At 50.1% G+C, this 57671-nt stretch carries 50 protein-coding genes and 1 rRNA gene (1 of these 51 running past the window's edge); 22 read left to right on the top strand and 29 right to left on the bottom strand.

Translation table 11 applies throughout. From position 1 onward, the window contains the following. A protein-coding gene (locus tag LG198_RS00275; protein WP_230341180.1) for a hypothetical protein crosses the window boundary here: on the bottom strand, positions 1-524 show its 5' portion. Its footprint begins 421 nt before the window's first position; only the first 524 of its 945 coding nucleotides appear in the window; it begins with the start codon at positions 522-524; its stop codon lies off the left edge, out of view. Positions 525-596: 72 nt separating this feature from the next. Between LG198_RS00275 and LG198_RS00270 the strand changes: the two genes are divergently transcribed. From LG198_RS00270 to LG198_RS00250, 5 genes are all read left to right on the top strand, one after another. After that, positions 597-1049, top strand: a complete 453-nt coding sequence (locus tag LG198_RS00270; RefSeq protein WP_230341179.1) for a SixA phosphatase family protein — start codon at positions 597-599, stop codon at positions 1047-1049. Positions 1050-1092: 43 nt separating this feature from the next. Further along, a complete protein-coding gene (locus LG198_RS00265) occupies positions 1093-1740 on the top strand; it encodes a ParA family protein (RefSeq protein WP_230341178.1) in 648 nt (215 codons plus the stop codon). Between the two features lie 16 nt (positions 1741-1756). After that, on the top strand, positions 1757-3241 hold the full coding sequence (locus LG198_RS00260; protein WP_230341177.1) for a CYTH and CHAD domain-containing protein: 1485 nt from the start codon (positions 1757-1759) through the stop codon (positions 3239-3241). Positions 3242-3312: 71 nt separating this feature from the next. Further along, positions 3313-3681, top strand: coding sequence for a DUF6394 family protein (locus LG198_RS00255; protein WP_230341176.1), 369 nt, complete (start codon positions 3313-3315; stop codon positions 3679-3681). Positions 3682-4004: 323 nt separating this feature from the next. After that, positions 4005-5696, top strand: a complete 1692-nt coding sequence (locus LG198_RS00250; RefSeq protein ID WP_230342027.1) for a potassium channel family protein — start codon at positions 4005-4007, stop codon at positions 5694-5696. A 22-nt stretch (positions 5697-5718) separates the two neighbouring features. Here LG198_RS00250 and arfB read toward each other — a convergent pair whose 3' ends face one another. Both arfB and LG198_RS00240 read right to left on the bottom strand, forming a co-directional pair. Next, a complete protein-coding gene (arfB, locus tag LG198_RS00245) occupies positions 5719-6135 on the bottom strand; it encodes an alternative ribosome rescue aminoacyl-tRNA hydrolase ArfB (RefSeq protein WP_230341175.1) in 417 nt (138 codons plus the stop codon). Beyond that, positions 6113-7603: a M17 family metallopeptidase gene (locus LG198_RS00240; protein ID WP_230341174.1), complete on the bottom strand. Its 1491-nt coding sequence runs from the start codon at positions 7601-7603 to the stop codon at positions 6113-6115. Before LG198_RS00240 ends, arfB begins: the two co-directional genes overlap by 23 nt. 197 nt (positions 7604-7800) lie before the next feature. Between LG198_RS00240 and aceE the strand changes: the two genes are divergently transcribed. From aceE to LG198_RS00210, 6 genes are all read left to right on the top strand, one after another. Next, complete coding sequence (gene aceE / locus LG198_RS00235) at positions 7801-10455, top strand: pyruvate dehydrogenase (acetyl-transferring), homodimeric type (RefSeq protein ID WP_230341173.1); 2655 nt, start codon at positions 7801-7803, stop codon at positions 10453-10455. Positions 10456-10551: 96 nt separating this feature from the next. Beyond that, a complete protein-coding gene (gene aceF / locus LG198_RS00230; RefSeq protein ID WP_230341172.1) occupies positions 10552-11892 on the top strand; it encodes a dihydrolipoyllysine-residue acetyltransferase in 1341 nt (446 codons plus the stop codon). 16 nt (positions 11893-11908) lie between these two features. Continuing rightward, a complete protein-coding gene (lpdA, locus tag LG198_RS00225; protein WP_230341171.1) occupies positions 11909-13684 on the top strand; it encodes a dihydrolipoyl dehydrogenase in 1776 nt (591 codons plus the stop codon). Positions 13685-13908: 224 nt separating this feature from the next. Next, positions 13909-14565, top strand: a complete 657-nt coding sequence (locus LG198_RS00220; protein ID WP_230341170.1) for a cytochrome b/b6 domain-containing protein — start codon at positions 13909-13911, stop codon at positions 14563-14565. A 32-nt stretch (positions 14566-14597) separates the two neighbouring features. Next, positions 14598-15749, top strand: coding sequence for a DUF6607 family protein (locus LG198_RS00215; RefSeq protein ID WP_230341169.1), 1152 nt, complete (start codon positions 14598-14600; stop codon positions 15747-15749). A 219-nt stretch (positions 15750-15968) separates the two neighbouring features. Then, positions 15969-16439, top strand: coding sequence for a cupin domain-containing protein (locus LG198_RS00210; RefSeq protein WP_230341168.1), 471 nt, complete (start codon positions 15969-15971; stop codon positions 16437-16439). A gap of 183 nt (positions 16440-16622) precedes the next feature. On the opposite strand, the gene LG198_RS00205 is transcribed toward LG198_RS00210, so the two are convergent. From LG198_RS00205 to LG198_RS00155, 11 genes are all read right to left on the bottom strand, one after another. Continuing rightward, positions 16623-18035 (bottom strand): arylsulfotransferase family protein, encoded by a 1413-nt coding sequence (locus tag LG198_RS00205; RefSeq protein ID WP_230341167.1) that lies wholly within the window; start codon positions 18033-18035, stop codon positions 16623-16625. A 173-nt stretch (positions 18036-18208) separates the two neighbouring features. Further along, on the bottom strand, positions 18209-19069 hold the full coding sequence (gene ccmI, locus LG198_RS00200; RefSeq protein ID WP_230341166.1) for a c-type cytochrome biogenesis protein CcmI: 861 nt from the start codon (positions 19067-19069) through the stop codon (positions 18209-18211). Position 19070: 1 nt separating this feature from the next. Continuing rightward, positions 19071-19529: a cytochrome c-type biogenesis protein gene (locus LG198_RS00195; protein ID WP_328484872.1), complete on the bottom strand. Its 459-nt coding sequence runs from the start codon at positions 19527-19529 to the stop codon at positions 19071-19073. Beyond that, on the bottom strand, positions 19526-20062 hold the full coding sequence (locus LG198_RS00190) for a DsbE family thiol:disulfide interchange protein (RefSeq protein ID WP_230341165.1): 537 nt from the start codon (positions 20060-20062) through the stop codon (positions 19526-19528). The genes LG198_RS00195 and LG198_RS00190 overlap by 4 nt, the downstream gene beginning before the upstream one ends. Beyond that, on the bottom strand, positions 20059-22020 hold the full coding sequence (locus tag LG198_RS00185; protein ID WP_230341164.1) for a heme lyase CcmF/NrfE family subunit: 1962 nt from the start codon (positions 22018-22020) through the stop codon (positions 20059-20061). The genes LG198_RS00190 and LG198_RS00185 overlap by 4 nt, the downstream gene beginning before the upstream one ends. After that, positions 22017-22481, bottom strand: coding sequence for a cytochrome c maturation protein CcmE (ccmE, locus tag LG198_RS00180; protein ID WP_230341163.1), 465 nt, complete (start codon positions 22479-22481; stop codon positions 22017-22019). The genes LG198_RS00185 and ccmE overlap by 4 nt, the downstream gene beginning before the upstream one ends. A gap of 3 nt (positions 22482-22484) precedes the next feature. Beyond that, positions 22485-22670 (bottom strand): heme exporter protein CcmD, encoded by a 186-nt coding sequence (gene ccmD, locus LG198_RS00175; protein WP_230341162.1) that lies wholly within the window; start codon positions 22668-22670, stop codon positions 22485-22487. Next, complete coding sequence (gene ccmC, locus LG198_RS00170) at positions 22670-23413, bottom strand: heme ABC transporter permease CcmC (protein ID WP_230341161.1); 744 nt, start codon at positions 23411-23413, stop codon at positions 22670-22672. Before ccmC ends, ccmD begins: the two co-directional genes overlap by 1 nt. 6 nt (positions 23414-23419) lie before the next feature. Further along, entirely contained in the window at positions 23420-24088 is a 669-nt protein-coding gene (gene ccmB, locus LG198_RS00165) for a heme exporter protein CcmB (protein WP_230341160.1), read from the bottom strand. Continuing rightward, positions 24088-24708: a cytochrome c biogenesis heme-transporting ATPase CcmA gene (ccmA, locus tag LG198_RS00160; RefSeq protein WP_268866751.1), complete on the bottom strand. Its 621-nt coding sequence runs from the start codon at positions 24706-24708 to the stop codon at positions 24088-24090. The genes ccmB and ccmA overlap by 1 nt, the downstream gene beginning before the upstream one ends. A gap of 102 nt (positions 24709-24810) precedes the next feature. Continuing rightward, positions 24811-25272: a c-type cytochrome gene (locus tag LG198_RS00155; protein WP_230341158.1), complete on the bottom strand. Its 462-nt coding sequence runs from the start codon at positions 25270-25272 to the stop codon at positions 24811-24813. A gap of 600 nt (positions 25273-25872) precedes the next feature. Between LG198_RS00155 and LG198_RS00150 the strand changes: the two genes are divergently transcribed. The 3 genes from LG198_RS00150 (at position 25873) to LG198_RS00140 (ending at position 32454) form a co-directional block, all read left to right on the top strand. After that, positions 25873-28728, top strand: coding sequence for a TonB-dependent receptor (locus tag LG198_RS00150; RefSeq protein WP_230341157.1), 2856 nt, complete (start codon positions 25873-25875; stop codon positions 28726-28728). A 302-nt stretch (positions 28729-29030) separates the two neighbouring features. Continuing rightward, complete coding sequence (locus LG198_RS00145; protein WP_230341156.1) at positions 29031-31994, top strand: TonB-dependent receptor; 2964 nt, start codon at positions 29031-29033, stop codon at positions 31992-31994. 76 nt (positions 31995-32070) lie between these two features. After that, the gene (locus tag LG198_RS00140; protein WP_230341155.1) at positions 32071-32454 is read left to right on the top strand and encodes a hypothetical protein; all 384 of its coding nucleotides are present in this window, start codon (positions 32071-32073) and stop codon (positions 32452-32454) included. Positions 32455-32539: 85 nt separating this feature from the next. Here the strand turns inward: LG198_RS00140 and LG198_RS00135 are convergent, their stop codons facing one another. After that, positions 32540-34030 carry an MBL fold metallo-hydrolase gene (locus LG198_RS00135; protein WP_230341154.1) on the bottom strand — a complete coding sequence of 497 codons (1491 nt, stop codon included), beginning with the start codon at positions 34028-34030 and terminating at the stop codon, positions 32540-32542. A gap of 431 nt (positions 34031-34461) precedes the next feature. Here LG198_RS00135 and LG198_RS00130 point away from each other — a divergent pair, with 431 nt between their 5' ends. Then, a complete protein-coding gene (locus LG198_RS00130; protein WP_230341153.1) occupies positions 34462-35187 on the top strand; it encodes a 2OG-Fe(II) oxygenase in 726 nt (241 codons plus the stop codon). A 147-nt stretch (positions 35188-35334) separates the two neighbouring features. On the opposite strand, the gene LG198_RS00125 is transcribed toward LG198_RS00130, so the two are convergent. From LG198_RS00125 to LG198_RS00095, 7 genes are all read right to left on the bottom strand, one after another. After that, positions 35335-35829: a c-type cytochrome gene (locus LG198_RS00125; protein ID WP_230341152.1), complete on the bottom strand. Its 495-nt coding sequence runs from the start codon at positions 35827-35829 to the stop codon at positions 35335-35337. A gap of 52 nt (positions 35830-35881) precedes the next feature. Next, on the bottom strand, positions 35882-36874 hold the full coding sequence (locus tag LG198_RS00120; RefSeq protein WP_230341151.1) for an SMP-30/gluconolactonase/LRE family protein: 993 nt from the start codon (positions 36872-36874) through the stop codon (positions 35882-35884). 68 nt (positions 36875-36942) lie between these two features. Beyond that, positions 36943-37596 carry a c-type cytochrome gene (locus LG198_RS00115; protein WP_230341150.1) on the bottom strand — a complete coding sequence of 218 codons (654 nt, stop codon included), beginning with the start codon at positions 37594-37596 and terminating at the stop codon, positions 36943-36945. A gap of 28 nt (positions 37597-37624) precedes the next feature. Further along, the gene (locus LG198_RS00110) at positions 37625-38227 is read right to left on the bottom strand and encodes a peroxiredoxin (protein WP_230341149.1); all 603 of its coding nucleotides are present in this window, start codon (positions 38225-38227) and stop codon (positions 37625-37627) included. Between the two features lie 25 nt (positions 38228-38252). Beyond that, on the bottom strand, positions 38253-38636 hold the full coding sequence (locus tag LG198_RS00105; protein WP_230341148.1) for a hypothetical protein: 384 nt from the start codon (positions 38634-38636) through the stop codon (positions 38253-38255). Positions 38637-38772: 136 nt separating this feature from the next. Next, positions 38773-40218: a DUF1501 domain-containing protein gene (locus tag LG198_RS00100; protein WP_230341147.1), complete on the bottom strand. Its 1446-nt coding sequence runs from the start codon at positions 40216-40218 to the stop codon at positions 38773-38775. A 58-nt stretch (positions 40219-40276) separates the two neighbouring features. Next, on the bottom strand, positions 40277-42598 hold the full coding sequence (locus LG198_RS00095; protein ID WP_230341146.1) for a DUF1549 and DUF1553 domain-containing protein: 2322 nt from the start codon (positions 42596-42598) through the stop codon (positions 40277-40279). Between the two features lie 480 nt (positions 42599-43078). On the opposite strand from LG198_RS00095, the gene LG198_RS00090 reads away from it, so the two are divergent. Genes LG198_RS00090 through LG198_RS00080 form a run of 3 tightly spaced genes read left to right on the top strand, consistent with a single transcriptional unit; the run spans position 43079 to position 48950 of the window. Beyond that, positions 43079-46258, top strand: coding sequence for an efflux RND transporter permease subunit (locus tag LG198_RS00090; RefSeq protein WP_230341145.1), 3180 nt, complete (start codon positions 43079-43081; stop codon positions 46256-46258). Beyond that, complete coding sequence (locus LG198_RS00085; protein ID WP_230341144.1) at positions 46255-47517, top strand: efflux RND transporter periplasmic adaptor subunit; 1263 nt, start codon at positions 46255-46257, stop codon at positions 47515-47517. The genes LG198_RS00090 and LG198_RS00085 overlap by 4 nt, the downstream gene beginning before the upstream one ends. Beyond that, the gene (locus LG198_RS00080) at positions 47514-48950 is read left to right on the top strand and encodes an efflux transporter outer membrane subunit (RefSeq protein ID WP_230341143.1); all 1437 of its coding nucleotides are present in this window, start codon (positions 47514-47516) and stop codon (positions 48948-48950) included. Before LG198_RS00085 ends, LG198_RS00080 begins: the two co-directional genes overlap by 4 nt. Before the next feature lie 16 nt (positions 48951-48966). Here the strand turns inward: LG198_RS00080 and LG198_RS00075 are convergent, their stop codons facing one another. From LG198_RS00075 to LG198_RS00060, 4 genes are read right to left on the bottom strand one after another with little or no spacing between them, the layout of a single operon-like run. After that, positions 48967-49398 carry a hypothetical protein gene (locus LG198_RS00075; protein ID WP_230341142.1) on the bottom strand — a complete coding sequence of 144 codons (432 nt, stop codon included), beginning with the start codon at positions 49396-49398 and terminating at the stop codon, positions 48967-48969. Positions 49399-49406: 8 nt separating this feature from the next. Beyond that, a complete protein-coding gene (locus tag LG198_RS00070) occupies positions 49407-50066 on the bottom strand; it encodes an SPOR domain-containing protein (protein ID WP_230341141.1) in 660 nt (219 codons plus the stop codon). Then, positions 50063-50815 carry a type III pantothenate kinase gene (locus LG198_RS00065; RefSeq protein ID WP_230341140.1) on the bottom strand — a complete coding sequence of 251 codons (753 nt, stop codon included), beginning with the start codon at positions 50813-50815 and terminating at the stop codon, positions 50063-50065. Before LG198_RS00065 ends, LG198_RS00070 begins: the two co-directional genes overlap by 4 nt. Continuing rightward, on the bottom strand, positions 50812-51792 hold the full coding sequence (locus LG198_RS00060) for a biotin--[acetyl-CoA-carboxylase] ligase (protein ID WP_230341139.1): 981 nt from the start codon (positions 51790-51792) through the stop codon (positions 50812-50814). The genes LG198_RS00065 and LG198_RS00060 overlap by 4 nt, the downstream gene beginning before the upstream one ends. Before the next feature lie 119 nt (positions 51793-51911). On the opposite strand from LG198_RS00060, the gene LG198_RS00055 reads away from it, so the two are divergent. Both LG198_RS00055 and LG198_RS00050 read left to right on the top strand, forming a co-directional pair. Then, entirely contained in the window at positions 51912-53675 is a 1764-nt protein-coding gene (locus tag LG198_RS00055) for a glutamine--tRNA ligase/YqeY domain fusion protein (protein WP_230341138.1), read from the top strand. Between the two features lie 18 nt (positions 53676-53693). Continuing rightward, positions 53694-54281 carry a flavin reductase family protein gene (locus tag LG198_RS00050; protein WP_230341137.1) on the top strand — a complete coding sequence of 196 codons (588 nt, stop codon included), beginning with the start codon at positions 53694-53696 and terminating at the stop codon, positions 54279-54281. Between the two features lie 13 nt (positions 54282-54294). On the opposite strand, the gene LG198_RS00045 is transcribed toward LG198_RS00050, so the two are convergent. Then, positions 54295-54624 (bottom strand): hypothetical protein, encoded by a 330-nt coding sequence (locus LG198_RS00045; RefSeq protein WP_230341136.1) that lies wholly within the window; start codon positions 54622-54624, stop codon positions 54295-54297. A gap of 318 nt (positions 54625-54942) precedes the next feature. On the opposite strand from LG198_RS00045, the gene corA reads away from it, so the two are divergent. Continuing rightward, positions 54943-56013 carry a magnesium/cobalt transporter CorA gene (corA, locus tag LG198_RS00040; RefSeq protein ID WP_230341135.1) on the top strand — a complete coding sequence of 357 codons (1071 nt, stop codon included), beginning with the start codon at positions 54943-54945 and terminating at the stop codon, positions 56011-56013. Here the strand turns inward: corA and msrA are convergent, their stop codons facing one another. Next, positions 56014-56568: a peptide-methionine (S)-S-oxide reductase MsrA gene (msrA, locus tag LG198_RS00035; protein WP_230341134.1), complete on the bottom strand. Its 555-nt coding sequence runs from the start codon at positions 56566-56568 to the stop codon at positions 56014-56016. A 128-nt stretch (positions 56569-56696) separates the two neighbouring features. Here msrA and LG198_RS00030 point away from each other — a divergent pair, with 128 nt between their 5' ends. Then, positions 56697-57464 carry a ParA family protein gene (locus LG198_RS00030; RefSeq protein ID WP_230341133.1) on the top strand — a complete coding sequence of 256 codons (768 nt, stop codon included), beginning with the start codon at positions 56697-56699 and terminating at the stop codon, positions 57462-57464. Between the two features lie 95 nt (positions 57465-57559). Here LG198_RS00030 and rrf read toward each other — a convergent pair. Beyond that, positions 57560-57671 (bottom strand): 5S ribosomal RNA (rrf, locus tag LG198_RS00025); the annotation flags it as partial.

Below are 57671 nucleotides of genomic sequence, written 5' to 3'. Positions count from 1 at the left end.
ATCTGCATTTCATTGAGCAATTGTCGCCAGCGTTGCGCATCACGTCCTTGCGGCAGCCAGGGCGTGATTTCCCGGCCCGAGGCTGTCCCCAGCGACGTTGTCACGAGCTCTGGCGTAGCCTCCAGGCGCAGGTACCAATGCCCCTGAATGCCCGGTAGAAACACCAGCCCCTCCCCGGAAAAATGCCGGTTCAGACTCTCGCGCAATGCCTCATCTTCAGCACTTGTCAACGGCAAGGGTGCCGGCTGGTTAAGCAGAAAGGAATCCCGCTGCAGAAACAGATTCACCGGGCTGGCCAGCAGCCAATAGGCATCATCAACCGGCATGCCCTGCCCTAGGCGCGCCAATGCGGCCAAGGGCCAGTCTTGCTGCCTGGCGATTCCAAACCCGCGACACAGGCTAGCTTCCCACTCATCCTCAAGCCATTGCACACGGCCACGCGCCAACAGGCGCAACAATGCATCATCGGTAGCGATGGCATCGAGGCTTTCAGGGATGCCGGAAAGATAGATTTGCAATTTCACACAGATGTCACTTTGTCATGAAGCACGTTGAGCGCTAAGATAGAAGGACACTCTCAGCTTAGCAACAAGGTTATGGATATTATTTTATGGCGTCACGCTGAAGCCGAGGAAGGCTCGCCAGATCTTGCACGCAGGCTTACCGCCAGAGGCGAACAGCAGGCAGAAAAAATGGCCGCCTGGCTCAAACAGCACATGCCTGCCAATACCCGCATTCTTGCCAGCCCGGCCCAACGCACACAACAAACCGCAAGTGCCCTTGGACTGGAGTTTACCACTTTGGACGAACTAGCTCCGGGCTCATCGCCTCAAGCCTTGCTTGAGGTAGCGGGCTGGCCACTCGGCAAGGACAGTGTGCTCATCATCGGCCACCAGCCAACCCTGGGCATGGCCGCGGCATATGCCATGACGCGGCGCATGCAATACTGGAGCGTGAAAAAAGGCGCAATCTGGTGGATTGCCAACCGCCGCCGCGGCGAGGAAGAGCAAACCTTGCTGCGTGCCATGCTGACGCCAGAACTACTTTAACAAGTTCTGGAATGATCAGAAAAAATAATCTTCAGGAGAAAACTTGAGCACTATTCTGATTGCCAATCCCAAGGGAGGAAGCGGAAAAACCACCTTGGCAACCAATCTTGCCGGCTACTTTGCCAGCCGGGGACGGCATGTGGTGCTCTCCGATATGGACAGGCAACGCTCTGCCTTGCAATGGCTGGAACGCCGCCCCTACAAGCTACCATTGATCCATGGGCAGGATGGGCGCGGCCATTATGCCAACAGCCTGAGCGCAGACTGGACCATTATCGATTCCCCTGCAGGATTGCGCGGAGAAAAGCTCAGCCAGGCAGTCAAGGACGCCGATTTTGTCATCGTCCCCATGCAGCCATCTGCTTTTGATATAGGTGCTACACGTGATTTCCTGCAAATACTGCAGGAAGAAAAATCCATCCGCAAAGGACGAACATTTGTCTCCATGATCGGCATGCGGGTGGACAACCGCACGCGCGCCGCCCAGACGTTGCAGGAATTTCTGGCTGCTTCCGACTTTCCTTCTGTAGGCAATCTGCGTAATGCCCAGGTGTATGCATTGGCAGCAGAGCAAGGGGCGAGCCTGTTTGACATTCGCCCATCGCAAGTCAGCCGTGACTTGCAGCAATGGGCGCCCTTGCTGCACTGGCTGGTCAACGCCAAGAAACAACAAGCCGTCAAAGGCAAATAATTACCAAGGAGGGAATATGCCGAACGAGATCGAGCTCAAATTGCGCATCGCCAAAGCGGATATTCCCCGCCTGCGGCGCCATGCGTCCATCCGCAAACATATTGCGGAAAAAGCCATCACAAGGCGCCTGGTCAGCACCTATTACGACACAGATGACTTGCAGCTATTCGACCAGCGCGTCAGTCTGCGTGTACGCCGCATGTCGGGCGGCTGGTTCCAGGCAGTCAAGGCAGCAGGCCATTCTCTGGCAGGGTTGCATCAGCGCCTGGAATGGGAAGACATTATCTCCAGGGGAGAACCCGATTACACCAAGATCACCGACCCCAGCCTGATCCCGATTTTTGACCAGCCGGCCTTGCGCCAGGCGCTCAGGCCAATCTTCACCACCGACATGCGCCGCACCGAGTGGCAGTTGAACTATCACGGCAGCCATATCGAACTGTCACTGGATGACGGCCTGCTTATCGTCGGCGACAAGCAGCAACCCTTGATCGAGATTGAGCTGGAACTCAAGCAGGGCAATATTGCCCATCTGTTTGCCCTGGCGCTGGAATTGCAGGCAGACATTCCGCTCAGCATAGAAAATGTCAGCAAGGCCCAGCGCGGCTATGCCTATTATCGCGACTTTACGCAAGCAGCCTCCAAGGCAAAGCCTGCAGGCCTGACATCTGCAGACAGCCCCAGCGAAGCATTTGAGAAGATAGGCTGGGAATGCCTGCGTCATCTGCAAAGCAACCAGGCCATTGCCATACAGGCTGACGACACAGAGGGCGTGCACCAGATGCGCATCGCATTGCGCCGCCTGAAAGCCGCCCTGAAAACCTTCGCGATTCAGGATGATGCCATCAAGGAAGAACTCAGCTGGCTCAGTGACCTGCTGTCCAAGCCGCGCGACCTGGATGTGCTGCTATATGAAACGCTACCCAGCCTCAAGCTGCCTGCGGATCAAATCGGGCAAGCACAATCCCATGTCGAGCGCGCAAAGAAACGCGCCTACAGCAAGCTGCGCAATGGATTGAAACAGGCACGATACCAGCGCTTGCTACTCACACTGGGACACCTTTTTGCAAGCGGCCTGCAAGACAATGGCAGCACACTGCAAAAAATCACGGACAAGCAACTGCGACGCACACACAGCAAACTGCTGAAACGCGGAAAACGATTGACCAAATTACCCGCTGAAAAACGGCACCAGGTACGCATCCAAGCACGCCGCCTGCGCTACACACTGGAATTCTTAAGCCCGGTTTACCCTGGCAAAAAAACAGCAACGCAGGCGGAAAAACTGCTCTCCGCCTTGCGTGATGCGCAAACCAGGCTGGGCAGCCTCAATGACATTGCCGTGACCAGCCGCACGTTGGCGCAAATGAGCAAACGCACCCCCGGCTTGCAACCTGCCTGGCTGGCCTGGCAGCAAGCGGCGGCCAAGCTTGAAAAACGCCAACGCGCTGCATTGCCCGCATCATGGAAGATACTGCTGCAAGCGAAAACCTTCTGGTAAGCGTGCCATGAACGGCAAAATCCACTAAACTCGCCACAACTCTCTCAACCTGCACACGCATAGGGATCAAAATGAATCTGGAAAAAGTCATTTTCGGCTTCTTCATCGTATTGGCGATGACCCTCAATTTCGGCTTTTTCATCGGCGGCACCGGCAACCCGATTGAGCACCACATCTATGAGCTTTATGCTGCCATCGTGGTCAACCTGATCGCCACAGTGCTCAAGTTTGGCGACCGCTCGCAAATCGGTGCAATCCATCTGTCCACCAGCCTGGTCGCGGATTTGCAGTTGATTGCCGCCGCCATCGTCTGGGTGGTAGCCAATGCCGACGAATCCGGCACCGCGGCACGTGTCGTCTCATTGAGCGGGGGCGCCCTGCTTGCCAATATCACCTCGGTCATCCTGCTGCTGGCAGAAACCATTACGCTGCGCCGATAAATTCCAAGAGCCTGTTGATGATTATTTCATGGGGTACGCATGGCTTTAAAACGCGTCCGGTCAAGGCGCAGTCCGCAGGTAATGCTCATTGCCTTGCCAAGGGCTGCAACGCGGAGCGGGCGCGTTTTGGAGCCATGCCCTTCGGGTTATCCCAGCAACGCAGCCGCTGCGTCGTTGCAAATCCTCGCCGGGCAATAAGCCCGTCTGCGGTTTGCGCCTTGCATCACCTACGTTGCCGGGACAACGTACCCCATGAAATAATCATCAACAGGCTCTAAGCGGAAGCGCTTGTGAATAATATCTTCTTCCTGATCCTGCGGCGCATGCGCGCGCCGCTGATCACGGTGATCGTCACCTACACCATCGCCATTGTCGGCCTGACATTGATGCCGGGGATGGATGACCATGGCAACCCATGGCACATGAGCCTCTTCGAGGCATTTTATGTGATCAGCTACACTGCCACCACCATCGGTTTTGGCGAAGTACCTTTCCCTTACAGTGACACCCAGCGGCTGTGGATGACCTTCTCGATCTACTTCACCGTCATTCCCTGGTTTTATGCCATTGGTAAGATCATTTCGCTCTTCCAGGACCCTGCCCTGAAGCAGGCACTGACTACCAGCAGCTTCGGCCGGGCTGTGGAAAATCTGCATGAACCATTCTTTATCGTTTCAGGCTATGGTGAAACCGGCAGCCTGCTGGTCAAGGCGCTGGACCACAAGGGCATACGCGTTGTTGTCACCGAAAGGGACCAGGACCGGGTCAATGACCTGGAACTTGAAGACTATCAGTTCGATATTCCCGTGCTCTGCTCCGATGCCAAAATGCCGGACACGCTGCTGCGCGCCGGCGTACGCCACCCCATGTGCAAGGGCATTGCCGCGCTTACCGATAACGACCATGTCAACCTCGCGATTGCCGTTGCCGCGAAACTGCTCAATCCCAAGCTTACCGTACTGGCGCGGGCAGAAGACGACGAAGTCGCTGCCAACATGGCCTCTTTCGGCACAGACCATATCCTGAATCCCTACACCCTGTTCGGCGACCAGTTGGGCATGGAAGTGCATGCGATCGGCACTTATCTGCTGCACCGCTGGCTGACTGGCGTTCCCGGTGAATCGCTGACCTTGCCCAAGGTGCCGCCGATAGGCAAATGGATCGTCTGCGGCTATGGCCGTTTCGGCAAGGCAGTGGTCGAGAATCTGGAACGCGAGCAAATCACCACTGTCGTGATAGAGGCCGACCCGGAACTGACGCATTGCAAACAATGCGTTGTCGGCAACGGCACCGAGGCAGGCACGCTCACAGAAGCAGGCATAGAAGGCGCGGTCGGCATTGTGGCGGGCACCAACAACGATATCAACAACCTGTCCATCGTGATGACGGCGCAGAAGATGAATCCCGACCTGTTCGTCGTGGTACGCAAGAACCGCCGGTTCAACGAGCCGTTGTTCGAGCATTTCAATGCCGATATTTCCATGGACCCGAGCGCCATCATCGCCCATGAATGCCTGGCACGTATGATCACTCCCATGATGACGCATTTCCTGCAATTGGTACGCACACAGGACAACACCTGGGCCAACCAGTTGATCAGCCAGCTGGTGGAAGTGGTTGGCGAGAATGTACCGGAAGCCTGGGGCGTCACCATCGATGCCGACCATAGCCCCGCCGTTGCCAACCTGATTGCCTGGGGCCTGCCCGTCACGCTGGACTCCCTCATGCGCGACCCGGGGAACCGCACAGAGCGGCTGGCACTGGTGCCGCTGATGCTGATCCGTAGCGGAAAATATGAACTACTGCCGGAACCGCACCTGCCATTGCAGGTAGGCGACCGCTTGCTGTTCTGCGGCACGCCCAATGCCAAATCTGCCCAGCCGATTACCCAGAGCAACCACAAGATACTAACCTGGATCATCAATGGCCGCGAAATCGCCGATGGCTGGCTATGGCGCTGGATGTCACGCAAAATCACCCGTTTACGCAAGTTGCATAAACAGACAAAACACTAACTTCAACAGACCCTAACTCGCGCTAATCATCTATCCCGCGGCGCAATGCCTTGCGTTCGGCAAGACGCCGCTTTCCTTCCAGGCGGCGCAATTGTGCGCCCCTGGTCGGCCTGGTGGGCACACGCGGCTTGGGTGGCCTGGCGACACGGTTCACCAAGTCATGCAACCGTGCCAATGCATCAGCACGATTCAACTCCTGGCTGCGGTGCAGTTGCGCCTTGATGATAATAACGCCATCACGCGTGATGCGATGGTCGGAAAGGCGCAATAGCTTGTCCTTCACGGCATCAGGCAATGACGAGGCCTTGACATCAAAACGCAGGTGGATCGCGCTGGAAACCTTGTTGACATTCTGCCCACCAGCCCCTTGCGCACGCACCGCTGTGATCTCGACCTCATCCAGATGGATTGAAATATCAGGCGTGTGATTCATTACCATGACGCTGCGCCAAAATCATTAGGGCCTGCCTGAGCAATTCAAGCCCAAAACTCACGCCAAAACCATTCACATCACCGGCGACCGCACCCAGCCCGCCTTTGCGATTGTAAGAAGAAAGGTCAACATGCACCCACGGCGTCTCATGCTCGACAAACCGGGATAAAAAGCGTGCAGCAAGGATATGGTCGGCACCGCCTTCCAACGTGCATTGTTTGATGTCGGCAATATCGCTCTCAAGGTCTTCTTCGTAATCCTCGTCAAAAGGCAGCACGCAAACACGCTCGCCAACGGTACTGCCGACCTTGACTGCGGCCTGCAGCCAGCGCTCGTTCTTGCCGATGATGCCGCTGTAACGGTCGCCTAGTGCCGTATGCATACTGCCAGTCAGGGTGGCAAAATCAAGGATAAATTCCGGCTTCGCACGTGAAGCCAATGTGAGCGTATCTGCCAGCACCATGCGCCCTTCAGCGTCGGTGTGCACGATTTCTATCGTCGTGCCATTCAGCGCCGTCACCACATCGCTCTGCTTGTAGGCATGCGGGCCAATATGATTTTGTGCAATCGCCAGCCAGCAATCAATCTTGACCGGCAACCCGGACTGGCTCGCAGCCAGCAATATGCCAAGTGCAACCGCAGAACCATTCATATCCTCATGCATGCCGCTCATATAGCGCGCGGGCTTGAGGTTATGGCCGCCGGTATCAAAGCAGATGCCCTTGCCCACCAAGGCCACATGCTGTTTTGCACCTTTGGGGGCATAGGTAAGATGCACAATTGCCGCATCTTGCGGATCAGACCCCTGTGCTACCGCGACAAACGCGCCGGCCCCCAACTTGCGCAGTTTTTTGATATCAAACTCCTCATGCTTCCAGCCTTGCTGCTTGGCCAGTGCGGCAATTTGCTCGCGATACCGGCCTGGCGTCAGTTCATTCGGCGGTGTCAACGTGAGACTACGGGTCAATTGACTACCTAATACCAGTGCATTAATGTCGGCATAGCCCTCAGCAGATTTCCAGCCATGGATGGAAATAGTCCTGAGCGGGAGGTCTTTTTGCTTGGATTTGCGCGTTGGCACGGGCACGGCATTCACGCTCAGTACATAGAATGCCTCGCGTGCCGCCTGGCTTCGCAACGCATTGTCACCCAACACTACCACGATCACGGTTTGCGGCTGGTCGTCCAGCAGCACCTTGCTGGCCTTGCGTAGCAGGGTGTGGCGCTGGAAGGTATTCTGCTTGCCGTCCAGTACCAGCCAGCTCGCGACACCGCCATTGGGCAGGTCTGCAGATAAGGGAGTTTTCGCCAGATCTGTATATTTGCTGCGTGCGCGCCGCAACCTCGCTTCAAGCACAGAAACCAAAGGCAGGGCAGCAGGTTTGTTTTTGGGCAGAACAAACAGTATATGGCTAGCCGTTGCCAGGGATTTTTCATCTGCCAGGGCGGCAGATTGCTTGAGTTGCACGGTCATAAGATTCCTCTTGTTTTTAGCGGGTTAGCCCCTTGGTTTCATGCGCTGGCGGAAGCGGCAAAACTTGACCTGATCAGTCAAAAAAGCCAATATAGCGACTTCAAAACGGCCTCAAGCCATAACGACATTTCAAGCTTGATGCTGCATCAGGCTGATTATACCCAAGCGAATCATAAAAGTTTCCCGGAGAATCCTACATGGCATTGACCCCCGATATTGACCCTCAAGAAACCCAGGAATGGCTTGAAGCCATCTCATCGGTACTTGAGAACGAGGGAACCGAGCGCGCGCACTTCCTGCTGGAAACGCTGATCGACAAGGCTCGCCGCTCAGGTGCATATTTACCGTACAACGCAACCACGGCTTACGTAAACACCATTCCCGCGCACCTGCAGCCCAAGCATCCTGGCGACACTGCCATGGAACGCAAGATCCGCGCCCTGATCCGCTGGAACGCGATCATGACCGTGTTGCGCGCCAACGAGAAATCCCCCGGCGTCGGCGGCCATATCGCCAGCTTCCAGTCAGCCGCAACCCTGTATGACACCGGCTTCAACCACTTTTTCCGTGCCGCCAATGAAAACTTCGGCGGTGACCTGATTTACTTCCAGGGCCATTCCTCACCAGGCGTCTATGCGCGCGCCTTCCTTGAAGGCAGGTTGACCGAGGAGCAAATGTCCAATTTCCGTATTGAAACGGAAGGCAATGGACTTTCCTCTTACCCGCATCCTTGGCTGATGCCTGACTTCTGGCAGTTCCCCACCGTCTCCATGGGGCTTGGCCCATTGCAGGGCATTTACCAGGCTCGTTTCCTCAAGTATCTGCATGACCGTGGCATTGCCGACACCTCAGACCGCAAGGTCTGGGTTTTCTGTGGCGACGGCGAAATGGATGAGCCTGAGTCACTGGGCGCCATCTCACTGGCCGCCCGTGAAAAGCTGGACAACCTGATTTTTGTCATCAACTGTAACCTGCAGCGCCTGGATGGCCCGGTACGCGGCAACGGCAAGGTGATCCAGGAATTCGAGGCCGCATTCCGTGGCTCCGGCTGGAACGTGCTGAAAGTATTGTGGGGCTCCTACTGGGACCCATTGCTGGCGATGGACAAGGACGGCTTGCTCAAAAAACGCATGGAAGAATGCGTGGACGGCGAATACCAGAACTTCAAGGCCAAGGGCGGCGCCTATACGCGCGAGCACTTCTTCGGCAAATATCCTGAACTGAAGGAAATGGTCGCAGCGATGTCCGATGAAGACATCTGGCGCCTGAACCGTGGCGGCCACGACCCGCACAAGGTTTATGCGGCCTATCACTCCGCGGTTAACCATAAGGGCCAGCCTACCGTGATCCTGGCCAAGACCGTCAAGGGTTATGGCATGGGCCAGGAAGGCGAAGGCCAGAACACCACCCACCAGCAAAAGAGCATGGGCGTGGAAACGCTGAAGGCCTTCCGTACCCGTTTTGACCTGCCGCTGACTGATGAACAGGTGGAAAACCTCTCGTTCTACCGTCCGGCAGATGACAGCCCGGAAATGCAGTACCTGAAATCCCGCCGTGAAGCGATGGGTGGCTTTGTGCCATCCCGCCGCCGCAAGGGCAATGAGCTGACCGTGCCGGAACTTTCGGCTTTCGAGAATATGCTGGGCGCCACCGGTGAGCGTGAAATCTCCACCACCATGGCCTTCGTGCGTATCCTCTCCACCCTGCTGCGCGACAAGCAGATCGGCAAGTACGTAGTACCTATCGTCCCGGACGAGGCCAGAACTTTCGGCATGGAAGGCATGTTCCGCCAACTCGGCATCTACTCTTCCGTCGGCCAGCTCTATGAGCCGCAGGATGCCGACCAGGTAATGTTCTACAAGGAATCCAAGGACGGCCAGATCCTGGAGGAAGGCATTAACGAGGCAGGCTCGTTCTCGTCATGGATTGCCGCTGCCACCTCCTACAGCGTGAGCGGGGTGCAGATGATCCCGTTCTATATCTTCTACTCCATGTTCGGCTTCCAGCGTATCGGCGACCTGGCCTGGGCAGCGGGCGATTCACGCGCACGCGGCTTCCTGCTTGGTGCTACCGCTGGCCGCACTACACTGAACGGTGAAGGCTTGCAGCACGAAGACGGCCACAGCCACCTGATGTCGGCTACCATCCCCAACTGCATTTCCTATGATCCAACCTTTGCCTACGAGCTGGCTGTGATCATCCAGGAAGGGCTGCGCCGCATGGTGCAAAACCAGGAAGATGTGTACTACTACATCACCCTGATGAACGAAAACTACACCCACCTCGCACTGCCTAAGGGCGCCGAGGAAGGCATACTCAAGGGTCTCTACCAATTCAGCCAATCCAAGGCCAAGGGCGCCAAGGTGCAACTCCTGGGCAGTGGCGTGATCCTGCGCGAAGTGATTGCGGCAGGCGAGCTGCTGGAAAAAGACTGGGGCGTTGCTGCCGACATCTGGAGCGTGACCAGCTTTACCGAGCTGCGCCGCGAAGGCCTGGACGTTGAGCGCTGGAACCTGCTCAACCCGGAAAAGGCACAGAAGGAAAGCTATGTCGCCAAGAGCCTGAAAAAGACCGAAGGTCCTGTGATCGCGTCTACCGACTATATGAAATCCTTTGCCGACCAGATCCGCAGCTTTATTCCACAGCGTTATGTCACCCTGGGCACGGATGGTTATGGCCGTTCCGACTCGCGCGAGGCCCTGCGCAGCTTCTTTGAAGTTGACCGCTACCACGTGGTAGTCGCGGCGCTGAAAGCATTAGCCGACGAAGGCAAACTGCCAGCAGCCAAGGCCGCTGAAGCTATCAAGAAATATAAACTCAACGCGAACAAGCCCAACCCGACTACGGTTTAACTTGATGCATTAAGCACATGCACAACAACCCCGCTGCAAGGCATGAGGCGGTTGTGCATGATGATCTTGAAAAGATGAATTTTAAGGAACACAAGCATGGCAATTAAAGAGGTACTCGTTCCCGACATCGGTAATTTTGACAGCGTTGATGTCATCGAAGTCCTGGTCAAGGCCGGCGACACTATCGCCAAGGATGACTCCCTGATCACCCTGGAATCCGACAAGGCGTCCATGGATATCCCTGCGCCTTTCGCCGGGACAGTCAAGGAAGTCAAGATCAAGGTCGGCGACAAGGCGGCCCAAGGTGGACTGATCCTGCTTCTGGATGCGGAAGAAGGCAGCAGTGCTGCTACTGCGCAACCAGCAGCTGAAGAAAAACCTGCGCCAGCCCCAGTGGCACAAGCAGCGCCTGCAGCCGCCGTGCCTGAGCCCACTCGTCCGGCACCGGAACCACCGCAAACCATACAACCGCAAGCTACCCCCAACCCGATTGCCGCCCATGTAGAAACGGCCCCGGGCAAGCAGGCACACGCCAGCCCGTCGGTCCGAAAATTTGCGCGGGAACTAGGCGTGAACCTCTCGCTGGTCAGCGCCAGCGGCCCGAAGAACCGCATCCTGCAAAGCGACGTACAGGCATTCGTCAAGGGTGAACTGAACAAGCCACGCGGCGGCGGTGTAGCCTCCGCTGGCGGCATTGCCGTGATACAGGCGCCGGTGATCGACTTCAGCCAGTTTGGCGGCACCGAGACCAAGCCGCTTTCCCGCATCAAGAAACTGTCCGGCGCCAACCTGCACCGCAACTGGGTGACTGCCCCGCACGTTACCCAGTTTGACGAGGCAGACATTACCGACCTCGAGGACTTCCGCAAGTCCATGCAGGCCGATGCCGAAAAACGCGGCGTCAAGCTGACCATGCTCGCCTTCCTGATCAAGGCCTCGGTCAATGCCTTGCGCACCTATCCGAATTTCAATGCTTCACTGTCACCGGATGGCGAAAACCTGATTCTCAAGCAATACTTCAACGTCGGCTTTGCCTGCGACACGCCGGATGGCCTGGTTGTGCCGGTCATCCGCGACGTCAACCGCAAGGACGTATTGGAAATCGCCGCAGAACTGGGCGAGCTCTCGGCAAAGGCACGTGAACGCAAGCTCAAGGTCGAAGAAATGCAGGGCGGCTGCTTCACCATCTCCAGCCTGGGCGGCATAGGCGGCACCGCATTCACGCCCATCATCAACTGCCCGGAAGTCGCCATCCTCGGCGTTTCCCGCTCCAGCATACAGCCGGTGTTCAACAGCAAGATCAAGGAATTCGAGCCGCGCTTGATCCTGCCGCTTTCCCTGTCTTACGACCACCGCGTCATCGACGGTGCTGACGGCGCACGCTTTACCAGCCACCTGCGCATGATGCTGTCTGACGTACGCCGTTTGTTGCTGTAAGAGTTGAGGGATAGAAATGAGCAAAATTACTGAAGTACTAGTGCCCGATATCGGCAATTTCGATAGCGTCGACGTCATCGAAGTGCTGGTCAAGGCTGGCGACACCATTGCCAAGGAAGACTCACTGATCACCCTGGAGTCCGACAAGGCGTCTATGGACATCCCTTCCTCTCACGCGGGCGTGGTGAAAGAAGTCAAGGTCAAAGTGGGCGACAAAGTTGCCAAGGGCGCACTGATCCTGCTGCTGGAAGAAGCCGCAGACGAAACTGCTGACCCTGCATCTGCAGCCCAGTCACAACCACAAGCAAGTCCTGCCGAAACAGCACCTGCTGCAGTTGCACCGACGCCTGCCCCAGCAACAGCTATAGGCGATGCTGACATCAACACCGAAGTCGTCGTGCTGGGCTCCGGCCCCGGCGGCTATACAGCCGCCTTTCGTGCCGCAGACCTCGGCAAGCAAGTGGTGCTGATCGAGCGCTATTCCACGCTGGGCGGCGTCTGCCTCAACGTAGGCTGCATCCCGTCCAAAGCCTTGCTGCATACCGCCAAGGTGATTACCGAGGCCGAGGAAACCAGCCATCACGGCGTCAGCTTCGGCAAACCCAAGATCAACCTGGATGAACTACGCGACTGGAAAGCCAACGACGTGGTCAACAAACTGACCGGCGGACTGGCTCAAATGGCCAAGCAGCGCGGCGTGACCGTGGTGCAGGGCGTAGGCAAGTTCACCAGCCCCAACCAGATTGACGTCACGGCCGCGGACGGCAAGGTCACCACTGTCGGCTTCCAGAACGCGATCATCGCGGCTGGCTCGCAAGCCACCAAGTTCCCCGGCGCGCCTGAAGACGAACGCATCATGGACTCCACCGGCGCTCTGGCGCTGGCTGACGTTCCCAAGCGCCTGCTCGTCATCGGCGGCGGCATCATCGGCCTGGAAATGGGTACCGTGTATGAAGCATTAGGCAGCAAGGTCAGCGTGGTCGAGTTCATGGACGGACTCATCCCGGGTGCCGACCGCGACCTGATCCGCCCTTTGCACAAACGCATGGAAAAGCGCTTCGAGAGCATCATGCTATCCACCAAGGTTGCTAAAATTGAAGCTAAGAAAGACGGCATCCATGTCAGCTTTGAAGGTGAAAACGCACCCAAGGACACCCAAGTCTATGATCGTGTGCTGGTCTCCATCGGCCGCCGCCCGAATGGCAAGAACATAGGCGCTGAAAACGCAGGCGTTGCCGTGGATGATCGCGGCTTTATCGCTGTGGACAAGCAGATGCGCACCAACGTGCCGCATATCTTCGCTATCGGCGATATCGTCGGCCAGCCTATGCTGGCGCACAAGGCCACGCATGAAGCCAAGGTAGCAGCCGAAGTCATTGCCGGGCACAAGGTTGAGTTCCAGGCATTGGCGATTCCGTCCGTAGCCTATACCGATCCTGAAGTGGCTTGGGCAGGTGTCACGGAAACGGAAGCTAAGGCCCAAGGCCTCAACATCGAGAAAGCCTCCTTCCCGTGGGCTGCCAGCGGACGCGCACTTTCCATCGCCCGCTCCGAAGGCAGTACCAAACTGATTTTCGACAAGGAAACCCATCGCGTCATTGGAGCCGGTATTGTCGGCACCAATGCAGGTGAGTTGTTGGCAGAGGCAGTATTGGCGATCGAAATGGGCGCTGATGCGCATGACCTGGGCCTTACCATCCATGCCCACCCGACTCTGTCCGAAACCATCTGCTTCGCAGCAGAACTCAAGGAAGGCACGATCACAGATATGCTGCCGCCGAAGAAGCGCTAACTTCTAAATCAAAATCCCGCTTATGCGGGATTTTTTTGCCTTTTACCTTTGCCAGAATGCACAAAAATCAACATTCTATTGTTGAATTACAAGCAGAACCCCTATCTCCAATCCTCACTTCTTTAATTAACCCATTGTATTCAATACAAGTGGCATAGGTACACTATTTGCATTTGTTTTTCTAATTTTGCCATCGCTTAATAGATGGATAAGTAGGAGTACATATGAAATCTATCAGTACCTGGGACATCCCTTTACGCGTCTTTCATTGGTCGCTTGTTACCCTTTTTGTGATCGCTATTGTGACAGTCAAAGTAGGAGGCAATGCCCTCGAATGGCATGTCTGGTCCGGGCTCGCCCTCCTGGCATTGCTCATCTTCCGGATCTTATGGGGATTTGCCGGGGGAACCTATGCCAGATTCAGCAATTTCGTCCGGGGACCAAGGGCAATACTGGGATATATCAAGGGCAAGGGCGACAAGACCATTGGGCATAACCCTCTAGGAGGCTGGTCAGTCATTGCCATGCTGGTCCTTATTCTGGCGCAAGTGGTTACCGGACTTTTCTCGAATGACGACATTTTCACTGAAGGGCCGCTTTATTCCCTAGTTGATAAGGACACGAGTGACTATCTCACCTACCTGCATACCATCAACCAGTATGTGCTTTATGTACTCATCGGGCTACATGTCGCCGCAATCATTTATTATCGGGTATTCAAACGAGAAAATCTCGTCAAAGCAATGATCACTGGACGCAAGCAAGTTCCTGCCTCATTCCCGGATACATATGCCAGTCAAGGAGGCCATATCCTTCTTGCCATCGTATTACTTGCTACCAGCGCAGGTATTGTTTGGTTTATCGCCACTTATTGGTCATAATTAGAATAATTCTTATTCCACAAATGCAAACTGTGTCCAACAAAAGCCATAAACTGTATCAACGCGCGATTGTGCTGATCCTGCTGTCTTCCTTCGGGCAAGCCCATGCAGATACTGCTTCAGATGCCAAGGACTCACACCAATATACGTTTTCCTGGCAATTCCAGGATGAATCCAGCCTGCGCCCCAGAGGCGGCACGACACGGGGCGCCCCTGTAGACTTGGTCACTGAACCCTCTGCGGAATGGATAGCATTGCAACAATCGGGCATCAGCGATTTTGAACGTGACCGGCGCGCCATCCTGGCAATGGCAGGGGAATACCGGGCCACCTTTGACTTCGTAGAAACCACAGGCTTCGTTTCAGCTTACACCCCCACACGTCCTTATCGCAGCTGGGGCACCGAAAAAGTATATGTTGTGGAAGACACGGGGAAATCGATTGTGCTGCAACATCTGCTCGTCATGTCTTTTGTGGATAAAAATGGCAAAGTGGAAGGCCCGATTGTCACCAAACACTGGAGACAGGATTGGCAATATGAAGCTTCCAAGCAATTGGTATTTAGAGGCAATAATACCTGGCAGAAAATCAATATCCCTTCCCACCAGCAACAAGGCACCTGGAAGCAGACCGTCTATCAGGTTGATGATAGCCCACGCTATTCAGGCGTGGCAAAATGGCAACATTTTGGCAACTACTCCAGTTGGAGCGATGAGGATGGATGGAGGCCTCTTCCACGGCGTGAATATAGTGTCCGGGATGACTATGACGTCTTGATTGGCAACAACCGGCATATTATTAATCCCACAGGATGGACCCATGAGCAGCAAAACCTGAAGGTCAAACTGGATCGCACAGGCCAAATTGCTGCCAATCAGCCGGTGCTTGCCCGTGAGTCAGGATTCAATCGTTATGAACGCATCCGTGGACATGACTGGAGCGCAGGCGACCGTTATTTTGAAGCAAGCAAACCTGTATGGTCTGCAGTGAAACAGGAATGGGATCGACTCATTGCCACCACTGATACATTCACCTTGCGTGGTTCGCCTGATAAGGACAACCTGTTCATTCCAATTTATCAATATGCACAGGAAGTAGCACAGTCCCCTGCGCCGCCAGCAATACCGGCAATTCAGCAAAAAGTACATGACCTCGTCAAAGCCTATCTGGCTCCGGCACCCTGATACACTATGAAGTGAGTTGGCTAGGCACCACTTCATTTCACATTATTTGTTGCCAGATCAACAAATAAAAAAACATATCCTTTAAAAATCCATACATATCAATAGCATAAAAACAGAATATGTTGGCATATTGATTGCTGTATTTTCCATTATTCAAATTGCTACACCGTCAAAAATTTCAGTGGTGTGGCCCATATGGAGAGCACAATGACAACACTCATGAAAACTTTAATTGCACTCAATATTGTTGGCCTGGTTGGGCTTGCAGCCCTGACTACCAGTGTCGGCATTGCAAGCGCTGGGGAAGAACTAGACCCAAAAGCCATCTCAATCCAGCTACCCAAGGACATCAAATGGGTAGCCAACCCCAGCGGATCAGAAACCGCAGTCCTGGTTGGCGACCCCAGCAAGCCCGGCTTATATGTCGTATTGAACAAATGGAAAGCCAATCATCACAGCAAACCCCACTCCCACCCCAACGACCGGTTCATCACCGTCATATCAGGCACATGGTGGGTGGCAACGGGCTCAGACTATAATCCGGAGCATTTCAAGCCTGTGCCAGCAGGCAGCTTCGTCACCCATTACGGCAACGAAATACATTACGATGGTGCAAAAGACGAAGATACCATTCTGCAAATTGTCGGTATTGGGCCCGCTACCTCAAAACGAGTAGAAGAGAAAAAATAAATTTCCCAGCTATGGTCAGCCCACGCTTGATTAGTGTTGAATATTGCCTGCACACCATGCGTTCGCACTTCAAGAGCAATCGGCAACATACCGGCATTTCAGGTCTGCCATTGCGCTTTCAGCTGAAGGTTTGGGGATATTGCTCTGCAAGATTGGCACGCTCATGCTGATCTTAAGCAGAACTTAGTCAGCCTGAACAGGTATATGGAACTCACTTTGCGTTGGAGGAATCACCGCTTGCTCACTATGTGGCGTGCCCACCGGCACCCAGGAATAAGGCACCGGCTGGCCGCGATACAGTTGGCTATTCACTGTAGGCTTGCCGGTGACAGTATCTGTAGCCGACCGTGGATAGGGATTGACATACTCCCAGACAATTTCCCCATCCGGCGTCACCTGGAACAGCCGGCCTTTTTGTCCTTCATTGATAAACGTATTGCCGTTTGGCAAACGGCGGGCGTTGCTGATATGGGTGCTACGGAACGACCATCCCGGAGCCCCGGAATCCTCTCCGGTATATTGCCAGACAATTTCTTTTTTAATGGGGTCGATCTCAAGTATGCGCGACCCTCCGGTCACCGATAGTTCTACCGGCGGATAACCTGCCTCTCCCTGGTTATCAAACACCAGAAGATTGCCTGCACCTGGCAACCCTTCAGGAATCAAATGTGCGTCATGCTGGCCGCTGATCTGGTCAACAGGCCGGGGCACAACTCGTGCCTGGGGGCCGCGTGCTATCCGGGGAAAGTGGGGGCCCAAAGACCACACGACTTTTCCTGTTTTTTTGTCAATAATTGCAATGAAGTTGGCATTGCGCGCATCCACCAGCAAATTGTCTGGATGAAAACGCTGGTCACCCGCCTTGAACCAACGATTTGGGCCAAGCACTTTCAAGTTATTGAAATGCAGGTAATCTGCATTCTCCGAGTTTTTTACCAGCGCCAGTTCTGCAGGGCTGAAGCCAAACTCTTGTATGTGCTCTGCCGCAATCCACTTCCAGACCACCTCGCCTGCCGGATTCACTTCATAGATGACATCATCCAGCAGTTGGGATTGTTTGAAACCAGGGACGGTATGGACCAGATTGGCAAGCAACAGGGTATTTCCATTCCCAAGCCTTGCCCAGTCATGGTGCTGCTGGGCCAGCCCACCAGGCGCTTTTTCTCCAAAAGTCCACACCGGCTTGCCATTCCAATCAAGCTCAGAGACCGTTTGGGAAATCCGGGTCCGGTTAAGTCCGGGAACCAGGCTGGTACCACGGCCATCGACCACTGATTCGGTCACGAGCACATGCCCCAACCTGCCCTGATTCAGGGATGGATCAAGCAAGGTACTGTGACCGCCGGCATCTTGCCATGTCTTGACCACATTACCGTTGAGATCAATCAACCGTGCCACATTGTCGCCGCCAGTAAACAGTACATAAGAATTGAAGGCACGGCTGGGATCATATCTTGTTGTACCTGTAGGATAGACGCTGGGGCTCGCGGTTACTTGTGGCAATTGCAGCAGTGCCAGCAAAGCCACCAGCCAAGTCGTTCTTTTCTTGAGAATCCCAGTATGAAGATACTGCGCAGACTTTTTGTGGTTTAACATCCGTGACCATCCTTAATAACTGTTGCAATCAATATTCAATGCAACCAGCAGTAAATATGCCACGAATCAATACAATTTAAGCCATTGATATTTAAATGATTAGTTATCAATAACAGACACTATCTGCTGAAAGATCAAAAGTGGTTCCACTTTAACTGCACCAAACGCATCAATTACTGCTGCTCCTGCAATCGAAGCGCCTCATCTAACGCTTCAGTAACAGAAATTGCGGCTTGAGAATCCGCTGGTAATCGTTGCAACAAGCGCTGCCATAATGCAATGGCGCGAGCATAATCCTGACGGTCAAATGCAGCTGAGGCGGCCAACATCAAGGCTTTGATCTGTTCGGGATCAATGTCCAGGGCTTTGTTTACCAATTCCTCGGGCCTGCCTGTCATGTCATGGTTGTTGATGAACGCCAGCGTGATAGCATAATCAACCAGCAACTCAGGGTCATCAGGCGCAGCAATCACTGCTCTTTCAAACGCCTGGACAGCCTCATCATAGCGCTGCAATTTGGCGTTGGCCCGGGCCAGCAATGCCCACCCTGCAGCGTCTTGGGGATCTAGCTCAAGCTGCTGCTTGAGTGAGCGCAATATCTGTTCAATATTTTCAGGAACATCCTCACCGCTTGCCAATTGGCTGGATGGAGGCTGCTTCAATTCATTGATTGCCGTCGGATAGCCGGTTTGCAGATAAAAAAGCACCGCCCCAAGCGGAATGACAATAGCCAATACCCAAGGTACCACTCTATCGGGGAGGGCTTGCGAACCTGTCCTCCTATCCGCTTTATCAATCTCGGCTTCTTGTAACAAGCGTTGTTCCAATTCGCTCTTGGCCTGCTGATACTGCTGAAGATCAAGCAATCCATTGGATTTATCCTGCTCCAGCTCGTCAAACTGCTGGCGATAAATTTCGACGGTGGATTTTGTACGGCTAACAAGTGCATTTTGAGTAGGCCACAACAACGGCTTGATCAGTGAAATCACTGTGATCAAGATCAATGAAGCCGCAATAATCCAGAAAATCAGCACGTTATTTCTCCTGCTTCAACAATTCAGACAGCCTCTGGGAATCAGCAGGGGACAAAGACTCAGCAGTCACTGGCCGCTCGCGGCGCCGTACAATCAGGACAACTGATAAAGCTGCGATAAACAATAGGACGAATGGCCCGAGCCATAACAACGCTGTAGTGGCCTTGAATGGGGGCCGGTAAAGAACGAAATCACCGTAGCGGGCCACCAGGTACTGGACAATTTCCTGATCGCTCATATTCTGCGCTGCCATTTCCCGAATCTGGTTTCTCAGGTCTCCGGCAAGAGGCGCATCGGAATCGGCCAAGGTTTGATTTTGGCACACCACGCAGCGCAACTCTTCTGCCAACCGGGAAACCTGCGCCTCTACTTTTGGATCAGCAGCTAGAGGCACCGCATCTTGCGCTGATAATGATGTGCAAGACAGCAGCAATACATAAAAAACGACGCAATATTTCACTCGGCCTTCAACTCCATCAGCAGTGGAAGTATTTTTTCGGCGATGATCTGCTCGGTAAAGGGGCCTATTTGCTTGTAACGTATATCGCCTTTTTTATCGATGACGTATGTTTCCGGCAGACCATACACGCCATAATCAATGCCAACCCGTCCATCAGCATCCGACACTGTCACGACATAAGGATCGCCACCGCCTTGTTCAAGCCAGATTAACGCCTTTTCCCGCTGGTCCTTGTAGTTCATTCCTACGATGGGTACCAGTTGGCTCGCCGCCAATTTAAGCAGCAATGGGTGCTCTTCCCTGCAAGGCGCGCACCAGGAAGCCCATACATTGAACAGCCATACCTGCCCTTGCATCTGGGATGAGGAGAACAAGGTCTCCGGATCATCCAGCCGGGGCAGATTGAATGCCGGCGCTGGCTTGCCGACCAATGGAGACGGCACTTCGCTCGGGTCGCGGTGCAGGCCCACCGCAAGGAAAATAACCACAAGCAAAAAAATCACCAAGGGAATAATGATCAATAGTCGTTTCATGCGGCGACTCCATCCACTTGATGCCCTTTGCGTTTGATGCGATACCGTTTGTCGCTCAATGCCAGACCACCTCCAATCGCCATCAGTAAGCAACCGCCCCATATCCAGTTCACCATGGGCTTGTAATATATCCGCACGCTCCAACTGCCGTCGCCAAGCGGCTCCCCCAGCGAAGCGTATTGATCGCTCCATATTCCGGCAGAAATCCCTGCTTCTGTCATCGGCATGTTCTGTACCGTATACAGGCGCTTTTGAGGATGTATCGTCGCCAGCTCACGCTCATTTTTGTTAACACGGAAATTGCCCTGGGTTGCAGTGTAATTGGGCCCTTGTACCTTTGTGACGCCATCAAAGACAAAATCATATCCAGATAAATGCGCGACATCCCCTGGGTGCATGCGTACAGCTGTCTCGGTTTCAAAACCTTTGACAATGGTCACCCCAAGAATGAATACCCCGATCCCCACATGCGCGAGCCACATTCCCCACCATGCAAATGTCAAACGCTTGAAACGCTCTATCAAGGGCACCCCAGCCAATCTCAGCCGTAACCAAAGGCTTTGCAAAGAAGATGCAAACACCCAGAAAGCCAGGAATATTCCCAACCCGATCATTGGCGTCCAACGTCCCAACAATAGGGGCAGCAATCCAGCAACCAGCAGGCTCACCACGAATGCCCAACGCAGCCTTACGACCAACTCTGGCAACTCGGCTTTTTTCCACCTAGCAAGGGGCCCAATCCCCATCAAGAAGACAGCAGGCGCCATCAATGGCGCAAACACTGCATCGAAGTAGGGAGGCCCAACCGATATCTTGCCCAGATTCAAGGTATCCAGCACCAATGGATATAGCGTACCGAGCATGACTGATGCAGCGGCCACCACCAGCAATACGTTATTCGAAAGCAGGAAACTCTCTCTTGAAAGCGCACTGAAACCGCCGCCGCGAACAATGCTGGAGGCACGCCACGCAAATAGCGCCAGCGAGCCTCCAATGACAATGACGAGAAATGCCAGGATGAACAAGCCGCGCTCAGGATCTGTTGCAAACGCATGTACAGAGGTCAATACCCCGGAGCGCACGAGGAACGTTCCTAGCAAACTCAATGAGAACGCAGTAATCGCAAGCAATACTGTCCATGCCTTGAAAGTACCCCGCTTCTCAGTCACCGCCAGTGAATGCAAAAGCGCAGTGCCGACCAGCCAAGGCATGAAGGATGCATTTTCAACCGCATCCCAGAACCACCATCCGCCCCAGCCAAGTTCATAATAGGCCCAATTGCTCCCGGCCATAATGCCTATGGTCAGGAAGAGCCAAGCCAGGATGGTCCATGGCCGCGACCAACGCGCCCAGGTTGCATCCAGTTCGCCGCTCAGCAATGCTGCGATTGCAAACGCAAAGGCAACAGAGAACCCGACATAGCCCATATAAAGCATGGGAGGATGAAACACCATGCCAGGATCCTGCAACAAAGGATTAAGGTCCCGACCATCCAGCGCCGCTGGGATCAAGCGTTCAAAGGGATTGGAAACTGTGAGCAGAAACAGGAGAAACCCAATGCTGATCAGCCCCATCACCCCAATAATCCGTGCTCGCGTCAGCGCAGGCAGGCCTTTTGAGAAAAAGGTAACAGCCAATGTCCATACGTTCAGAATGAATGCCCATAGCAACAGTGACCCCTCATGCCCTCCCCAGAGCGCAGCAACCCGATAATGCAACGGCAACTGGGAGTTCGAGTTCGAGGCTACATACAGCACGGAGTAATCCTTGACCGCAAACGTGTACGCAAGGCATATCATGGATAATGCGACTAGAACAAACTGCAATCGCGCTGCAGGGATTGCCAGCCCAATCCAGATTGGCTTTAACAGCGTTGCGCCCGCAATCGGCATAACCCCCTGAACAATGGCAACAAATAAGGCTAATACGAGAGCAAAGTGCCCAATTTCAGGAATCACGAATTGCTCCCGTCCGGTTGAACTGCAGGTGACTGTGTAACCTTCGCGCGCTTCAAAGCTTCAGCAGCTTCGGGCGGCATGTAGTTCTCATCATGTTTGGCGAGCACATTGCTGGCGACAAAGCGACCCTGGCTATCCAGCGCGCCTTGTGCAACGACGCCCTTTCCCTCCTTGAAGAGGTCGGGCAGGATACCTGTATAGGTAACCGGCACCACATTCACTGTGTCTGTTACAGCAAACTGAACCGTCAGGCCATCATCCTGCCGCTTGAGGCTTCCCTCCAACACCATGCCGCCAATCCGGAAACTGGTTTCCTTTGGTACTTCACCATTCACAATTTGAGTGGGCGTATAGAAAAAAACAATATTGCTTTGAAATGCGTTCAATACCAGCCCTATCGCCACGGCAACCAGCGCCACCGCTCCCAGGATCAACCCTAGTCGCTTATACCTTAATTTCATTTTTTAACGCTCCACCCTTCGCTTAGCCCATGCATCTGCCTGCTTGATTTGTTTGATTGCCTTGCTTTTACGCAACCTCAGTGCGGCAACCTCCCAAATCAAGGCCAGAATGGTCAAACCAAACGAACTCCAAACATACACGGCATAACCTCCCATAGAAAGGAAGTCTGCAAATGAATTCCATTGCATCAGGATTTCACCTCTTTCAAATCATTCACCCAAGCTGCGTGCCGCTCCCGCTCGAGAATGATGCAACGCACACGGAACAGGGCAACAGCGACACTGTATGCCCAGCTTGCCAAGGTCATCACCAACATGCCGATGAGCATCGTTACCGCCATTTTTGGTGCTGATGCCACATTAATCGACGCTCCTTGATGCAGTGTATTCCACCATTGCACTGAGAAATAAATAATAGGTACATTGAGCGCCCCGACAATCGCAATAATCGCCGCCGCACGATCAGCACGCTGGGGATTATCAATGGATGCATGCAACGCGATAAAACCAACGTAGAGAAACAGCAAAATAAGCTCGGAAGTCAATCTCGCATCCCACACCCACCATGTGCCCCATGTAGGCTTGCCCCAGAAGGACCCGGTAATCAATGCCAATGCCGTAAACAATGCGCCCGTAGGCGCCAACGCCAATGCCATCATCGCAGACAACCTCGTATTGAATACCAGTCCAATCGCAGCCCAGAATGCCATCGCCAGATAGATCACCATCGACATCCAGGCAGCCGGCACGTGAATAAAAATAATCCGATAAGCCTCACCTTGCTGAAAATCCGTAGGTGCAATAAAAAAACCAATATAAAGGCCAGCAATGGCCAGGAAGAATGCAATCCAACCCAGCACGGGAATCCACTTGCCACTCAAGTGGAAAAAGGTTTGCGGTGCAGCATATTTGAACCAGTTAATTCCAGTCATCGCTCACTATTCCATTACAATCTTCAGGGCCGCAGCAATAGCCCAAGGCGCCAAAACAAAAGACAACAAAAAACAAGCTCCCAATAGTGAAAAATGCGCCTGGACACCCAGCCCGGCCTGCGAGGCGACCACTGCCCCAGCGCCAAAGATAAGCACCGGGATATAAAGAGGCAGCACCAATACAGACAATAAAACCCCTCCCCCACGCGCTCCCAAAGTCAGTGCCGCCCCAATCCCTCCTAACAGGCTCAGCGTCGGTGTTCCCAACAATAAGCTTCCAGCCAAAACTATTAATCCATGGGAATCCAATCCGTAGAGCATTCCTAATAGTGGGGATAACAACACAATAGGCAGGGTGGCCGTCAACCAGTGCGCAGCCACTTTAGCGAGGACAATGAGGCTCAAAGGCTGCGGTGCGATCATAATTTGCTCCAGCGCCCCATCTACATAATCCAATGCGAACACCCTGGGAAGAGATAGCAAGCATGCCAATAACACCGACACCCAAAGCACACCTGGAGCGAATCCTCTCAAGACCACCGGATCTGGATTCACCGCCAGCGGAAATAAACTGGCCACAATAATAAAAAACATCACCCCTGTAGCAGCTTCAGCAGGTTTACGCCATGCCAGGCGCAAATCGCGTTGCAATACAGCGAAAAAAATAGCCATCATTACGCGATCTTAAGCCGATGTACGCGCTCTGCAGGAATGGCAACCTCTTGATGCGTCGTCAGCACTGTCATTCCACCATCTTGCAAATGTTGCAGAATCCGGCCTTTCAAAATTTCAACAGAAGCCGCATCCAATGCGACAAAAGGCTCATCCAATAACCATACTCGCGCCCGACTCAACCATAACCTTGCCAGTGTGACTCTACGCCGCTGACCCTGTGACAGCCCTCCAACCCGTTCATTCAGATAAGGCTGAAGGTTCACGGCATTTAAGGCTTGTGCAATCCGCTCTGGCTGCACACTTCCCTCAGTCAACCTGACTGCGAAACTCAAATTCTCTGCGACACTGAGATCATCTTTCAATCCATTCAAGTGGCTGAGGAATAACAAGCTCTGTCGATACTGCACACCGTGCCCACGTATATCCGCCCCATCCCATAGCACCTCACCATCTTCGGGAGTCAGCAAGCCTGCCAGGATACGCAATAAACTGCTCTTGCCAGCGCCATTCTCACCAGTCACGTAAAGCAAATCACCTGGACTCAGTGTAAAAGCCAAGTCTGTGAACAACATCCTGCTCCCTCGAATAGAACTAAGATAGTTCACCTGCAAATGGCTCATATATATCAATCAAATTGCAAATTGTTTAGCATTAGAAAAGACAAGGCCGGCTTAATTAACCGGCCCCGATCAGATGAATCTAAGGAGTCGTTATCTAAATTACTACCTTGCTTCCTTCAAACGGAAATCATCATGACAACCCTTGCAGGTTTTACCGATTTCACCAACTTGCGCTTTTAAGGAATTCAAATCCTTTGCAGATGTAGACAGTTTGGAAACTTCAGCCAGGAACTTATCAGTAGCCTCTTTATATTTGGCTTGATCAGTCCAAATTTTTGCGTCTGACCTGTGCAATGCACCTTTATCAGTACCTGGACCAAATGAACCGAAAGGCAGGGGGGCTAACAATTCCACCAGATTTGCAGTCTTCACAGCAAAAGCCTGATCATAGGGGCGCTCCCCTTTTGCAATCGCTCCCAAAGCATTGAAATTGCGCCCAATCACGTTAAAAACGGATTGACGATAGCGAATCTCTTCTTCAGGTTTAGGATCCGCCGCATAGGCTCCTTGCACACTTCCCGCAAGTACTACTGCCAAAATAAATTTATACAATACTTTCTTCACTTTAGATTCCTTTATATTTTTTGATTGAAAAGCTTAAATCCAGCTACCTTTCATGAGGGAATATTCTCTTAAATTTGGATAGCCATCTTTACTAGGTAAAAAGCCTATCTACCAACCACTTCAACCCTAGCAGTGACGCCTGACGCAATATCCGTACCACCATTTAAAATCAGTCACTTATAAAAAACCACAACATCCAGAACACTCGCGATGATCAACGCCAAACACTTGGTGTTTAAAATAAAACATTTTCCTTGTTAACCGCTACACACTATTGGCCTGATAAAAGACTTTAAGCTTAATATTTAAATGAGAATAGAAATCAATATTTTTATATTCTGCTGTTTAAAATAGGTCATCAACAAAGTGATTTTTTACATGTTAGATGTTTTGTAAACAACACTCAATTATTCAAATAAGACAATAAATTTAATTCTTATTTTCCAAATAAAAAATTTCATATTCCAATAATAGCAAGGCTTTAATAGCCAAATAAGAAATATTTCAAGCTATACAAATAACAACAAATTATAAATTGGCATATTCCTTGCCATAGTTACGGCACCAATTTTTTATAGATTCTTCAGGGAGTAAAAAATAATGAGTTTGCCGTATCACCACAACAGACCAAGATTGCCAGCATCGTTCCGGCTTTCGAAAATAGTGACTGCTGTTGGGGCAACAATCACCTTCATGGGCTTTCAGCCCGTATATGCGGCAGATGAACCCAGCCTATCCGAACTACAAGCAGAAATTGCAAGGCTTAAGCAAGCGCTGGAAAAAAGCCAGCAAGAGCTAGCCGCACAAAAAACAGGACAGCCACCGGCATCAACAGAACCTCAAGCTCCCCAAGCTCAGCAGGTAGCGCAAGAGCAAGTCGAGCAAGAAGAAGAGCAAGCAGAATTGGGCAGGATCGTGGTCCGCAGTCGCAATAAACTGGAAGCACTGCAGGACGTGCCAATTTCCATCTCGGTTGTCAGTGGACAAGAACTTGACCGCTTTCAAGCCCGAGACCTCGGCTCCATTACACAACGACTGGGAAATATCGCTTGGAACCAAGGCAATGCGCGCACCAGCAGCATTTCCATTCGCGGCCTGGGCCAGCAGGCCCAAACCGACGCAATGGACCCCAGTGTTGGCGTAACCGTAGATGACATATCTTTTGGTTACAATCCATTGTCCAGCTTTGACTTTTATGATGTGGAAGCTGTCGAAGTTGCCCGTGGCCCGCAAGGCACATTGAGGGGGAAAAATGCCAGCATAGGGGCTCTTACCATCACCTCAAGACGCCCTACATTTGAATCCCAACAAAGTTATGCGTTAACACTTGGTGATAATAACCGTGTCATCGGAAATGCGGCCATTGGCGGCACTGTAGTTGAAGATGTCCTAGCATGGCGAGGCGCATTTATGGTGGATAAAGGGGAAGGATGGTATCCCAACGACTATAACCGCGACTTTCGCTTCATGAATAAGGACAATGTTTCCGGCAGGGTGCAGTTTTTACTCACGCCCACCGAGAATTTCAATGCCTTAGTCAAACTGGAGCTGACGCCTAAGCACGAAGAATATTACAATGGATGGACCTTTAAAACGCCGACCCCTTCAACATATAGCGATGGAACAGCCACCCGACTAAATACCGATCCATCTACACGTTTGGCAAGAGACTATTTCCTTCGGCGCGGTGATTTTAATTATGGAGACTGGTTAGAAAAAGGTGTCAACATGGACAACCAGCGGCCATTGGTCACCTCCACTTGGGGCACCTCGGCAGTGCTGAACTGGAATATTGGTGATTTCACCCTCACGTCCATTACGGGTTACAAGAACTTCAGTTTCCAAGCCCGTAACGACGAAGGCACACCCTTTGATATCAGTAAAAATGGCGGCGGGCTGGTAAACCGCCATGATCAACTCAGCCAGGAATTCAGATTGAGCTCCAGCATCGAAGGCCTGGTTGATTACCAGGCTGGGTTGTATTACACCACATGGCGCAATGACTACAGCTCAAACGTTGGTTTTGGCTCTGATGCTGGTGCCTGGTTCGCTAACCCAAACCAATATGGCAGGCTATATGCTTCCTCGGCCGGCAGGGAATTGATGCAGGACTCATTGAGCGGACTGGAACATGACACCGCTCAAGACATCCATACCAAGAGTACCGCTGTGTATGGTCAAGCCAACTGGCATGTCAGCGAGCCACTCACTGTGACTACAGGACTCAGACTAACCCTGGAGGATAGATCCAATAGTTCTGGAAAGAACATAAAAAACCAAGGCTTTGGTTCAGAGCTCAACCCTTACGAGGTTAATGGAATAGCTCTTGGTGGTTTTAATTCTACAACATCAGGCACTCTATTCGAAGAAGATGTAATCAATGGAATTCCAGACCAAATGGCATTTGCAGATGCAAGCCATATTGGCTATGTGAACCTAGCAGATCCGGCTCAGGCAGCATTGGCAAACGCTACAGCCCAAAGATATTTTGGTGTAGATTATGGCCAGTTGACTGGATCCCAGGCTCAGTTGATTGCTGATGCAAAATCCATTCGTCAAAGTAATCTTGGTATTGTCTATAACAAAACCAAAGCTGAAACCTTCAGAAAACTGCAACCAACCCTGTTATTGAGCCCAAGCTACCGGTTCCATGATAACCTCACCGGCTATCTAACTTTGCAATATGGTGAAAAAGCAGGCGTTGCCCAAGTAGTGAATGGTTTTGATAATCAGGTTAAGCCCGAGAAAACTATTTCATATGAGGCGGGCATTAAATCCGTGCTGTTGGATAACACGCTGACATTCAATGCCAATCTGTTCTTGACCGACATCAAGGATTATCAGCAGAGAGTGCTGATCGAGGATGCATATACAACCCAACGTAATGATGATGGGCAACAATACTATACAGAAGCCACTGGCAATGCAGCAAAAGTACGATCCTATGGAGTTGAAATTGACGGCTTCTATACCGGTATCCAGCATACGACATTGCGTTTTGCAGGAGCTTACAACAATGCCAAATACCGGGATTTCAAAAACAGCGCTCTCCCTCCTGAAATCAACAATCAATTACCACAATACAGTGCAGCTCAAGGAGGGTCGCCATTCCGTGACGTATCGGGTGAAAATCTACCAGGGGCCTCGAAATTTAGCTTAAATCTTGGGGCAGACTTCCACTATCCCGTCTTTTCAAATGCAGAGCTCCACAGCAGCCTCAATGTTGCATACAGAAGCCGTTTCAACTCAGATGTAACACTTTCTGACTATGGCTGGGTTGATGCCCACACCCGGGTAGATTTCGCTATTGGTCTTGGTAGACGTGATCGAAAGTTTGATGTCACCTTGCTTGTGAAGAATCTGTTTGACAATGACACATCGCTGACTCGCACATGGAATACCTATGTACCGGCTATTCCTCGTTGGATTGGCGTTATGTTCACTAGCGACCTCTAATTTGTAATGAAATAATCTAATTGCTTTTAGATCAATTAACGGACTCTTTCGGGAGTCCGTTTTTATTTCACCATTAGAACTAAATGTTTATTTTTTAACAACCAAATATACCAATTACTGCTTTTAATTAATCACTAATAAAAGGATAACCCTGTTTATTCTTCATTTATTTTTCATCCAATAAATATAACCACCTGTATTTTAATAACAATTAAACCCGGATAGTTATCGCAAAAATATTGGCATGATTTCTGCTGTTGTCTATATGCATTTTTAATATAACAATCAGGGATAAAATTTAAATGAAGAATAAAATAACGGCACTATCTCATTTTCATTCGTATCATCTCACCCTTCGTTTTATATTTTTAACTCTCAGAAATTTCATTTTAGCGATTAGCGCTATTTTTATTTTAAGCCTTAGCAATCTATATGCAGCTGATGAAAGCTCTCTATCCGAACTTCAAGCGGAAAATGCACGTATACAGGCAGAAAATGCAAGGTTGAAAGAGGAGTTGGAAAAAAGCCGCCAAGAGCTTGCCACTCAAAGGGGAGAGACTGCTGCCCCGGTCAACGCTACCGCTCCCACGTCGGCTCCAGAACAGGTTGCTCAGGAAGAAAATGCGGAACTAGGTAGAATTGTAGTGCGGGCACAGAGTCAACTGGAACTTGTTCAGGACGTCCCGCAATCCATCTCAGTAATTTCTGGCGCAGAACTTGATCGCGAATTGGGTTTTGATCTTGGCGCTATCACAAGGCGTGCAGCTGGCATCCAGTTCAACCAAAACAACACGCGAGGCGCTTCTCTGTCCATTCGTGGTCTTGGTAAACGCGCCTTTACAGAAACACAGGACCCCAGCGTAGGCCTGGTAGTCGATGGTGTTCCATATGGCCTGACACAATTAGGCAATTTCGACTTCTATGATATAGACAGTGTGGAAGTCTCACGCGGACCACAAGGTACTCTGGGCGGTCTAAATTATAGTGCTGGTGGTGTTGCCATCAGAACCAAACGTCCGTCATTTACACCTTCAGCTGATTATCAATTGGTGTATGGTATACGTGACACAGTCATTGCAAAAGCCAATTTGGGCGGCGCAATTGTAGACGATGTATTGGCCTGGCGCGGTTCCTTCATTGCAGATCGTGGCCGTGGTTTCTATGATAGCGACTATGACTCGAACTACAGCTTTTATAACCGTAACCGCTTGGCCGGACGGGCGCAATTCCTGCTGACTCCTACCGAGAACCTCTCTGCCCGCTTCAGTTTCGATCTTGAACCCGAGGCGCCACAGGTAGAGAACGGCTTGACTGTCAGAAAAGATCAACCCTATCGCTTTGCCAATGGCGCGCTAACTGATCCGAATGGAACACAACCTCGTGCCAAGTTAGCTGGCTTTTACAACAGCGCAGGTACCGTTTTTACCCCTGGACGAGCATGGTTTGAGAATCGCACTTATAGCGCTAATGGCAGAATTAATGACCCATATACATACAATGATTATATCAATAACAACAGACTATTGCAGAACGAGAATCAAGGCCAGACTGTCTCCAACAGAGGCGCTTCAGCAGAGATCAATTACTTAATTCCTGGTCACACATTGACATCCATTACCGGCTGGAGAAGCTATACCTTCGATGCCCACAATGACGAAGGTACTCCATTCGATATAAGCAAGAACGGCGGTGGTGGTGTTGACTATCGGCAATATACCCAGGAGTTCAAGATTGTTTCCGACCCGGGAGAAAAGATCGATTACACCGCCGGGTACTTTGGTATGAAGACGGAGGACTCGATTACCTCCAAAGCTGGCTTTGGTGCTGACGCTGGCGCCTGGTTTGCTACTGATCCTCAGTATGCGGCTCTGGAAAGAAATGCTGGAATTAACCGCGGTTCAGGTTTGGCCCTACTCAGAGACTCGCTGAATGATGTTTACACCATAGGAGATACAAGAGTAGATACGACTCATAATGCAATTTATGGTCAAATCAACTGGCATTTGACCGAAAAACTCGATTTGCTCACTGGCCTGCGTATTACGCATGAAGACCGCACCACACAAGACACAAGAATTTTATCTGCCAGTGGTTCAGGCTCGGAACTAAACCCGGTATCGGTTCGTGGTGTCAATTTAGGTGGCTTTGCTTCAGAAAATTTCAATCAAAAAGTGCTAACGATCCCAGGTGATCCTACTAGTGAAATTGATATTAGTGGTCAACTAACTGGAGCTAATTCCACTGAGCAATTGCAATTAGCAGATAGCGTTGCAAATAAATTTTTTGGTGTAACAGTAGATCCGGCCAACCCTGGAGCAGCATACAATGGCTTAGACCCTGAGCAACAAAGGCAAATCGCCGCAGCAAAAGCAATCCGCGCCAACTCTATCGGGCAGCTTAACAATGGTGTAAAGAGCACTTATCGTGATGTGTTGGTCACAGCAGTTGTCACTCCCACTTATAAAGTTAATGATAATTTTTCGGCCTACACATCTTTTCAATATGGCGAAAAATCCGGTTCGGCACTTAATGTCAATTTTGTATCGGCAAACGTAAGGCCTGAAAAAACCAATGCCTATGAGATTGGTTTCAAGTCGAACTGGCTAAACGACACACTGAACCTCAATGCCAACCTTTTCTACATGGATATTCGTGACTACCAGGCTGCAATCCGCGCGGTTGATGAGTTCGCAACACAAACTAATATTGACAATAATATTGACAATCCTATTGTTTATGCCACAGTACAGGGAAACATTAAGCGAGCAAAATCTCAAGGCCTGGAACTGGATGCATTTTACTCCGGCATTCCCTACACCACAGTCAGGTTTGCCGGTGCATATACAGATGCAAAATACATAGATTTCAAGAATGCGGCATACCCGGATGAGCTCAACTATCTTCAGTCTACCCAAGGGCCTTTCACGGATCAAAGCGGACAAACGCTTCCTGGTGTCTCCAAGTGGACATTCAACGTAGGTGCTGAATATTCCCGCCCGGTATGGGGAAGTAGAGTCTTCCATGCGAGTTTCAACACAAACTATCAGAGTAAATATAACAACACTGATACAAACTCCAGCTATGGATGGATAGATCCACTAGCTCGTACTGATATATCAATTGGTCTGCAGCTCAGTAAACAGTTTGATCTCAGCCTGGTTGGACGAAATATATTTAATGATCGCTCGCATGAAGAAGGTTGGTTAAGTTACTCTCCATACCCCTACCCTCGCTGGATAGGCATAAGCTTTAGCGGAAAAATGTAAAACAGATTTTTCTCTTATGGACCTTGGTAATATACTTCCAAGGTCCTTCTTCTTAATATTTATATTGGATTTAACTATGCTTGTTAGAAATCATCATATCGGTAGTTTTATGAACATCCTCTGCAAACTCGTTGCTATTTCGGCTATATCTGTTTACAGCTTTAATCATATTGCCGAAGCCGGTACCTTGGCAGATGGAAAATGGGCATCAGCCAAATGCGGCCCTCGCCCAATCGCGCCTGCCTTAGACTTAAATAATGAAGATGCCTATAACAAAAGTGTAAGCGCTGTGAATGCCTATCGGGAACAAGTAAAACCGTACCTGGATTGTATAGTAGAAGAAGCTAATGCCGATATACAAGCAATTAACAACCAAGCGAGGAATGAGCAATTAGCCATACAGGAAGCTAACAATCAAATTGTGGAAGATGCAAAAACTGCCAGTGAAAAATTCAAATAATTTCAAACCGCGTATTATGGTAAAACGAGCACATAAAAAAGGCCCTTTAAGGGCCTTTTTCATAATCTTGAGAGAGAACTAAAGGTTAGTTACTTGCACTCTGGGACTTTCCAACAAATGCTTCCAGATCGCCCAAATTAACTACACCAGGACCATGCAAGGCCGCAATCTTGTCTACATCTAGCTTCAAACGCTTGATATTGTCATACAAGTTCACTGAGTATGGGTTAATACTCGCTGGAGCCGGAACACCAGCCGCCAATGGTGTGTAAGCATCGGCTTCCACAAGTATCTTTTCTGCAGGTAGATACACCAAGACAAATGCATCATTGTGACCGCTATTCTTGATGGCATGTACCTCAATCGTACGTTGACCATCTGTCAGCACATGCTTATCGGAGAATGCAGAAAATTTAGCCGGCTTGTTTGATTGCGCTAAGCGATCAGGACTGATTGTATGTTTGTTTGCCCAGACTTTTTCGTAATATGGCTTATTATCCTGATGGGTAACGATAGTAGCGCCCTCTGCAGCGAAAGTGCGCACACCACCAGAATGATCAAAATGATGATGAGTGTTGACCAAGTAACGTATAGGCTTATTGGGTACTAGCTCCTTGGCCTTGGCAATTACTGCCTCTGACCGCGCCTCATTCAGAGGGCCTTCTACAATAACCAAATGATCCTTCTGGTCAATTAACACACTATGATGCGTACCGCCTCTGAGGTAGTAAACTCCAGGTGCGAGCTCTTCTGAAGTTACAGTAATAGCCGGAGCATTGCTGGCCTCTGCAGGCACGTCAATCTGCACATTAGGGTTTGCCGTTACAGACGAGACCTTGAGGTCAAGCACCGGATAGCCGCCCTGCTTACGTGTAATATGCGTTGGGAAAGAAATTCCGTTGAAATCTTTATAATCAGAATAGGCGTAATCAATTTCCGTATCGCCCAACACAGGGTTATCAATCCACGTTTGCACGCGCTCTACTTGGTTCTTTGCATTGATCGTGCCTACGTAACGATTTTTACCCACGCTGAAGGTCACCTTGGAGCCGCCCTTATATGACTCCGAAACAGCATTATGGGCTGCCGCAGCTTTCAGAAACCCTTGTGGCGTTGCCCAGATTTCGGCCGTGCGTTCCTCGATCTGTAGTGGCTGTGGTTGTACTGTAGGCGCATTGCCCCCAGGTGGAGTCGCCAGATTCCAAGCCACCTTACCGCTCACATATTGATCCGGTTTCTGCTCGACGGGGGCAGGCCTGACACGGCCTGATTCCACAACTTGCTTACGCGTAATTTGAACTCTAGCAGCGGACTGGTCGTAATTAATGGCAGCGTTATAGCTGCTAACATCAAATGGCGGCCATGGAGACTTGGGATTGGGTGCTTGGCCAAACTGATACCAGCGCCCAGTACCAGTGAATGCAATGGATTGAATTTTGCTGGCACCAAGCGCATCACTCGCTTCCTGCAGCGTACCCGCAGCCAAGCAATAGGTTGGAATCAGGCCCAATGAAAAAAGTACGGTTGGCAGTGCTATTGCATTTTTCCAGTTAATCGAGTGGAAATAAGCTGACATATTGTCTCCCTTGAAGGTTATTTAAAAATCACGCTTAATTAACCTTGGATATTCAGCAAATTACACACCAGATATAGCACTTTGTTTTTTTCAAAACGCCTTCTACATAAAAAATACAAGGCATTGATATATTTATGTTTTTAAAGAGTATAAAGAAGCCAAGAACTCATCTTCGCATTCTTGAATCACATAACATGTTGCAAATGAAACCAGCCACAAACAGTACTGTTGTATTCACATCACTTTTTTGCCAAGCGCAATTCCTGTTGACCTAAATGAGTTCACATTTAGATTCGCATGTACATTTAATTGCCAAGCAAAACACCTGAGCAAAGCTAAAGCACGCTAGTTTTTTCCAGGAATTGAGTCAGCATTGATCCGAGCAGGCATTTCTTTTCTTTTATGGAACCTTTTGTAGATGAAATTCAAAGATGGAAGTGCTACTAGATGGGTGTAAGAACGAAACTTGCTTAGACTTATTAATATCGGCATTTTATTTTTACAATACATTAAAATTATTTCTGCTTATCAGTATTCAATATATGGAAACCTCACAAAGCACTATTAGCTATTCACCAGCCAATGTCGTTTACGATCAAGATTTCGTTGTAGTCTACCAAGCACTGGATAAAGAGCTATGCCGTTCCGTCGTCGATCTTTTCGATCAAGATGAAAGCAAATGGCGAGGGAAAATAGCCGGGGCAGCTGGAAATGGTTCCTATGAAGAGGAAACCAAGAGCTCTTGGGATTTGGAAATACTCAATAAAGGTATTTGGCAGGATATTTTTCAGGCCATTCATCTAAAGATTGAAGCCTGCATGTCTCACTACCTATCAAAAAGTCCAGTTTTACAGTCATTCGATTTGCAGGTCACTGGATATAAAATTCAAATGTATCCGAAAAATGAAGGCTATTTTCGTTGGCACGCTGACTCAGTGGGAAAGCATAACGGGAATAGGGTAGTAGCTATGGTTTTGTATTTGAATGATGTGGGGAAAGGCGGAGAAACCGAGTTTTTCCATCAAGGGATAAAGATTTCTCCCAAAGCGGGCTATCTTGTGTTATTCCCAACAGGATGGAATTACATGCATTGCGGACATATGCCAGAATCCAACGCCAAGTACATTATTCAGACTTTTATCGCAGTCAAGGACTGATCGATAAAGATATTAGCAATTCTTATCTGGTTACCTGGCTTGCTTAATAAAACGGTCTTGATCGATTGAAGCTAGAGGAAAGATATCGTGCAATTTTAAGTAACATCAGCGTAAAGTCATTACGCTGATGTTTTATTGGATGATTAATTAGTCTTTGCCCTTGAAGGCATCATGGCAAGTTTTGCATGTACGAGTTACTTTGCCAAATTGAGCTTTCACCGCAGAGGAATCTGCCGTGGGAACAATTTTTGCCAGCTCTGCAGCCTCCTTGCTGAAACTGAGTGACAGCTCAGCAAACCGTTTGCTATCCTTAAAAACCTCAGGCTTAGCACTTGTTTCATGCCATCCTTTGCCTTGTTCCGTTCCTGGCACGAATAGGGTCTCAATCCCAGAGTCTGCAATCCCAGCAAGCGCATTGGCTGCTGCGACTGCTTCATCCTTGTCATACTGCCCCTCCAACGCTGCCTTTAGCCTAGCAACATTCCATTCCGCCACACGGTAGGCAGATTGGCGCCACTGGATGAGTTTTTCAGGTTTGGCCGTCGGCGCAGCAATCACGATGGTTGAAATCACTGCAAGATTAATTGCCAGCAATGGCAATAATACAAACTTTGTAAAGCTCTTCATTAAGCATTCTTTCATAGCCTATCCTCTCGCTATCATGCACGCTTGGGATATTTAAATGTCATTATTTTTACTTGGCACGGCCAGTATACCCTTGCGCAAGGGTTGGGAATTTATAAGCAGACCCACGCCCGACAATATAGAAAGTACGCTTGTCCTTACCTGCAAAAGCAATGTTTTGTGCTTTCTTGGGTAACACTATATTGCCCAGAAATTCACCCTTGGAAGTAAACACCTGGATACCGGTGTTAGCTGCAACATATAACCTGCCCTCTGAATCCACAGCCAACCCATCGGCCCCACTAGATGGGCCGTTTTCAGTCGTTTGCAAGGCATCTTCCAGCTTGGCAAAATTGCGTTTATTGCTAACCGAACCGTCTGCTGCCACATCGAATGCAATCACATACTCGCCAGCGGTATTGGCAACATACAAGACCTTTTCGTCAGGGCTCAGCTGGATGCCATTGGGACGCTTGATTTCGCTATCAATTAGCAACAATTCTCCGCTCGGCTTAATGTAATAAACTGCTGGTTGGGTCGGCGATTGCCCCGGCTTCAGAGGTCCATTGATGCCCGGATCGGTAAAGTAAACCCCGCCTTTTTTATCTAGCACAAGGTCATTTGGCCGATTAAGAGGTTTACCATTATATTTTTCTGCCAGGATTTTGGTCTTTTCTGCAGGATGAATGATGCCGACACGAGGCTTCAACGTCTGCACCGCATAAAGCTCGCCACTGGGGCTCAAGGCAAGACCATTAGCACCATTACTATCCGCAATGTAAGTGGTCACATTTTCATCTTCATCAATACGAGTAATGCGGTTTGCCTGAGTCTCGGTAAAGATCAAGCTGCCATCTGGAAGGCCAATCGGCCCCTCTGTACCTGTAAAGCCATCCTTAATCAAGCTTATCTTCACTCCCCCTGCCACAACCCCGGGAATAGCAGGTGTTACTGGATCATCATCCGCCCATGCATCAGTCCCTATAGTGACAGCCGTCACTACAGTTCCAGCCATTAACAATGCTCTCAACCATTGTTGCTTTACAGCGAAATTAAATTGCATTATTTCTCTCCTCTTGCATTAATCTGCATCCGACACAACGACACAAAACCAATAATTGATTCATACCGTTACATCGAAGATATATATTCAGCCAAGGCTTCAATTTCTTCATCCTTAAGCAATTTCGCCACCATATTCATTACGCCACCCGGACTATTAGCCCGATCTCCCGAACGCCATTTCAAAAGTTGCTCGCGCAAGTAGAGTTTGTGCTGCCCGCCAATCGTAGGAACACTTTCCTCCCCTGCGTAGCTACCTTGCCCTGAGGAGCCATGACAGCTAGAACATGCAATAAGGGCACGCCTCATATCTCCATTGGAATAAATCTTTTCAGCAACTTCAATGGCTTTTCTTTGCTGAGCGCGCACTCTCTCCCGGCTAGCAAAATAAGCCGCAATATCGGTTAAATCCTCATCGGAAATACTGCTTGCGACAGCATTCATCACATGATGCTGACGGGCTCCTGAACGAAAATCCCGGAATTGCTTGATGATGTAATCCGCATACTGTCCAGCAAGGCGTGGATATTCAGCACTGCTGCTATTGCCTATCTCCCCATGGCATCCTTGACACAGCTCTTCCCGGGATTTTATTTTTCCTGCCTCTGAATTCCCCGAACCAATGCGGTCAAGAAGCTCATATTCATCTTGAGAATCTGCCTGCACAAAATGAGAGAATGTAAGCGATAAGCCAAAAAAAACTACACAAAACCTAAATATCACGTGACCTACCTACTTCTCCTGAAATTCATCAAGGCTTTTTAGGCAAGCCCTTCACGGCAGCCAAACTCTGTACCGACTCCAGCGCACGTTCTACATTTTCTGCAGGTGCAATACCTCCGACAGTGTTACCAATCTTGCCGTCGGTCTTAATGATGAAAGTGGTACGCTCAGCGAATCCGTGATCTATTTCCTTGCCTCTTGTATCTTTTCTACCAGGGGATGCTTCACGAACATTCAGCTCATATGCTTTGGCAATCTTGCCTCCGGCATCAGAGGCAACAGGGAATTTACCAGCACAATAATCGGGATCGGCAGAAAACTCATTGAGACGTTCTATGCTATCAAGCGACACCCCAATAATCGTAGCCCCTGCAGCTGCAAACTGCTCGTGCTTTTCAGCAAACGTATGTGCTTGTACATTGCATCCACCAGTGTAGGCTGAAGGGTAGAAATACACGACAACCGGCCCCTTTTTCAGCGCCTCCTTGAGAGAAAAATTGAAGCTCTTGCCATCCAATGAAGCTTGCGCCTGAAAATCAGGAGCAACATCGCCTTCCTTCAGTGCAGCACTTGCAGAAATGCTACCTAGTCCAAGCAATAACCATAAACTGCTGGCAATAATTTTTTTCATAAAAGTTCCGGATAAGTTTTGAGAATTAATCGTCAGTTTTGTATATCTTGTGGCAAGCCTTGCAGGTTTTGGCTAGTGCGACGGCAGACTCGGAAGCAACATCAAAGTTTTTGGCATCCAGCGCCTTTACAATTTCCGTAAGGTAGGTACGACTGTCCTTAGACCAATCAACGGCATCAGCAGCATCGCCTTTCCTCACATAAAAGTCTTCGACATCCTTAAACATTGCCTCCAACTCTACTGCTTCTGATCTTGCAGTAGCTGCATCCTGAAGAGAAATGTTAGAAGCCATACTCTTTTGTATGTCTTCTATGTCCTGCATGAAATCTCCCTCAATCTCATCCAATGCGGCAACAACTGATCCCGCAAGCCCCATAAATATTATTAGGGGCAATAACAACTTACGCATTTATAAATTTCGCTCTGCTATTGCCGGAAACACTTCTAAAGCTAAATCCCGGGATTAAAAAAACTGCGCGAGCCTAACCTAGGAAAAAACTAGTATTAGCTCGCGCTACTTACAAGACCTTAATTAATAAAATTAATTAGACCAGCAGTTCCTTGATCACCTGACCGTAGACTACTGTTGGGCGCTCAGAGCGTCCGTTGTGAAGGAAAGTAGTTTTGAGGTGATCCAAACCGAGCAGTTGGAGTACGGTCGCGTGCAGATCATAGGTATCCATGGTTTGATCACCCACTGCCTGCAAGCCAACTTCATCTGTCTGACCAAATGTAGTGCCAGCCTTGATGCCACCGCCTGCCAACCATTGGGTATAACCCCATGGGTTATGGTCGCGCCCAGTACCACTTTCACCATAAGAAGTGCGGCCAAATTCCGACGCCCACACAATCAACGTGGAATCCAACAAGCCTCGGGCCTTGAGGTCAGCCAGTAGGCCGGCAATAGGCTTGTCTACCGCCTTGGCATGAGCACCATGGTTATCTTCCAAATCCTGGTGGGCATCCCAATTTCGCCTATCCCCTGCACCTATTGCTGGCCCAGACACTACTTGGATGAATCGCACACCACGTTCAACCAAACGGCGCGCCCGCAACATATTGGTTCCATAATCCCGGGTGGCTTCTTCATTAAGACCGTACAACTCTTTTGTTGCATCGGATTCTTTACTTAAATCAACCGCTTCAGGTGCGGCAGATTCCATGCGGTATGCCAACTCATAGGCATTTAACCTAGCCTTGAGCTCGGTATCACCTGGATAAAAACCGCTATGATGCTCATTTAGACGCTTCAGAAGATCCAAGTTATCTCGCTGTTGCGCCTCTGCAATCAACTCAGGCCGGTCCAAATGCAAAATAGGTGAAGGACCTGGTCGGAAGGCAGTCCCTTGGTATACGGCGGGCAAGAAGCCCGAGCTCCAGTTTACCGAACCACCTGTAGGCTCTCTGTCTCCAGAATATAGCACCACATATGCTGGTAAATCTGAATTAGCTGACCCTAATGCATACTGTATCCAAGCCCCAAGGGATGGGCGTCCAGGATTGAGATCTCCGGTGTTCAGCTTGAGGATTGAAATATCGTGTGTAGCACCAATAGTTACACTTGACTTGACGAATGCAATCTTGTCCGCATGCTGAGCCAAATTAGGCAACAAATCGGAGAACCAAGCACCACTCTCGCCATGCTGTTTCCAAGTACGGTTCGAAACATATAGCTTTTCTGCCCCACCCCGAGTACTGGTTTTAATCCCCTTGAGGAAAGAGGCCGGAATTGGCTGACCAGCAAGCTTTATCAAGTCTGGCTTGTAATCATACAAATCAATTGTGCTGGGAGCACCATCCATATGCAGCCAGATTACTGACTTTACCTTGGCTGGGAAATGGGTTGCCTTTGGAGCCAACGGATCGCCCAACGTAGCTGCATTGGCAACCGTGGCCAACATACCGCCACCAGGAAGAAGACCGCTTAATGTAATACCCCCCAAACCATAACCGGCCTTAATCAAAAAATCACGCCGCGAATTCTTACTCATAATGATGGTTCCTTTAAGTTTTAGTATTCAATGCTAAAGAAGCTTGCAATCCCAGCGACTAGAAGCGATAGCTAAATTCATTGGAGTTAGCCACGGTATGAACTAAGTCCACAAAAGCCGAGGCGCGAACTGGATCCAACGGCTGATCTCCTTTGAGGCCTACAGGTACGGCCAATGCCAACTTTCCGTCTGAATCTTTCAGCTTGGACTGGATCGTTTTCTCATGATTTTTCAGAAAACCGGCCAGAGTTGCTCTTTCAGCCTTATCCGGTTTGCGCGCAAACAAGATCTCGTAAAGCTTATCAAGCTGAGCACTTTCATCTGCACCTACCTCACTGATGACCCTGCCCGCAAGCGACTGGGACCATCCAAACACAACATTGCTATTCACCAGCGTCAGTGCCTGCAAAGGCGTTGTCGTCACGTCACGCTTACTATGGGCCTGCTGCGGTGAGGCCATATCGAATGTAGAGAGCAATGGATACGGTACGCTACGGCGAGTAAAGACATAGATACTCCGGCGATTCCAATCCCCTTTATCTTCCGACACCTCCCAAAAAGCACCCGCATTCAAGTTCGTCGGTACAGGCGGCATAACGGCAGGCCCGCCAATTCGGTCATCCAACGTACCAGAAGCCACTAAAAGGGAATCACGAATCTGTTCTGCATCCAGGCGCTTACGCGGAAATACTGCCAGCAATTTATTTTCCGGATCAGCCTTATAAATATCTTCACGATAATCAGAAGATTGACGGTAGACGCTGGAAAGAAGGATTTCCTTATGTAGCTTCTTGACGCTCCAACCCTGCTTCACGAAGCTGTCAGCCAGATAGTCCAACAACTCAGGATTGTTGGGTTTTTCACCCGCACGACCAAAGTCACTGACGGTACGAACGATCCCCGTCCCAAAATATTGGTCCCATACGCGGTTAACAAATACCCGAGCGGTCAACGGATTGGTTGGACTTACAATCCAGTTGGCCAGCGCAGTACGGCGACCAGAGGAGAATCCTGTCGGCACGATGACAGGTTTTTCACTTGTGATGGCTGCAGGGAATGCTGGTTGTACTTCATCAAGAGGGCGCTCATGATTGCCACCAAAGAATACATAACTTGGCGGCGCATCTTGATATCCCAATTCGGTCATTGCTGAAATGGTATTCGAACCCCTCTTTGGCTTGAGTTTGTCAAGCTTCTTCAACTCGGCGGTTAATTTTTTATATTCCAGCCATTTTTCAGCATGCTCTTTAATATGCTCAGGACTATCCTTATTCTCGCCCGTCACCCGTAGATAACCCCCGAAGTCCTCCTCAGTTGTCACATTTGCCAACCGATGATGAACCCAGCGATCTGTCGCATTCCATTCGCTCTTTGGCTTAAAAATGGATTCCCGGCTATCTGTTAAGTAGCGCTCTCTATGATATTGCTCTGCCGCAGCTCTTATTGGTTCAATAACGGCTGCACGTTTTTCCCGAAGCTCCTTGGTTGCTGCTTCCCACTTTGCAAGGTCTTGCTCATATTGAATTTCGACCGGGCCTTTAGGGGCAGGAATATTCTCAACCAAATTCACATTGGCAAAGAACGAATGCAAGGCAAAGTAATCTTTCTGGGTGATTTTGTCAGACTTGTGGTTGTGGCATCTCGCACACTCAAGCGTCGTACCCAATATTGCAGTACCTATCGTATCGGTAATATCTGTCGCAATTTGATATTTACGCTGGATCAAATCACGTGAATTTTTATTATCAGGAAAACCTGCCAGAAACCCAGTAGCAATCAATGCATTATTATCACCAGGGTACAGCTCATCACCAGCCAACTGTTCTTTAATGAAGCGATCATAAGGCTTGTCTTCATTAAACGAATTAATGACATAATCCCGATAACGCCACATATTCGGACGAGTATAATCATTCTGGAAACCAGTGCTATCGGCATAGCGCGCCAAATCCAGCCACTTACGCGCCTGGCGCTCCCCGTAACGAGGAGAGGAAAGAAGACGATCCACTAATTTTTCATAAGCATCGGGCGATTTGTCATTTACAAACGCCTCAACTTCAGCTGTCGTCGGAATTAATCCCCAGGCATCTAAGGTTGCCCGGCGGATATAAGCAGCACGTGCTGCTTCCGGCGAAGGCTTGATACCTTTTTCTTCCAGCTTCGACAGCACAAACGCATCAATGGGAGTACGCACCCATTTCTTTTGCTGCACCTCTGGCGCACCAGAGTTAGCTACGGGCTGCCAAGACCAGTCCCGATTTGCTGCTGAGGATTTATTTGCTGTCGACTTGGCCTGCGCACCCTCCGGTGCATCAACTGCATATACAGCAGAGCTACTCAATAGCATTGCCAAAATCAAGCACCTGACATTATTTTTCATTGGACGACCCTTACGTAAACGGATAATCAGCAATTCGGTTATTCGAACTGCCAAAACTAAATCGCCCAATTAATCAGCATTTATTGTGCCAGAATTAGAAATATGCCAAAAAATAAAATAACACCATGTTTTTTATATAAAAATTATAGCCGCCATATTATCCACCACATTGCCTTCTGCGGAAAAATGCTGCCGTACCAACAGAGCGACTTTTTACTGTTGTCAAAAATACAGCTAAAAAATATTCATGCTCCATCAATTTAAATTTCAACAGATGATTAATAATCAACAATAAATTCGTCAAAGTGTTTCAAATAAAACACTTTACGATCCTCTATCGCCACCATAGCTAGACAAATCAACAACAACCGTCAGGAACAATATTTGCTAGTCACCTCCGTCCTTCACAATAATTTAGGGACAATTAAATTCTTTAACTTTTAAAGAACAAATAAAGAAACGTCAGGATTCGGTTTAATTATGTGGATAGTCAATATTGCACTGCGCCGCCCATATACTTTTTTAGTCGCGGCACTACTTATTGTTCTGTCCACGCCTTATGTGCTACGCAATATGCCAGTAGACATATTTCCGAACATTCACATCCCTGTTGTTGCAGTGACATGGACATATACCGGTTTGTCTGCCAGAGAAATGGCTGACCGAGTTACCAACCCGACCTTACGCGGGCTTAATCAAACTGTAGAAGATGTAGAGCGCACAGAGTCTGTTTCACTTTCCGGGTTATCCATCAGCAAGATTTTTTTTCAGCAGGGCACTGATATTCGGTCAGCAATGACTCAGGTGTTGTCAAATGTCACCACGGCACAAAGATCGATGCCACAAGGCATGCAACCAGCCCAGGTAGTTCAATATTCCGCAACAGATTTACCACTTATCCAGCTTGGACTTTCCAGTGAATCAGTATCTGATATTGACATCGGCGAGGCGGTGAATAACATCTTGCGTCCCAGCTTGTTGAAGATTCCTGGCGTGACAATGACCTTTCCATATGGGAATCGTGGTCGGCAAGTAGCGGTCAATATCGACAATGCGACATTAATGGCACAGGGTTTAACGCCTGCTGACGTCAGCAATGCAATTGCCGACCAGACCCTGATTTTGCCTACCGGCACAATCAAGTTGGGAGAGAGTCAATATGATGTAAGTCTAAATGGCGCCATTTCAAGCATCCCCAGACTGGGCGATGTACCGATTCGCACAATAAACGGCAATACAACCTATGTGCGTGATGTTGCACAGGTGCGTGACGGCTCTAGTCCATTTACAAATATCGTGCGACAGGATGGTGAGCGAGGCATTCTGGTCTCTGTGTTGAAAAGAGGCGGTGCTTCATCCCTCGATATAGTCAATAGCGTCAAGGAAGCATTACCCAAAGTGATGGAGTCTCTTGAGGACATTAACCTCAAGACGATGTTTGACCAATCACTGTTTGTAAAAGCGGCAATTGGTAACGTTGTATTTGAAGCATTAATTGCTGCAACGTTAACCGCAACGCTGATTCTGCTTTTTTTAGGTAACTGGCAGACAACGGCAATCATTGCAATTTCCATTCCATTATCCATCATGTCTTCACTCATCGTGCTCCACCTGATTGGTGAAACGATTAATCTCATGACATTAGGTGGTTTGGCACTCGCCATTGGTATATTGGTCGATGATGCCACGGTCGAGATCGAGAACGTGGAAAGGCATATGCATATGGGCAAGCCTCCTCACCAGGCAATTCTTGACGGTGCAGCAGAAATTGCCGTTCCTGCCTTTGTATCGACGTTATGTATTTGTATCGTGTTTGCCCCCATGTTTTTCCTGGAAGGAATTACTCGCTATTTGTTCGTCCCGATGGCTGAAGCAGTGATCTTCGCAATGCTGGCCTCATATATCCTTTCGCGCACCTTAGTGCCTACCCTCGTCATGTTTATGATGACGGCAAAGAGAAAAAACCAGCGTGCCGGCAACTTAAAAATTCTGGCTGGATTGCACTTTAAATTCAATCAAGGCTTTGAGGCACTGCGCCGTCATTACATCAGCTTGTTGGGAGCGCTGCTCAATAGACGCCGTCAATTCGGCTTCTTGTTCATGCTGTTTTGCGTGCTTTCCTTGGGACTATATCCACTGCTAGGTCAGGACTTGTTTCCTCAAGTGGATGCTGGGCAGATTCGCCTCCATATACGTGCCCCATCTGGAACGCGGATAGAAGAAATGCCAAAGTTGGTAGATAGGATTGAGCAAGAAATCCGGACTGTTATCCCCAATTCCGAGATCGGGAATATACTGGATATCGTCGGTGGACCGTATTCACCTCGCAATACCTTGTTTGGCAATGCGGGAACAGTGGAGTCCTCAGACGCCGAGATAATGCTCTCTTTGAATAATTATAAGAAACACCCTACTGAGAATTATATTTCAGAGCTGAGGAAAAACCTGCCACGTGTATTTCCTGATATAGAGTTTTTCTTCCAGCCCGCAGACCAAGTTAGCCAGACGCTCAACTTTGGCATTCCCGCCCCTATCGATATCTTGTTCAAGGGCAATAAAATCGAGGAAAACACTGCGATTGCTAATCGCTTCAGCAATAGGTTACGAGAAATTCCGGGAGTGGTTGATGCCCATGTTCATCAACGATGGAGTAAACCCGTCTTAACTCTGGAAATGGATAGAGCAAAGCTGCATCAATTGGGTCTGACAGCAAATGATGTCGCAAGAAACTTGATGATATCCCTTAGCGGCAGTATGCAGACTTCACCGATATATTGGCTAAATCCCACCAATGGCAATACTTACAACATTGGGGTAAATACCTTAGAAACCGATTTTCCTAGCATAGATGCATTACTGAGAATTCCCGTTAAAGGCGCTGATAATAGTGAAACTCAATTATTGGGAAATCTGGTCAAAATATCGCGCTCAGCGCAGCAACCTGTCGTATCTCACTATGACGTGAACCAAGTCGTCAATGTATATGCAAGTGTCGAAGGCCGCGACCTGGGTAGCACTAGCCGGGCAATCAATAAACTGGTAGAGGAAACCCGTGCAACACTACCCAAAGGATCTGATATTGAAGTACGTGGTCAAAGCCTGACGCTGGAAAATGCCTTCATCGGTTTGGGCACAGGGTTCATCGTTGCAATTGTATTGGTTTATCTACTGATAGTAGTGAACTTCCAATCCTGGCTTGATGCAGCCATTATCATCACAGCACTTCCCGCAGCTTTAGCTGGCATTGCCTGGACTTTATTCCTTAGCGGTACGACGTTAAGCGTACCAGCATTAACAGGGATGATTATGGCAATTGGTGTAGTCACCGCAAACAGCATCCTGGTCATTTCCTTTGCCCGGACTCAGCTGGCACAAGGAGTGCCACCGATTACTGCAGCGCTGGAAGCTGGTGCCACCCGCTTGCGCCCGGTATTGATGACCGCGTCTGCAATGATTGCCGGGATGCTACCGATGGCACTTGGCCTTGGCGAAGGTGGCGAGCAAAACGCCCCCCTTGGCCGGGCTGTTATTGGCGGACTGCTTTTTGCCACATTATCCAGCCTGCTATTTGTTCCTGTGGTGTTTGCAAGCTTGCATCGTTTCCGCCAATCCAATCAACATCACTCCAACCCACCGCTTGCCGAGCCGACAACACCATGACAGAAATAGAACCCAATTTGCTCGCTCACTCCTCTCCAGACTCAGCGCTCACATTGCGACGCTTTAGTTGGCTATCCTTTTTATTAGTGGCGATCCTGGTGGTCTGCGGGCTGGTTCGTTTTACCCTTAATTCCCGTGAGGCGGCTGCTTTAGAGTCGCAAACACGTGATAGTCTGCAGCGATCCGTCAATTTCATCTATGCAAAACCTGGCAATCTGGTCAATAACATCTCCTTACCTGCGACATTGCGTGGATATAGTGAAGCAGTGCTTTTTGCACGCAGCAACGGATATCTGGCAGCATGGTACAAAACCCTTGGAGACAAAGTTCAGAAGGGAGAGTTACTCGCCCAAATTGAAACACCAGAACAAACGCAAGAGCTTTTGCAGGCTCAAGCCCTGCTTGAGCAAATGCAAGCCAGGCAGGCACTAGCCAAACTTACCCAGGAACGATGGGAAGTATTACGTCAGCGCGAATCCGTCACACAACAGGACTTGGAAGAAAAACGAAGCCTATTGGCGCAAGCCAATGCAGAACTGGAAATTGCAAAAGCCAGTGTCAAGCGTCTGCAACAACTGGAAGATTTCCGTCGCATTACAGCGCCATTCTCCGGCACGATCGTAAGTCGCAATGTCGATGTAGGCGCTCTTGTTAGTGCAGGCACCAATCCATTGTTCACACTCGCGCAAACAGAAAAACTAAGAATCTCGCTTTGGGTACCTCAGGTGTATGCCAATGGCATTAAACAGGGACAAGAAGTAAAGATTCGCCTCAATGAAATCCAGGATAAAACATTTAGTGGCAAGATCGCCCACGTCGCAGGGGCAATCGACCCTGTCACCCGCTCACGGCAAGTAGAAATCCAGCTACCGAATCCTGATGGCAAGCTAATTCCCGGAGCTTTCGCTGATGTTGAGCTAGAGTTAGCCAGCGACATCAAGGCTTTAATCGTGCCTGCTGGGGTCCTGATTCTGGGTAAAGAGCAGCCGCGTATTGCTGTTTTAAATACTGAAAACAAAGTGGAGTTCCACACAGTGAAGCTTGGAAGAGATCTTGGTAAAACTGTCGAAATACTTTCCGGGATCACAAAAGAAGACAAGCTAGTACTCAACCCAGCCGATTCATTAGAAGAAAATGAGATCGTCATCGCGAAAGAACTGGCAGTTCAAGAAGACAAAAAACCAGGCCCAGCAGATAATAAAGAAAAAAATCCCAAGCAGCCTTTGCTATCCGGCCCAGAAGGCAAAGCATCAACATGAACATCAAAGCTTTACTGACCACCGGCCTGTTACTCACAGGATGCGCTGTGGGCCCAGACTACGAGAAACCAGCACTAGACATTCCTGCCAGTTGGCATGAAGGTTGGCATGTGGCTCAACCTCAAGACACACTCAGCAAAGGCAACTGGTGGGAGATTTTTGGCAATGCTGAACTCAACCGGCTGGAAGAACAGGCATTAAACAATAACCAAACTCTCAAGGCTAGTGTTGCCAGGCTGGAACAAGCAAGAGCGCTTGCTCAAATTTCTCGTGGCGCTTACTTTCCAACACTGCAATTCGGCGTAGATGCATCCAGGACCCAGCCTTCAGCCAATCGTCCCAATAACGCCAGGAACACGAGTGTTTCAACCGATATTCAAACGAACATCAATCCCGCATTCATTGCTGCCTATGAAGTTGACTTATTTGGCCGCATTTCGCGGGATGTCGAGTCGACACTGGCAAGCCAACAGCAAGTACAAGCAGATTTAGAGAACATAAAGTTAATTCTGGCTGCAGATATTGCAGCAAATTATTTCAACTTATGTGCACAAGATAATGAAATCAGAGCCCTACAGGAAATCATTGATATTCAAAGAGATACTGTAGCGCTTACTCAGTTCCGCGTAGACAATGGAGTCTCGTCAAAACTGGACAGCCTGCAACAAGAAACATTGCTCAAGAATGCACAAGCGCAACTGGATCTGTTACAAAACCAACGCAAACAGACCATCCATGCGCTTGCAACACTTGTAGGTATCCCCGCATCAAAATTTTCCACCCCTGCAACATCACTCCCAGATGGCATTCCTAGCATCCCACTAGACCTGCCTGCTAATGTGCTCGAACGACGCCCCGATATTGCAGCAGCAGAAAGAGCTGTTGCAGCAGCAAACGCGCAAATCGGCGTTGCCAAGGCAGTATGGTTCCCTGCATTACGCCTCACAGCCAGCAGAGGTTGGCAAAGTAACGAATTAAACCGGTTATTTGATGCCCCTAGCATTGTATGGTCATTAGGCATTGGTCTTACTCAAGCGATTTTTGATGGTAAGCGAAACCTGGCGAGAGTAGATTTTGCTAAAGCGGGACACGAGCTGGTCACTGCGAATTATCGTCAAACGGTACTACTGGCCTTACAAGAAGTTGAAGATGGCTTAAGTGCGGACAAGGCATTAGAAGATGCTGTAGAAAGCAATCGCGCAGCAGAAGCAGCTGCATCTCAAGCAGCAGACATTATTGACCACCAGTATCAAAATGGACTCGCAACCTCTTTCGAATTATTCATTGCGAGGAGAGCCCAGCTAGAAAACCAAAGGCTGGTCCAGCAGCTCACGGGACAAAGATTCATCAACACAGTGTATCTGATCAAAACACTTGGAGGTGGTTGGCAACCACCTCCATACAGCAACTCCAATACAGCGCAACTTAACTGAATCTTATTGAGTTAAGTTACGTCGCCTTTGGAGACTCTCCGCTTGAAACATCAGGCTTTGGCTCAGCTGCTGCATCACTCAATTGAGCGTTACTAGCAGCACTAGCTGCTGTCTTTTTAGCCCTAGGCTTACTATTTGCAGGCTTGCGGGCAGCCTTAGGTTTATTTGTCGCCCCACCCTCTTTTGTAGCACTTGCAGCTTTCGTACTTGCCGCTGTAGCAGCGTTGCTGGGAGTGGTTTTAGGTTTTGTCGTGCCTGCTGTTTTCGACTTGGTTGGTGATCTGCGCCGAGAGCTGGGAGCTTTTGATTTTGCGCTGGCTGCTACTTCTGGTTCTGGCTTCTTTTCACCATCAATAACGTCTGTCACCACCTTACTCAATATCCGCTTTCCTGCAACCACTGCGGCAGCCAATGCGACTTTCTTGATGATATTCTTGAAAATTCCCATACAAACTCCTATTGGCAAATAACCTGTTTAAGTTCGCTACCCGGGAAACTCGCCCCCTGTTTGTTCAACTCTATCGCCATTTCTGCCGACATGTCATTGATGATCAAACTGACGCGTCCCTTTTCCTGATTACGCACGCCCTTCTGTGCGGATTGAACACCACGACTTTGCAACTGCTCCAGTAGTTTAGTTGCTAATCGCTCATCCTTGAAGACCCCAAGCGAAATTGCATTGCGCCAAGGTACTTCCTGAATGATAAAGCTAACATCTACACCGAGTGCTTTCAACTCTGTTACTTTATCTTGTGCGGCCTGCAAGGAAGGTAATGGAGGAATATATACCCAATATCGCAATGCTTCCTGCGTGGTTTTCTGTTGTACCGTGGCCACTAATGAATGTTGATTAAGAATCGCCTGCGCTCGCTGCAAGCCATCGGCAGAGAAGCTGCCCCATTCATAACAGGCATAAACCTCATCCGGCTTTGGCGTCCCCGGAACTTCACCGGTTTTAGGTAATGCCTCCACTTCTTCCGGCGTTAGCAGCTTGATTTGCTCGGCGGATAATGGCTCGTGCAAATGTTGGTTGGGAGCTTGCTGCGGCTGAAACAAGCTAAAGCCCGCCCATAAGGCAATGTTCAATAACAGCAGAGAGCCCAACACCCATTTCATGACGCTTCTCTTTCTAGATACCACAAGCCCTGCAACACCAGGTTTTCTTCCAAGTGATACTCCCGTGCCAGCGCATGCTTTTGCAACACGGGAAGCAACGCGGCAGCATCACCGCCACTCAACATGCAAGGCACAACATGCCCGCAATACTCACTCAATATTTGTAGCAGATTATCCACGGCGCCGCACAAGGCATAAAGACTACCACTATGCACCGCATCTTGAGTATTCAACGGAAAGTCCCGCCACTCGCCATGAATCTGCCCAATATTCGCAGCAGCACCAATAATACTGGCCTGCATCAAGCGCATACCAGGCAGAATAATACCGCCGATAAACTTTGCCTGCCCAGGTGCAGTTTTCACAATCATGTCCACCGTCAACGCTGTGCCAGCATTCACTACCAGGCAACTGCGCTGATAATATTGCCAGGTTGCAACCATGGCTGCCCAGCGATCTATACCCAGTTGCTCTGGCACATCATAGCCATTGCTCAAGCCACATGCCTGAAAGCTGCTCAGATGCCAGCGCACAGGCAGCCCTAACGGCAGTAAACGTTGGTTCAATGCGGCGTGGCGCTCTTTTCCCGCAACATTGGCTATGGCAGCCCGATCACAGGCTTGCCAGGAGGCAGGCGTTTCTTCTTCGTCCTCAAGCACCCCACGTGTTAATATCTCGCCAGTTTCTCTCTCCAGCACGGCCCATTTAGTGCGGGAGTTACCCACATCTATTGCAAGCAGGCGGCTCATGCCAATTGTCCTCGCAAGCTGATTTCGCCTGAAGAAAACCGCTGAGTGCCATGTTCATTCTGCACTAACAACACGCCATCGTCGGCAATGCCATGTACATTTCCATGTTGCTCGCGACCATCCGGGAACAGCAACCTGACCGCCTGTCCCTGATAGGCATGATGCAATTGCCACTCTTCGCGCATGCTGGCAAAACCTGCCCGCTCGAACTCATCCAGCACATCAGCTAACTGATTCAATAACTGTCCCAATAGTTCATTCGGGTTAATACTGGTGTGCAGATGACTCGTCATATCGGTCACAGGCTGATCAATTACAGTACGGATAGCTGTAGGCAGTTTGAGGTTAAGGCCGATGCCAATGACCGCGGCACTGGGCCCATCCATATCCCCTTGCAACTCAATCAATATGCCAGCAAGCTTGCGCTCACCCACCAGGATATCGTTAGGCCATTTCAACCTTGCCTCTTGCAAGCCATATTGATGCAAAGTACGCACCAATGCGAGCCCCGCTGCCAGGCTCAAGCCGGATAATGCGGCAGCACCCAGCTGGAACCGCCACAACAATGAGAATGTCAGGCTGGCCCCCAGTGCTGCCTGCCATCTGCGCCCACGGCGCCCGCGTCCCTTGGTTTGCAGCAATGCAGCAGCCACGCTGCCATGCAGCGCGCCATTGGCCGCTTGCTGCATCAAATAACTGTTGGTAGAGTCAATCGAATCAAACAGTTTCAACTTGAAGCGCTGTTGCGCACTTGCCATCTCGGCAAGCACCGCACCCTCATCCAGCAAATGCACCGGCTCTGGCAGGCGATACCCACGCCCTCGAACTGAAAAAATCTCAATGCCAAGTCCCTGTGCTGCCTGAATTGCATTCCAGACCGAGGCACGGGTGACGGAAAACTGGCGGGCAATATCTTCACCAGAGTGGAAACGACCATCTGCCAGCAATCTCAATATAGGAAATACCAAGTTATTCATTGCTGAACCAGTATATCGCAAGCCGCAAGGAGCCGAATGAATAATCTGGCAACCTCCTTAAGAGCCCGCGAGGCAGCGACACAGTGTAAAATAGCTGCAAATTAATAGCGCATACGACCATGTCCGAAAAAACTCCTGTCATCCCTGCTTCCAACTTTATCCGCAATATTGTCGAACGTGATATCGAGCAAGGCACGTACACAAGCCGCCGTCGGGCACGCTCGCCCGGCGATGCCAAGCACCATGCAACTGGCGAGCCTGACCCCGCCAAGATTCGCACCCGTTTTCCACCCGAGCCCAACGGCTACCTGCACATTGGCCATGCCAAGAGCATTTGCCTCAACTTTGGCCTCGCACGCGACTTTGGCGGTGTCTGCCATATGCGTTTTGACGACACCAATCCGGAAAAGGAAGAACAGGAGTATGTCGACAGCATCACCGACTCTGTGAAATGGCTGGGCTTTGGCTGGGAAGCATTCGGTGAATCCCACCTCTATTATGCCAGCAACTATTTCGACTTCATGTACCGCGCCGCGGAAAGCCTGATCGAATCCGGCAATGCCTATGTCGATCAGCAGACGGCAGAGGAAATGCGCGTCAACCGCGGCACACTCACCGAACCCGGCAAGAACTCCCCATGGCGCGACCGCCCCGTCGCGGAAAACCTCGCCCTGTTCCACGAAATGCGCGATGGCAAGCATGCCGATGGCAGTATGGTCCTGCGTGCGAAGATCGACATGTCCTCGCCCAACATCAACCTGCGCGACCCGGCCATTTACCGCATCAAACATGCTACCCACCACAACACCGGCGACAAATGGTGCATCTACCCGATGTACACCTTCGCCCACCCCCTGGAAGACGCGGTGGAAGGCGTTACTCACTCCATCTGTACCCTGGAATTTGAAGATCAGCGTCCATTCTATGACTGGGTACTGGAAAAACTCGCCGAAAATGGCCTGCTCGCATACCCACTGCCCAAACAATACGAATTCGCCCGCCTCAACCTGACCTACGTCGTGCTTTCCAAGCGCAAATTGATCGAACTGGTGGAAAAACAATTCGTCAGCGGCTGGGACGACCCGCGCCTACCCACATTGGTCGGCGCACGCCGCCGCGGCTATTCTCCGGAGGGCTTCCGCCTGTTTGCAGAGCGTATCGGCGTTTCCAAGGCAGACTCCTGGATTGAATACACCATCCTTGAAGACTGCATGCGTGAAGTGCTCAATGCCTCTGCCGAGCGCCGCATTGCCGTGCTCGACCCGATCAAACTCGTCATCGACAACTACCCAGAAGGCCAATCCGAGGATTGCCACGCTCCCAACCATCCGCAAAAACCGGAGTTGGGGCATCGTGTCGTGCCGTTATCCCGCGGACTGTGGATTGAGCGTGAAGACTTTATGGAAGAGCCGGTCAAAGGCTATTTCCGCCTCTTCCCGGGTAACACGGTACGCCTGCGCTATGGCTATGTCGTCAAGTGCACCGGCTTTGAGAAAGATGCCGACGGCAATGTCAGCGTCGTGCATTGCGAATACCTGCCAGACACCAAGTCCGGCACTCCGGGTGCTGACTCCGTCAAGGTCAAGGGCAATATCCATTGGGTATCGGCAGCCCATGCCTACACTGCGGAAGTCCGCCTGTATGACCGCTTGTTCAAGGAGGCCCACCCAGGCGCTGGCAACCGTGACTATCTGGATGACATTAACCCGGATTCAGTGAAAACCATCACCGCGCAACTGGAGCCTGCATTGAAAGAGGCCAAGCCCGAAGCACGCTTCCAGTTTGAGCGTCATGGCTACTTTGTCGCTGACAGCCGGGATAGCCAAGCGGGCAAGCCTGTGTTCAATCGCACGGTAACACTGCGTGATGCGTGGCAGAAATAATCGGGTTATTTGGACGATATGCAATTGAACATTCAGCCGGTTCCACTTGAGAAGGCATTTCGCCTTCTCAACCACGGCCCCACCGTCCTCGTCACATCCAGCCATCAAGGCCACGCCAATATCATGGCGGCCGCCTGGAACATGCCGCTGGACTTCAATCCATCCAGGGTTGCCATTGTCGTCGACAAGAAAACCTATACGCGCGAGTTGATGGAAGCCAGTGGCACATTTGCCATCAATCTACCCTGTCGTGCCCAGGCAGAGCTGGTCGTCAAGGTTGGCTCAAGCTCTGGCCGTGAGTTACTCGGCAAGACACCAGACAATAAGTTTGCGGCATTTGACTTGCCGACATTTGCAGCATCCAAGACTGAAGCCCCGCTACTGGAAGGCTGTGTCGCCTGGCTGGAATGCAAGATCATCTCTGAACCGCACATCCAGGAAACCTATGATTTGTTCCTAGCCGAGGTGGTTGCAGCATATGCTGACAACCAAGTGTTCAGCGATGGCCGCTGGCATTTTGAAGAACATGATGCGCTACGCACGCTGCATCATGTGGCTGGCGGCTTTTTCTTCACACCCGGTGAGGGCTTCACCACCAAGCCTTGAAGAAATAGAGAATTTACTGGGCCTGTGCACTGGCAATAGTCCAGTATTGTTTTTCCTTGTCACGAGTCTGTGAGCATCCCAATGCGATAGGCTCATCACCCGGCTTCAGCACATGCTTGGTATGGTCGGCTGTTCGCACACCCATGAACCAGCGATCGAGCCAGACCACCATGGTTTCAGTGGCATCGCTCTTGAGCAGAATAAGCTTGCCATCGTTGGCCAGGCATTCAGAGTTCTCATCCTCGATAAAACCCACCTTGGCATCACTCACGGACTCAGATGAGTCTGCTGCTTGTAAATTGAATGCCAGGCCCAACAACCCGGCGAACAGATAAAAACGCATACTTCCTCCGTTGATCTATAACGCGTCACTTGCTTATGAGCGACGGCGCAGTTGTATACTCTAACTGTTTTATTATTAGATTACTTCATGAATATTGCCAATCCGACCTAACTGATATGCAACGCGCTTTTGGTCGAATTCAAATAAGATAGTCGCTGGCAACAATTGCCTGCAAGCTTGCAATATTCTAACCCAGCATACAGCGAAAAACCGTATTGGGGCTTCTTCTATCATGTGGCGATCAGGTGCTGCTTTCAACAAGATTAAAGTCAGACGATACTACCAGCCTCGATAATCTTCTCAATCACTGGAGCAAGGATGAAAAAACGGCGCCATGCACATAGCAAGAAAATCGGCTTGCCTCCTGGCACCTTGGTTCACACAGGCGAGGTCAAGACGCCGCAGGTGACACTCACATTGTTCCGCTACACTGCGGAAAATATCGAAGAACATACCGTTACTTCACTTAATGATATCCAAATAGAGACGGAAAGCAGCATTCTATGGCTGAATGTGCATGGACTGCATGACCCCAAACTGATGGCTGAGATTGGCCAGAAGTTCAAGCTACATCCATTGGTGCTGGAAGATATCCTCAATACAGATCAACGTCCCAAGGTAGATGCCTATGACGATTACCTCTATCTCGTCACTCGCTTCTTTTCCTATGATTCCGAGCAAATGCTCGTCAACTCGGAACAAATCAGCATCATCCTCGGCGAGCATTTTGTCCTGTCATTCCAGGAAAGGCCAACCGGTTCTTTTGACCCCGTACGTGAACGATTGCGTGCCAACAAAGGATTGCTGCGTAAATCCGGTGCCGATGTCTTGGCCTACGCGTTATTAGATATGATCGTGGACAAATATTTCGTCATGCTGGAACAGATCAGCGACGATTGTGAAAAACTCGAAGATCAATTGCTGCATCGCCCAACCGATGCCGTGCTGCAAAGCATACACAAGCTCAAGCGTGAAACCATGGATTTACGCCGCGCCGTCTGGCCATTGCGCGAAATCATCAACACCCTGATTCGTAATGAATTCGGCTTTTTCCGGGACAATACCATCCTCTACTTGCGCGATGTCTATGACCACAGCATCCACTTCATCGAATCCCTTGAATCGTTGCGTGACTTGCTTGCAGGCATGCTGGACATTTACCTTTCCAGCATCAGCAACCAAGTCAATAAAGAAGTCCGCATCCTCACCGTTGTCACCATGCTCTTCATGCCGGCAACACTGATTTCCGGGATTTTCGGCATGAATTTCGAGCAAATGCCTTTACTCAAAGATCACTGGGGCTTCTGGATTGCGATTGCCATGATGCTGTTTGTAGCAGGCGGCATGGGGCTCCATTTCTGGCGGCGCCAGTGGCTCAGCCGGCACTAGTCATCCAGCCGTTTTGATGCGATCCGCATATTGGGCACGAATCTTAGCGACTTTAGGGGCCGCGACAGCCAGGCAATAAGGCTGATTGGGATTGTTGGCATAATAGTATTGGTGATAATCCTCAGCAGGATAAAATATACCGCCCTTGTTCACTTCAGTCACCACAGGGGCTCCAAAGCGGTTATCAGCAGCATACTCTGCTAACAGGTGCTGCAAAATAGCGTGCTGCTCATCATCCTGGTAAAAGACGGCTGAACGGTATTGCGTTCCGACATCATGCCCTTGCCGATTAAACATTGTAGGGTCGTGCGCGAGAAAAAAGATTTCAAGCAACACTTCATAGCTAATTTCAGTTGGATCGAAAGTGATCTTGATCGCCTCCGCATGCCCTGTTTCACCAGTACAAACCTCTTTATAGGTAGGATTGGCAACATGGCCACCAATATAGCCAGACACCACCTGCGTTACGCCTTTTAACTGTGAAAACACGGGCTCTAGGCACCAGAAACATCCACCTGCCAAAATTGCTTGGGCCACCATTTCTCCTTTAATCATTCAGATTATCAAATTCAAGTGGTAAAAAGTACGAGATTAATGGCTTAAATCTGCAGATCAAACATCATGCTATTACCGCATAATACAGACCAAGATCCTGCAAACCATCTAGATTAGCAGAAGGCATTATGGCGCGTATTGCAGTTTTTAACCAGAAAGGTGGCGTGGCAAAAACCACCACAGCCCTCAATCTTGCCGCAGCATTAAACCGCACCGGCAAGGAGGCGCTCCTGATCGACATGGATCCACAAGCACACCTGACCCAGATTCATGGTCATACGCCTGAAACTGCCAAGCAAAGCCTGTTTGGCTTTTTTCAGGATGACAAACCGCTTTATCATTTGGAAATCGAATGGCCTGGACTTGGCCATCTCATTCCATCCCACAAGGAATTGATCAAGGTAGACACAGCATTTGGCAAAGGTCCAGCTATTCTCAATAAACTGCGCCAGGGCTTGGAAGTTTCAGAGAAGCTCTATATCAACCGCCATACCCTGATTGACTGCTGCCCCTATCTAGGCACGCTTTCACTGAATGCCATATTTGCTGCAGACCTGGTCATTATTCCAATCTCATCCGACTTTCTCTCGCTCAAAGGCGCAAAAAAAGTAGGAGATACACTCGCAGCCATTGAACCCGTATTGAAGCGGCGTATAGAACGGCGCTACCTGCTAACACGTTTTGACCGCAGGCGAGGCATGACATTCGAAGTGCAGAAAAAAGCCAAGGAGCTATTTGGGCACGACTTGCTAGAAACAGTGATCTCAGAGAATGTCGCCGTTGCCGAGAGCCCGGAGCATGGAATCGATATATTCCGTCACCAACCCAATAGCACCGGGGCACAAAACTACCTTGCCCTGCTCATTGAATTAGCGCAGAAATGGCCTAATGCATAAGACAAGCAGCTAACTTGACTGCAGCGACACAAGTTACCCGCATATCGCAGAAAACGAAAAAACCCGCTAGTTATCTAGCGGGCTTTTGAATAAAAGCCTGGCGGTGACCTACTTTCGCATGCGAGGTGCATACTATCATTGGCGCAGAATCGTTTCACGGCCCTGTTCGAGATGGGAAGGGGTGGTTCCAATTCGCTATGGCCGCCA

The sequence above is a fragment of the Methylobacillus arboreus genome (genome assembly GCF_020532725.1).
Classification (GTDB): Bacteria; Pseudomonadota; Gammaproteobacteria; order Burkholderiales; family Methylophilaceae; genus Methylobacillus; species Methylobacillus arboreus.
This window is presented reverse-complemented; position numbering and strand designations above follow the sequence as displayed.

Coding starts and splice junctions, on each gene's coding strand:
- LG198_RS00270 (WP_230341179.1), top strand. CDS start 597: ATGGATATTATTTTATGGCGTCACGCTGAAGCCGAGGAAGGCTCGCCA.
- LG198_RS00260 (WP_230341177.1), top strand. CDS start 1,757: ATGCCGAACGAGATCGAGCTCAAATTGCGCATCGCCAAAGCGGATATT.
- LG198_RS00255 (WP_230341176.1), top strand. CDS start 3,313: ATGAATCTGGAAAAAGTCATTTTCGGCTTCTTCATCGTATTGGCGATG.
- LG198_RS00250 (WP_230342027.1), top strand. CDS start 4,005: ATGCGCGCGCCGCTGATCACGGTGATCGTCACCTACACCATCGCCATT.
- arfB (WP_230341175.1), bottom strand. CDS start 6,135: ATGGTAATGAATCACACGCCTGATATTTCAATCCATCTGGATGAGGTC.
- LG198_RS00240 (WP_230341174.1), bottom strand. CDS start 7,603: ATGACCGTGCAACTCAAGCAATCTGCCGCCCTGGCAGATGAAAAATCC.
- aceE (WP_230341173.1), top strand. CDS start 7,801: ATGGCATTGACCCCCGATATTGACCCTCAAGAAACCCAGGAATGGCTT.
- aceF (WP_230341172.1), top strand. CDS start 10,552: ATGGCAATTAAAGAGGTACTCGTTCCCGACATCGGTAATTTTGACAGC.
- lpdA (WP_230341171.1), top strand. CDS start 11,909: ATGAGCAAAATTACTGAAGTACTAGTGCCCGATATCGGCAATTTCGAT.
- LG198_RS00220 (WP_230341170.1), top strand. CDS start 13,909: ATGAAATCTATCAGTACCTGGGACATCCCTTTACGCGTCTTTCATTGG.
- LG198_RS00210 (WP_230341168.1), top strand. CDS start 15,969: ATGAAAACTTTAATTGCACTCAATATTGTTGGCCTGGTTGGGCTTGCA.
- LG198_RS00205 (WP_230341167.1), bottom strand. CDS start 18,035: ATGTTAAACCACAAAAAGTCTGCGCAGTATCTTCATACTGGGATTCTC.
- LG198_RS00190 (WP_230341165.1), bottom strand. CDS start 20,062: ATGAAACGACTATTGATCATTATTCCCTTGGTGATTTTTTTGCTTGTG.
- ccmE (WP_230341163.1), bottom strand. CDS start 22,481: ATGAAATTAAGGTATAAGCGACTAGGGTTGATCCTGGGAGCGGTGGCG.
- ccmD (WP_230341162.1), bottom strand. CDS start 22,670: ATGCAATGGAATTCATTTGCAGACTTCCTTTCTATGGGAGGTTATGCC.
- ccmC (WP_230341161.1), bottom strand. CDS start 23,413: ATGACTGGAATTAACTGGTTCAAATATGCTGCACCGCAAACCTTTTTC.
- ccmB (WP_230341160.1), bottom strand. CDS start 24,088: ATGATGGCTATTTTTTTCGCTGTATTGCAACGCGATTTGCGCCTGGCA.
- ccmA (WP_268866751.1), bottom strand. CDS start 24,708: ATGAGCCATTTGCAGGTGAACTATCTTAGTTCTATTCGAGGGAGCAGG.
- LG198_RS00150 (WP_230341157.1), top strand. CDS start 25,873: ATGAGTTTGCCGTATCACCACAACAGACCAAGATTGCCAGCATCGTTC.
- LG198_RS00145 (WP_230341156.1), top strand. CDS start 29,031: ATGAAGAATAAAATAACGGCACTATCTCATTTTCATTCGTATCATCTC.
- LG198_RS00140 (WP_230341155.1), top strand. CDS start 32,071: ATGCTTGTTAGAAATCATCATATCGGTAGTTTTATGAACATCCTCTGC.
- LG198_RS00135 (WP_230341154.1), bottom strand. CDS start 34,030: ATGTCAGCTTATTTCCACTCGATTAACTGGAAAAATGCAATAGCACTG.
- LG198_RS00130 (WP_230341153.1), top strand. CDS start 34,462: ATGGAAGTGCTACTAGATGGGTGTAAGAACGAAACTTGCTTAGACTTA.
- LG198_RS00125 (WP_230341152.1), bottom strand. CDS start 35,829: ATGAAAGAATGCTTAATGAAGAGCTTTACAAAGTTTGTATTATTGCCA.
- LG198_RS00120 (WP_230341151.1), bottom strand. CDS start 36,874: ATGCAATTTAATTTCGCTGTAAAGCAACAATGGTTGAGAGCATTGTTA.
- LG198_RS00110 (WP_230341149.1), bottom strand. CDS start 38,227: ATGAAAAAAATTATTGCCAGCAGTTTATGGTTATTGCTTGGACTAGGT.
- LG198_RS00105 (WP_230341148.1), bottom strand. CDS start 38,636: ATGCGTAAGTTGTTATTGCCCCTAATAATATTTATGGGGCTTGCGGGA.
- LG198_RS00100 (WP_230341147.1), bottom strand. CDS start 40,218: ATGAGTAAGAATTCGCGGCGTGATTTTTTGATTAAGGCCGGTTATGGT.
- LG198_RS00095 (WP_230341146.1), bottom strand. CDS start 42,598: ATGAAAAATAATGTCAGGTGCTTGATTTTGGCAATGCTATTGAGTAGC.
- LG198_RS00090 (WP_230341145.1), top strand. CDS start 43,079: ATGTGGATAGTCAATATTGCACTGCGCCGCCCATATACTTTTTTAGTC.
- LG198_RS00085 (WP_230341144.1), top strand. CDS start 46,255: ATGACAGAAATAGAACCCAATTTGCTCGCTCACTCCTCTCCAGACTCA.
- LG198_RS00080 (WP_230341143.1), top strand. CDS start 47,514: ATGAACATCAAAGCTTTACTGACCACCGGCCTGTTACTCACAGGATGC.
- LG198_RS00075 (WP_230341142.1), bottom strand. CDS start 49,398: ATGGGAATTTTCAAGAATATCATCAAGAAAGTCGCATTGGCTGCCGCA.
- LG198_RS00070 (WP_230341141.1), bottom strand. CDS start 50,066: ATGAAATGGGTGTTGGGCTCTCTGCTGTTATTGAACATTGCCTTATGG.
- LG198_RS00065 (WP_230341140.1), bottom strand. CDS start 50,815: ATGAGCCGCCTGCTTGCAATAGATGTGGGTAACTCCCGCACTAAATGG.
- LG198_RS00060 (WP_230341139.1), bottom strand. CDS start 51,792: ATGAATAACTTGGTATTTCCTATATTGAGATTGCTGGCAGATGGTCGT.
- LG198_RS00055 (WP_230341138.1), top strand. CDS start 51,912: ATGTCCGAAAAAACTCCTGTCATCCCTGCTTCCAACTTTATCCGCAAT.
- LG198_RS00050 (WP_230341137.1), top strand. CDS start 53,694: ATGCAATTGAACATTCAGCCGGTTCCACTTGAGAAGGCATTTCGCCTT.
- LG198_RS00045 (WP_230341136.1), bottom strand. CDS start 54,624: ATGCGTTTTTATCTGTTCGCCGGGTTGTTGGGCCTGGCATTCAATTTA.
- corA (WP_230341135.1), top strand. CDS start 54,943: ATGAAAAAACGGCGCCATGCACATAGCAAGAAAATCGGCTTGCCTCCT.
- msrA (WP_230341134.1), bottom strand. CDS start 56,568: ATGATTAAAGGAGAAATGGTGGCCCAAGCAATTTTGGCAGGTGGATGT.
- LG198_RS00030 (WP_230341133.1), top strand. CDS start 56,697: ATGGCGCGTATTGCAGTTTTTAACCAGAAAGGTGGCGTGGCAAAAACC.